The 57,671-nt window shown below is 37.7% G+C and carries 58 protein-coding genes, 1 tRNA gene, 1 other RNA gene and 1 pseudogene (2 of these 61 running past the window's edge); 49 read left to right on the forward strand and 12 right to left on the reverse strand.

Going from position 1 to position 57,671, the window contains the following annotated elements:
• The 3 genes from ACHABW_RS01445 to ACHABW_RS01455 all read left to right on the forward strand — a co-directional run.
• On the forward strand, positions 1–1,533 hold the 3' portion of the coding sequence (locus ACHABW_RS01445) for a heavy metal translocating P-type ATPase (protein ID WP_435753734.1). It extends 855 nt beyond the left edge of the window; 1,533 of the gene's 2,388 nt are visible here — the last part of the coding sequence; its start codon lies off the left edge, out of view; the stop codon is at positions 1,531–1,533.
• 28 nt (positions 1,534–1,561) lie between these two features.
• Entirely contained in the window at positions 1,562–1,768 is a 207-nt protein-coding gene (gene copZ, locus ACHABW_RS01450) for a copper chaperone CopZ (protein WP_435753735.1), read from the forward strand.
• A 330-nt stretch (positions 1,769–2,098) separates the two neighbouring features.
• Positions 2,099–2,623, forward strand: coding sequence for a CcdC family protein (locus ACHABW_RS01455; RefSeq protein ID WP_435753736.1), 525 nt, complete (start codon positions 2,099–2,101; stop codon positions 2,621–2,623).
• 189 nt (positions 2,624–2,812) lie between these two features.
• Here the strand turns inward: ACHABW_RS01455 and ACHABW_RS01460 are convergent, their stop codons facing one another.
• Positions 2,813–3,244, reverse strand: coding sequence for a DUF2621 domain-containing protein (locus ACHABW_RS01460; protein ID WP_435753737.1), 432 nt, complete (start codon positions 3,242–3,244; stop codon positions 2,813–2,815).
• 307 nt (positions 3,245–3,551) lie between these two features.
• Between ACHABW_RS01460 and dacB the strand changes: the two genes are divergently transcribed.
• The gene (dacB, locus tag ACHABW_RS01465; protein ID WP_435753738.1) at positions 3,552–4,979 is read left to right on the forward strand and encodes a D-alanyl-D-alanine carboxypeptidase/D-alanyl-D-alanine endopeptidase; all 1,428 of its coding nucleotides are present in this window, start codon (positions 3,552–3,554) and stop codon (positions 4,977–4,979) included.
• Positions 4,980–5,030: 51 nt separating this feature from the next.
• On the opposite strand, the gene ACHABW_RS01470 is transcribed toward dacB, so the two are convergent.
• The 4 genes from ACHABW_RS01470 to ACHABW_RS01485 form a co-directional block, all read right to left on the reverse strand.
• Positions 5,031–6,200 (reverse strand): cation:proton antiporter, encoded by a 1,170-nt coding sequence (locus ACHABW_RS01470; protein ID WP_435753739.1) that lies wholly within the window; start codon positions 6,198–6,200, stop codon positions 5,031–5,033.
• Entirely contained in the window at positions 6,200–6,691 is a 492-nt protein-coding gene (locus ACHABW_RS01475) for a cation:proton antiporter regulatory subunit (RefSeq protein WP_220693802.1), read from the reverse strand. Before ACHABW_RS01475 ends, ACHABW_RS01470 begins: the two co-directional genes overlap by 1 nt.
• Positions 6,692–7,020: 329 nt before the next feature.
• Entirely contained in the window at positions 7,021–7,500 is a 480-nt protein-coding gene (locus ACHABW_RS01480; RefSeq protein WP_435753740.1) for a hypothetical protein, read from the reverse strand.
• A gap of 343 nt (positions 7,501–7,843) precedes the next feature.
• A tRNA-Sec gene (locus ACHABW_RS01485) sits at positions 7,844–7,940 on the reverse strand.
• A 245-nt stretch (positions 7,941–8,185) separates the two neighbouring features.
• On the opposite strand from ACHABW_RS01485, the gene selB reads away from it, so the two are divergent.
• Positions 8,186–10,081 carry a selenocysteine-specific translation elongation factor gene (gene selB / locus ACHABW_RS01490; RefSeq protein ID WP_435753741.1) on the forward strand — a complete coding sequence of 632 codons (1,896 nt, stop codon included), beginning with the start codon at positions 8,186–8,188 and terminating at the stop codon, positions 10,079–10,081.
• Between the two features lie 88 nt (positions 10,082–10,169).
• Here the strand turns inward: selB and selD are convergent, their stop codons facing one another.
• On the reverse strand, positions 10,170–11,213 hold the full coding sequence (gene selD / locus ACHABW_RS01495) for a selenide, water dikinase SelD (protein WP_435753787.1): 1,044 nt from the start codon (positions 11,211–11,213) through the stop codon (positions 10,170–10,172).
• Positions 11,214–11,462: 249 nt separating this feature from the next.
• On the opposite strand from selD, the gene ACHABW_RS01500 reads away from it, so the two are divergent.
• From ACHABW_RS01500 to selA, 3 genes are all read left to right on the forward strand, one after another.
• On the forward strand, positions 11,463–11,612 hold the full coding sequence (locus ACHABW_RS01500; RefSeq protein WP_223292365.1) for an Rdx family protein: 150 nt from the start codon (positions 11,463–11,465) through the stop codon (positions 11,610–11,612).
• A gap of 302 nt (positions 11,613–11,914) precedes the next feature.
• The gene (locus ACHABW_RS01505; RefSeq protein ID WP_435753742.1) at positions 11,915–12,049 is read left to right on the forward strand and encodes a hypothetical protein; all 135 of its coding nucleotides are present in this window, start codon (positions 11,915–11,917) and stop codon (positions 12,047–12,049) included.
• A gap of 311 nt (positions 12,050–12,360) precedes the next feature.
• The gene (gene selA / locus ACHABW_RS01510) at positions 12,361–13,782 is read left to right on the forward strand and encodes an L-seryl-tRNA(Sec) selenium transferase (RefSeq protein WP_435753743.1); all 1,422 of its coding nucleotides are present in this window, start codon (positions 12,361–12,363) and stop codon (positions 13,780–13,782) included.
• Positions 13,783–13,873: 91 nt separating this feature from the next.
• On the opposite strand, the gene ACHABW_RS01515 is transcribed toward selA, so the two are convergent.
• Complete coding sequence (locus tag ACHABW_RS01515) at positions 13,874–14,017, reverse strand: small acid-soluble spore protein P (protein WP_110936198.1); 144 nt, start codon at positions 14,015–14,017, stop codon at positions 13,874–13,876.
• 115 nt (positions 14,018–14,132) lie between these two features.
• On the opposite strand from ACHABW_RS01515, the gene ACHABW_RS01520 reads away from it, so the two are divergent.
• The 5 genes from ACHABW_RS01520 to ACHABW_RS01540 all read left to right on the forward strand — a co-directional run bounded on the left by ACHABW_RS01520 (position 14,133) and on the right by ACHABW_RS01540 (position 19,764).
• Positions 14,133–14,384: a hypothetical protein gene (locus ACHABW_RS01520; RefSeq protein ID WP_435753744.1), complete on the forward strand. Its 252-nt coding sequence runs from the start codon at positions 14,133–14,135 to the stop codon at positions 14,382–14,384.
• Positions 14,385–14,690: 306 nt separating this feature from the next.
• Positions 14,691–17,414, forward strand: a complete 2,724-nt coding sequence (gene acnA / locus ACHABW_RS01525) for an aconitate hydratase AcnA (RefSeq protein ID WP_110936196.1) — start codon at positions 14,691–14,693, stop codon at positions 17,412–17,414.
• Between the two features lie 189 nt (positions 17,415–17,603).
• On the forward strand, positions 17,604–18,305 hold the full coding sequence (locus ACHABW_RS01530) for a DUF421 domain-containing protein (protein WP_110936195.1): 702 nt from the start codon (positions 17,604–17,606) through the stop codon (positions 18,303–18,305).
• A 244-nt stretch (positions 18,306–18,549) separates the two neighbouring features.
• Positions 18,550–18,690 (forward strand): small acid-soluble spore protein N, encoded by a 141-nt coding sequence (sspN, locus tag ACHABW_RS01535; protein WP_110936193.1) that lies wholly within the window; start codon positions 18,550–18,552, stop codon positions 18,688–18,690.
• Between the two features lie 576 nt (positions 18,691–19,266).
• Entirely contained in the window at positions 19,267–19,764 is a 498-nt protein-coding gene (locus ACHABW_RS01540; RefSeq protein WP_435753745.1) for a VanZ family protein, read from the forward strand.
• A 5-nt stretch (positions 19,765–19,769) separates the two neighbouring features.
• On the opposite strand, the gene ACHABW_RS01545 is transcribed toward ACHABW_RS01540, so the two are convergent.
• Positions 19,770–20,420, reverse strand: a complete 651-nt coding sequence (locus ACHABW_RS01545; RefSeq protein WP_435753746.1) for a TVP38/TMEM64 family protein — start codon at positions 20,418–20,420, stop codon at positions 19,770–19,772.
• Between the two features lie 125 nt (positions 20,421–20,545).
• On the opposite strand from ACHABW_RS01545, the gene ACHABW_RS01550 reads away from it, so the two are divergent.
• The 13 genes from ACHABW_RS01550 (at position 20,546) to ACHABW_RS01610 (ending at position 33,035) form a co-directional block, all read left to right on the forward strand.
• On the forward strand, positions 20,546–21,478 hold the full coding sequence (locus ACHABW_RS01550; protein WP_435753747.1) for a DMT family transporter: 933 nt from the start codon (positions 20,546–20,548) through the stop codon (positions 21,476–21,478).
• Positions 21,479–21,538: 60 nt separating this feature from the next.
• Positions 21,539–23,878: an AAA family ATPase gene (locus tag ACHABW_RS01555; RefSeq protein ID WP_435753748.1), complete on the forward strand. Its 2,340-nt coding sequence runs from the start codon at positions 21,539–21,541 to the stop codon at positions 23,876–23,878.
• A 1-nt stretch (position 23,879) separates the two neighbouring features.
• Positions 23,880–24,305: an acyl-CoA thioesterase gene (locus tag ACHABW_RS01560; RefSeq protein ID WP_435753749.1), complete on the forward strand. Its 426-nt coding sequence runs from the start codon at positions 23,880–23,882 to the stop codon at positions 24,303–24,305.
• Between the two features lie 54 nt (positions 24,306–24,359).
• Positions 24,360–24,587: a small acid-soluble spore protein Tlp gene (gene tlp / locus ACHABW_RS01565; RefSeq protein ID WP_110936188.1), complete on the forward strand. Its 228-nt coding sequence runs from the start codon at positions 24,360–24,362 to the stop codon at positions 24,585–24,587.
• A 253-nt stretch (positions 24,588–24,840) separates the two neighbouring features.
• Complete coding sequence (locus ACHABW_RS01570) at positions 24,841–25,155, forward strand: hypothetical protein (RefSeq protein ID WP_435753750.1); 315 nt, start codon at positions 24,841–24,843, stop codon at positions 25,153–25,155.
• Positions 25,156–25,197: 42 nt separating this feature from the next.
• Positions 25,198–26,019 carry an ammonia-dependent NAD(+) synthetase gene (nadE, locus tag ACHABW_RS01575; protein ID WP_435753788.1) on the forward strand — a complete coding sequence of 274 codons (822 nt, stop codon included), beginning with the start codon at positions 25,198–25,200 and terminating at the stop codon, positions 26,017–26,019.
• A gap of 1 nt (position 26,020) precedes the next feature.
• Positions 26,021–26,893, forward strand: coding sequence for a PHP domain-containing protein (locus ACHABW_RS01580; RefSeq protein WP_435753751.1), 873 nt, complete (start codon positions 26,021–26,023; stop codon positions 26,891–26,893).
• Positions 26,894–27,033: 140 nt separating this feature from the next.
• Positions 27,034–28,254, forward strand: a complete 1,221-nt coding sequence (locus ACHABW_RS01585; RefSeq protein ID WP_435753752.1) for an EAL-associated domain-containing protein — start codon at positions 27,034–27,036, stop codon at positions 28,252–28,254.
• Positions 28,255–28,302: 48 nt separating this feature from the next.
• Positions 28,303–29,472, forward strand: coding sequence for an MFS transporter (locus ACHABW_RS01590; RefSeq protein ID WP_435753753.1), 1,170 nt, complete (start codon positions 28,303–28,305; stop codon positions 29,470–29,472).
• A 216-nt stretch (positions 29,473–29,688) separates the two neighbouring features.
• Positions 29,689–30,372 (forward strand): TVP38/TMEM64 family protein, encoded by a 684-nt coding sequence (locus ACHABW_RS01595; protein ID WP_435753754.1) that lies wholly within the window; start codon positions 29,689–29,691, stop codon positions 30,370–30,372.
• Between the two features lie 17 nt (positions 30,373–30,389).
• Positions 30,390–31,394 (forward strand): DUF2207 family protein, encoded by a 1,005-nt coding sequence (locus tag ACHABW_RS01600; protein WP_435753755.1) that lies wholly within the window; start codon positions 30,390–30,392, stop codon positions 31,392–31,394.
• A 200-nt stretch (positions 31,395–31,594) separates the two neighbouring features.
• Positions 31,595–32,104: a YwpF-like family protein gene (locus ACHABW_RS01605; RefSeq protein WP_110936180.1), complete on the forward strand. Its 510-nt coding sequence runs from the start codon at positions 31,595–31,597 to the stop codon at positions 32,102–32,104.
• Between the two features lie 70 nt (positions 32,105–32,174).
• Positions 32,175–33,035, forward strand: coding sequence for an amidohydrolase family protein (locus tag ACHABW_RS01610; RefSeq protein WP_435753756.1), 861 nt, complete (start codon positions 32,175–32,177; stop codon positions 33,033–33,035).
• 10 nt (positions 33,036–33,045) lie between these two features.
• Here ACHABW_RS01610 and ACHABW_RS01615 read toward each other — a convergent pair whose 3' ends face one another.
• A complete protein-coding gene (locus ACHABW_RS01615) occupies positions 33,046–33,414 on the reverse strand; it encodes a hypothetical protein (protein ID WP_110936178.1) in 369 nt (122 codons plus the stop codon).
• Positions 33,415–33,947: 533 nt separating this feature from the next.
• On the opposite strand from ACHABW_RS01615, the gene ACHABW_RS01620 reads away from it, so the two are divergent.
• Positions 33,948–34,745, forward strand: a complete 798-nt coding sequence (locus ACHABW_RS01620) for a peptidylprolyl isomerase (RefSeq protein WP_435753757.1) — start codon at positions 33,948–33,950, stop codon at positions 34,743–34,745.
• Positions 34,746–34,936: 191 nt separating this feature from the next.
• Here ACHABW_RS01620 and ACHABW_RS01625 read toward each other — a convergent pair whose 3' ends face one another.
• Positions 34,937–35,128: a hypothetical protein gene (locus ACHABW_RS01625; protein WP_110936176.1), complete on the reverse strand. Its 192-nt coding sequence runs from the start codon at positions 35,126–35,128 to the stop codon at positions 34,937–34,939.
• 225 nt (positions 35,129–35,353) lie between these two features.
• On the opposite strand from ACHABW_RS01625, the gene ACHABW_RS01630 reads away from it, so the two are divergent.
• The 7 genes from ACHABW_RS01630 to ACHABW_RS01660 all read left to right on the forward strand — a co-directional run bounded on the left by ACHABW_RS01630 (position 35,354) and on the right by ACHABW_RS01660 (position 41,158).
• Positions 35,354–36,247, forward strand: a complete 894-nt coding sequence (locus ACHABW_RS01630) for a chemotaxis protein (RefSeq protein WP_435753758.1) — start codon at positions 35,354–35,356, stop codon at positions 36,245–36,247.
• Between the two features lie 213 nt (positions 36,248–36,460).
• A complete protein-coding gene (gene yhfH, locus ACHABW_RS01635) occupies positions 36,461–36,595 on the forward strand; it encodes a protein YhfH (protein WP_110936174.1) in 135 nt (44 codons plus the stop codon).
• Positions 36,596–36,747: 152 nt separating this feature from the next.
• A complete protein-coding gene (locus tag ACHABW_RS01640) occupies positions 36,748–37,524 on the forward strand; it encodes a DUF3891 family protein (protein ID WP_435753759.1) in 777 nt (258 codons plus the stop codon).
• A 132-nt stretch (positions 37,525–37,656) separates the two neighbouring features.
• Complete coding sequence (locus tag ACHABW_RS01645; protein WP_110936172.1) at positions 37,657–38,298, forward strand: HD domain-containing protein; 642 nt, start codon at positions 37,657–37,659, stop codon at positions 38,296–38,298.
• 154 nt (positions 38,299–38,452) lie between these two features.
• On the forward strand, positions 38,453–38,974 hold the full coding sequence (locus tag ACHABW_RS01650) for a type 1 glutamine amidotransferase domain-containing protein (RefSeq protein WP_435753760.1): 522 nt from the start codon (positions 38,453–38,455) through the stop codon (positions 38,972–38,974).
• Positions 38,975–39,135: 161 nt separating this feature from the next.
• The gene (locus tag ACHABW_RS01655) at positions 39,136–40,071 is read left to right on the forward strand and encodes an alpha/beta fold hydrolase (protein WP_435753761.1); all 936 of its coding nucleotides are present in this window, start codon (positions 39,136–39,138) and stop codon (positions 40,069–40,071) included.
• A gap of 211 nt (positions 40,072–40,282) precedes the next feature.
• The gene (locus tag ACHABW_RS01660) at positions 40,283–41,158 is read left to right on the forward strand and encodes a polysaccharide deacetylase family protein (RefSeq protein ID WP_435753762.1); all 876 of its coding nucleotides are present in this window, start codon (positions 40,283–40,285) and stop codon (positions 41,156–41,158) included.
• 281 nt (positions 41,159–41,439) lie between these two features.
• Here the strand turns inward: ACHABW_RS01660 and ACHABW_RS01665 are convergent.
• Positions 41,440–42,267 (reverse strand): annotated as a pseudogene (locus tag ACHABW_RS01665) (divergent polysaccharide deacetylase family protein).
• A 483-nt stretch (positions 42,268–42,750) separates the two neighbouring features.
• Between ACHABW_RS01665 and ACHABW_RS01670 the strand changes: the two are divergent.
• The 4 genes from ACHABW_RS01670 to ACHABW_RS01685 all read left to right on the forward strand — a co-directional run bounded on the left by ACHABW_RS01670 (position 42,751) and on the right by ACHABW_RS01685 (position 45,401).
• Positions 42,751–43,551, forward strand: coding sequence for a hypothetical protein (locus ACHABW_RS01670; RefSeq protein ID WP_435753763.1), 801 nt, complete (start codon positions 42,751–42,753; stop codon positions 43,549–43,551).
• Between the two features lie 5 nt (positions 43,552–43,556).
• Positions 43,557–43,937, forward strand: coding sequence for a GntR family transcriptional regulator (locus ACHABW_RS01675; protein WP_435753764.1), 381 nt, complete (start codon positions 43,557–43,559; stop codon positions 43,935–43,937).
• On the forward strand, positions 43,937–44,626 hold the full coding sequence (locus ACHABW_RS01680; RefSeq protein WP_435753765.1) for an ATP-binding cassette domain-containing protein: 690 nt from the start codon (positions 43,937–43,939) through the stop codon (positions 44,624–44,626). Before ACHABW_RS01675 ends, ACHABW_RS01680 begins: the two co-directional genes overlap by 1 nt.
• Positions 44,627–44,900: 274 nt before the next feature.
• On the forward strand, positions 44,901–45,401 hold the full coding sequence (locus ACHABW_RS01685) for a CBO0543 family protein (RefSeq protein WP_435753766.1): 501 nt from the start codon (positions 44,901–44,903) through the stop codon (positions 45,399–45,401).
• A 119-nt stretch (positions 45,402–45,520) separates the two neighbouring features.
• Here ACHABW_RS01685 and ACHABW_RS01690 read toward each other — a convergent pair whose 3' ends face one another.
• On the reverse strand, positions 45,521–46,354 hold the full coding sequence (locus ACHABW_RS01690) for a methyl-accepting chemotaxis protein (RefSeq protein WP_435753767.1): 834 nt from the start codon (positions 46,352–46,354) through the stop codon (positions 45,521–45,523).
• 84 nt (positions 46,355–46,438) lie between these two features.
• Here ACHABW_RS01690 and ACHABW_RS01695 point away from each other — a divergent pair, with 84 nt between their 5' ends.
• From ACHABW_RS01695 to ACHABW_RS01745, 11 genes are all read left to right on the forward strand, one after another.
• Positions 46,439–47,917, forward strand: coding sequence for a DUF2339 domain-containing protein (locus ACHABW_RS01695; RefSeq protein ID WP_435753768.1), 1,479 nt, complete (start codon positions 46,439–46,441; stop codon positions 47,915–47,917).
• Positions 47,918–48,075: 158 nt separating this feature from the next.
• Positions 48,076–50,364 (forward strand): DEAD/DEAH box helicase, encoded by a 2,289-nt coding sequence (locus tag ACHABW_RS01700; RefSeq protein WP_435753769.1) that lies wholly within the window; start codon positions 48,076–48,078, stop codon positions 50,362–50,364.
• A gap of 95 nt (positions 50,365–50,459) precedes the next feature.
• Positions 50,460–51,770: a ribonuclease H-like domain-containing protein gene (locus ACHABW_RS01705; protein WP_435753770.1), complete on the forward strand. Its 1,311-nt coding sequence runs from the start codon at positions 50,460–50,462 to the stop codon at positions 51,768–51,770.
• The gene (locus ACHABW_RS01710; RefSeq protein WP_435753771.1) at positions 51,745–53,655 is read left to right on the forward strand and encodes a DUF294 nucleotidyltransferase-like domain-containing protein; all 1,911 of its coding nucleotides are present in this window, start codon (positions 51,745–51,747) and stop codon (positions 53,653–53,655) included. The genes ACHABW_RS01705 and ACHABW_RS01710 overlap by 26 nt, the downstream gene beginning before the upstream one ends.
• Before the next feature lie 2 nt (positions 53,656–53,657).
• Positions 53,658–54,389 carry a 3'-5' exonuclease gene (locus ACHABW_RS01715; RefSeq protein WP_435753772.1) on the forward strand — a complete coding sequence of 244 codons (732 nt, stop codon included), beginning with the start codon at positions 53,658–53,660 and terminating at the stop codon, positions 54,387–54,389.
• A gap of 366 nt (positions 54,390–54,755) precedes the next feature.
• The gene (locus ACHABW_RS01720) at positions 54,756–55,145 is read left to right on the forward strand and encodes a CotD family spore coat protein (protein WP_435753773.1); all 390 of its coding nucleotides are present in this window, start codon (positions 54,756–54,758) and stop codon (positions 55,143–55,145) included.
• 264 nt (positions 55,146–55,409) lie between these two features.
• Positions 55,410–55,970, forward strand: a complete 561-nt coding sequence (locus tag ACHABW_RS01725) for a DUF1273 domain-containing protein (protein ID WP_110936154.1) — start codon at positions 55,410–55,412, stop codon at positions 55,968–55,970.
• 135 nt (positions 55,971–56,105) lie between these two features.
• Positions 56,106–56,351, forward strand: a complete 246-nt coding sequence (gpsB, locus tag ACHABW_RS01730; RefSeq protein WP_435753789.1) for a cell division regulator GpsB — start codon at positions 56,106–56,108, stop codon at positions 56,349–56,351.
• Between the two features lie 214 nt (positions 56,352–56,565).
• Positions 56,566–56,967, forward strand: coding sequence for a reverse transcriptase-like protein (locus ACHABW_RS01735; protein WP_435753774.1), 402 nt, complete (start codon positions 56,566–56,568; stop codon positions 56,965–56,967).
• Positions 56,968–57,024: 57 nt separating this feature from the next.
• Positions 57,025–57,404, forward strand: an RNA gene (gene rnpB, locus ACHABW_RS01740) — RNase P RNA component class B.
• A 119-nt stretch (positions 57,405–57,523) separates the two neighbouring features.
• A protein-coding gene (locus ACHABW_RS01745; protein ID WP_435753775.1) for a THUMP domain-containing class I SAM-dependent RNA methyltransferase crosses the window boundary here: on the forward strand, positions 57,524–57,671 show its beginning. The gene runs 998 nt beyond the window's last position; only the first 148 of its 1,146 coding nucleotides appear in the window; its start codon is at positions 57,524–57,526; its stop codon lies beyond the right edge, outside the window.

The following is a 57,671-nucleotide window of genomic DNA, read 5'->3' on the forward strand; positions in this document are numbered from 1 at the left end:
ATGGGACTTCAGGCAAAAAAAGCAACAGTGATTCGAAACGGGGAAGAAAGCCTGATTGCTATAGAGGATGTTCAATCGGGAGACTTAGTGAAAGTTCGACCTGGTGAGAAAATACCTGTAGATGGTATTGTTCATGAGGGACAGTCCTCTGTTGATGAATCGATGTTAACAGGTGAAAGTATTCCAACTGATAAAACTGTTGGCGATGAGGTTATTGGGGCAACCATCAATAAACAAGGCTCTATTACTTTCCACGCCACAAAAGTCGGCAAAGATTCAACGCTTGCTCAAATCGTGAAAGTAGTGGAAGACGCTCAAGGCTCCAAAGCTCCAATTCAACGCATGGCCGATATTATTTCTGGCTATTTTGTTCCTACTGCACTTTTGATTGCCATTCTGTCCTTTATCGGCTGGTATTTCTTTGCGGGTGCTTCGTTCCAGGTGGCACTGATAAACTTTACCGCAGTATTGGTTATTGCATGTCCTTGTGCTCTAGGCTTAGCTACACCAACATCAATCATGGTCGGTACTGGTAAAGGTGCGGAGAATGGAATCCTTTATAAAGGTGGGGAACATTTAGAAAGGGCCCATCATACCGACACAATTGTATTAGATAAGACTGGAACAATTACCAAAGGGTCTCCGGAAGTGACGGACTTACTAGTGTTTTCTATGGAATCCAAGGATAAAATTCTACAAATTGCTGCTTCTATTGAAAGTTACTCTGAGCACCCGCTTGGTTTAGCAGTTGTAAACAAGGCGAAAGAAAGCCAGCTTCCGTTTTCAACAATTACGAGTTTTGAAGCGATCCCAGGTTATGGACTAAGTGGAAAATTAGCTGATAGTCAGATATACGTAGGCACACGAAAACTTATGATGGACAACAATATTTCTCTTGGGGATACCGAAGCTAGAATTACAGCTTTGGAACAAGAAGGAAAGACGGTTATGCTTCTAGCTGTTGATTCGACGTTGATGGGCGCAATTGCAGTGGCAGACCAGGTCAAAGAGACATCGCAACAAGCAGTGGCGGAGTTGAAAAGTCAAGGCTACGAAGTTATTATGATAACAGGCGATAACGAAAGAACGGCTAAAGCTATCGCTGCATCTGTTGGGATTGATTCTGTCTTTGCCGAAGTTTTGCCAGAACAAAAAGCAGAGAGAGTGAAACAGCTACAGGACGAAGGGAAGAAAGTGATCATGGTAGGGGACGGGATCAATGATGCCCCGGCACTTGCAACGGCAGATATTGGTATGGCAATTGGTACTGGTACTGACGTGGCTATGGAAGCAGCGGATATCACGTTAATGCGAGGAGACTTGCGCTCGATACCGCAGGCCATTCGTTTAAGTCACTTAACAATGAGAAATATTAAACAGAACCTGTTTTGGGCGTTTGTTTATAACTCCATTGGAATTCCTATTGCAGCTTTAGGATTGCTGGCACCATGGGTTGCTGGAGCTGCTATGGCGTTTAGTTCTGTTTCTGTTGTTTCTAATTCCCTTCGCCTGAAAAGAGTGAAGGTTGAATAAAATTTTAAAATAAAGGAGAGATTTGATAATGAAGAAAGAAGTTATTCTTGTAAAAGGTATGACATGCAACCATTGTAAATCATCTGTCGAAGGAGCATTGAATAACTTGGACGGTGTTTCCAATGTAGAGGTAAATCTAGCTGACAATAACGTTACTGTTGAATATGAAGAAGGTGCGGTGACAGTCGCGAAAATGAAAGAAGAAATTGAAGAACAGGGGTACGATGTTATTTAGGTATTCTTTAATAAACCCTTCAGAAAAGTGTTAAGAACTGCGGTTCTTAGCCCTTTTTTTGTTTTTAAACGATCGTTTAAAAAGTTCTTTTCTCTCATTAGAAGAATTCTGCAGGAAGGGATTTTTTAGCTCCCTTGACGGAACCTTTATCTGCCAGCTTGTGATGCTTCCGGTAGTATATGGTAGTAATAGTTTTGGACCTTAAGATTAATCAGTAATCTCCTACATGTTCTTCTATTCTGATTTTCAACTCTCCAGAAGGGCGTGCGATTTTGACGGATAACTATGGTATAATAGTTTGGCGTCAGATTGGTTTTAGGAGGAAACGACATGTACGGGATCATCTTTTCAATATTAGCTGTATTTATGGCTATTTTTGCTATGTTTATTCGTATGAAAGCAATGAAGCGACCTGCATCGGTGAGAAAAATCCTTATTCCACCTGTTGCAATGTCTACTGGTTTCTTAATGTTTGTGTACCCGCCAGTGCGAGAAATTACTTCATTAGAAATAATCGAAGCTTTTTCAGTTGGAGTGTTATTTTCAGTTATACTGATTAAAACTTCTGCCTTTGAGATCCGTGAAAATGATGTTTTTATGAAACGTTCAAAGCTTTTTCCGTTTATTTTAACGGGTTTGTTAGTTATTCGTGTTTTATTTAAATTAATTTTCGGGATTCACTTTGAATTTGAAGTTTTAGCAGGAATGTTTTTCATATTAGCTTTTGGTATGATTTTACCATGGCGAATAGCGATGTATTATAAATACAAGGAAGTAAAACAACAACTAGATGATCAAAGATCTTCGAAGAAACAAAATACTTGGCACGTTCAAACAGAAAACCCAACACCTTGATAGTGGCACTATCAGGATGCTGGGTTTTTTTACAAGGCAAGAATCTATAAGTTGACAGCTATCTTTACGCCACCCGCATCAAGGGAAGTTCGCCTCCTTTCGAGTAGCACCTACACGCAGTACGTAGGTGCTACTCGGGGTGGCTTTAAAGATAACGCTGTATTTAATAAAAGACGCTTTGCGTTTTTCTTATTGATTAAAATATGGTTCGTAGGGACTTGCATCGATCTTTTTTTCTTTCAGTTTTTTTCTTAAAAACTTGTGATCTCTCTTAGGAGTAGCTGCAATATATCCTTTAATGATGAGTTCTTCTGTCATTTCATCTGCATTTTCTTCTAAAGCATATTCACCAATTTTTCCGGCGATTTTGCCTTTTGCAATATCCCGAAATAATTCTGGTACGGGTTCTACAAGTTCATTTAATAGTTTCTTTTTATCATCTGTCCATAGATGAAGTGTTTCGTCTATATAATAACCCTGCCAATCGAGGATTGATTTTCCGTCTTCTTTCGGCAACTTTTTCAGGAATTTTCGAAACATAAAATAACCGCCTATTGCAACTAAGACAAAAACAACAACAGACCATAGAAAAATAAACCACATATATAAATCTCCGGCCATCGGGTCACACCTCTTTTCTTCTCTCCTAGTTATTTTACGATATTTAAACCACTCTGAAAAGAGAAATACATTAAAATCATGAAAGATCTTTTTAAAGCAAAACTAACAATGGATATTGAATATACCATATAGAACCACTGTTTACATAAACAGACACGTTTAACTAGATAATAAAAGATATTCATGAGCATGTACATTTATATTGTCAGTCTAGTTTAGAAAGGAGAGACGTTTTATTTTCTCGAAAAAAAAGGTATCTGTTTTCACGTTTATATTGGTTGTATTTATGCTTTTTGGAGTGTATCAAATGTTGGTGACAGCTAATGATTCCAATTTATCGGCGGAACAGCAGCTAAACATTGATTTGTTGGCCATAGTTCAATCAGAAGAACTTGACAGTGCACTTCCAGCGGTTCATGTACAATCCTCTGAAACAGAAGATGTACTGTTTGCTTATCACGAAAAAACTAGTGTGGTACCCGCGTCGGGCCAAAAGCTTTTAACGGGGGCTGCAGCTTTGGACACTCTTGGACGAGATTATACTTTTACAACTGGAGTTTACACAGATGGAAAGCAAATTGGTGAAGTGCTAAAGGGCAATCTTTTCCTTAAAGGAAAAGGAGACCCAACGATGTTACCGAAAGACTATGAGAAGCTTGCTGAAGAAATAGCTGAATGTGGAATTAAAGTTATTCAAGGAGATCTTATTGCTGATGACACGTTCTTCGATGATATGCGCTTATCGTTGGATATGTCTTGGTGCAACCAACGAAGTGTAACTGCTGCACAAGTTTCTGCATTAACCTTATCGCCTGATAAAAATTATAATGCAGGCTCTGTGATTGTTGAGGTTATTCCGGGTGGACATGTCGGTGATAAAACGGAAGCAATGGTGTTCCCTGATACAGATTACATTACAGTTTTAAATGAAGTGGAGACCGTTAAGAAGGATGAAAGCAGAAATATTGATTGGGGTAGAGAACATGGAAACAATGATATTTTCCTAAAAGGGGTCATACCATCAGACGGAGAGACCTGGCGTAATGGTGTTGCAATCTGGGAGCCAACAGAGCTTGTACGAACTTTATTTCATGAAGCATTAGAATATAATGGAGTTGAGGTTAAAGGGAATTCAGGGCAAGGAGAAACGCCTGAGGATGCTCGGGAATTAGCTGTTCGAAAATCAATGACGTTAGAAGAAATGTTTGATTCATTTATGAAACTTAGCAATAATTCAATTGCTGAAGTTTTAACAAAAACCATGGGACAGGAAGTAAAGGGAGAAGGTAGTTGGGACGCTGGACTAGAAGTGATCGAAGAGTATTTATTAGACGCGGGATTAAATACCGATGTCATTCAACTTCGAGATGGTTCAGGGATGTCTCATTTAAATAAAATCCCTGTGAATGAGATGACACAGCTTTTACAACATGTGAAAAAGGAAGAATGGTTTGATATTTACTATCAATCGCTTCCTATTGCAGCGGCAGATGGTCGTATGGTAGGTGGAACGCTAGAGAACAGGATGGAAGGATCAGAAGCAGCGGGAAAAGTACATGCTAAAACTGGTACTATAACCTCGAAAACTTCGTTATCCGGATATGTTACAACCAAAGACGATGAAGAATTAATTTTTTCGATCATTATAAATAACTTCATTGGCGATGCTCCAAAAGAAGTAGAGGATAAAATAGTTGTTCGACTATCAGAGTTTTCACGAAGCAGGGAAGAATAAAATAAACGTTAGAAAGTCTGCTCAAAGCACTTTCTAACGTTTATTTATAACTTAAGTAGCTGCAGTCTCTTTTACTTTTATCTTTTTAGGATAGATTTTATTCGTAATTTTAGGCGCATACACGAATAAAGCAATACCTACCGTAGCAGATGCTAATATAAAAATACTACTAAACAATGCTATCGGTGCAGTGGCTAAGCTGGCAATGATAACAGAGAATTCACCTCGTGATGTCATGGATAATCCGGCTCTTAAAGAAACCTTCTTGGATAAGCCGAACCATTTCCCGCCAACAATCCCGATGATAATTTTTGCAATAATAGACCAAACAAACACAATGATTAACAACGGAAGCATTGGGATTTCTCCAAATACGATGGAGGTCCCAAAGTACAAGAAAAATAGTGGAAGTAATAAATCTCTTATCGGCAACAATAATTGATCGATCGGTTCTGTCCGTTTTGTTTCCGCTAAGATAATACCCGCTAAAAATGCTCCAAGTACTTCGGATAAATCAAGGTATAATGCAAGGCCGCCATAGGAAAGAGCAATCCCGACTATAAATAAAATAAACACATCTTCGGTAACATATTTATCACAAAATCTATTAAGTTTTGAGAATACTTTCGTACCTAATAGAACTGCAAACACTGTTAAGAGAACAATTTTTAAAACGATGATACTAAAATCTAATCCGGTTACTCCGTCACCTACGGTCAAACCTACAAGAATAGCAACAACAATAGGCGCGACTAAATCTTCAAAAATAAGTATTCCTAACATGTATTCAGATTCAGGGTTTGCCATTCGTTTGGAACTCTCAAGCATTTTAGCTGTTATAGAGGAGCTTGTTGCATATGCTATACCGCCAATTAAGAATGCAGTTATCCAGTCCAGCCCGAATAACAAACAAATTGCGGTGGTGACACCTAGACTTAAAAGTACATCGAGAAACCCTGCTGGGGCAATTTTTTTGGCTACTTGTACTAATCGTTTGACTGGAAACTCCATGCCTAACATGAAAAACAAGAGTATAATGCCTATTTCACCGGCTATGTACAGGAGGTGATTGTCCGTGAACAGACCTCCTATAACAATCCCTAATAAAATATATAATATAACCCCGGGGATTTTTATTTTAATGCCAATAAAACCTACACAAAACAAGAGTAATAGGACAATACCTGCAGTTAGGACTATCGGCATCTCTATCCCATTCATTAGTTACCTTTTCTTGTTACGTATAGCTCAAATTCTTTGATTTGATCACTTTTCCCTGCTGCCATCAAAGTATCCCCGGCTCTTAATACTTCGGAAGGATCAGGGCTAACAATCATATCATCGGCGCGCATAATAGCCATTACAGAAGCTCCGGTTTCTTCTCTTATTCTCGAGTCAATTAATGTTTTACCAATCAGGAATGAATGATCTTTCAGTTCTGACCATTCCATAACAAGGTGTTTATTGAATGTTTTCATTGTATCTGCATCAACGTGTTGGTTCATGGCTCCTAATAGTTGTGCGCCAATTTCCTTTGTTTCATAGGCGTTTAGTTTCACGGTAAAACAAGGCTCATCATCATCTTCATCATCAAATAGATGTAATTCTCTTTTACCTGAGTGATGAGAAATTAGCACTAACATTTGCTCTTCGGATGTAAGGAAAGACATTTTTTTGCCTACACCCGGTAAGTCGGACATTTTCATTTTCATTAAAGAAGCCTCCAAAAATTATCTTAGAATCTAGATTGATCCAAAAGTTAACCAATCGGACCTTGTTATATTATATTCCTTTTAGGGTTAGAAAGTCATTGATATTACAAAATTTATTCTAATTTTGTCGTGGAGAGAAGAAGTTCGGTGGGAGAAAGAGACAACAGCCATACTATAAAAAAGGCAGAAGGTTTATGTAGAAGTTTGTATATCTTGAAGAATATTGGCGAGACCGTGTGGGAATCGAACCCACCGGAGACGGCACGCGCCTCTCATAAAGTTTTGAAGTTATCTTGTGATAAATTTCTTTTAAATCAAAATCAACGTTTCTAAAGGTCTTTTCGAGGTGAGGCATAACCTATTTTTTTCTCCAATAATTTTTGAAATCCATACATGATAAATGCGTTTTTATACATAAGGAGGAAAAAAGAAAATGGTTTGAGTCGTTCGAGTGAAGATATTTTTAATTTTTTTAATAACCATGTACCGGGATAAGCAAAGATGAGATTGAATACAGCATTGAGTAAAGTATATTGTGTAAATTTCCCATAAGTATATTTTAAAATCCATAAAGAAGCAGCCAAAAATGGACCAACTATAAAAGGTAACTCCCCATTAACGTTTGGATTTATTTTAGTTTGGAAACTCCACCATTTTCGTTTTTTTGCGATGTATCCTTCTATCATAAGAACAAGGGAAACAAGTAATGAAGCTGGAATAAACCTTCGAATACTTTTCGAGCCTATAAAAGGAATGGTTATCCAGGAGAGTAGAACCATAAGACCTAATAGTCGCTTTCGGTTTTTCAATTGACGACACCTCCAGTACATAACTTGATATATTATTTAACTCCGTTATTTTGTGTAGATAATGGCGTTCTATACTTTACATATAATTGAAATAACATTTTGCATACGGGAATTATTCTGTTTTTGGCTTGTGAGAACTCGTGTATTTCGGGATTTAGACATACTAAAAAGCCTTCTATTTCGAGTATAGAAGACGTAATAAACGAATTTTAACGATTTCACCCTCAAAGTCTCGGTAATTTCTCCCCGAGAGTCTCGTTCAAATCACCGTAAAATCTTACGGGGGAATCATCGTTTAAATCATCGGACAAATCATCGCAAACCCTTGCGAGAGTAAGTAATTTGGCGGGACCGTGTGGGAATCGAACCCACCGGAGACGGCACGCGCCTCCCATAAAGTTTTGAAGACTTCGGCAAACACCAGTTACACAACCGGCCCCATTTAGTTCATTAATTATCGCATAAAAGACAGTGTTTTACAAAGAATGAGCTTGCCTTCAAAAGTAATAATAGGCTATTGTGAGATAATAATCAACCACTTTGAATGTAGTTACAGTATTTTCATTTTTTTCTCGGTGAAACTTAAAATTCCCTATGCGGATTAAGGATTGATCGCTTCGTGAAATCTGGTCGCTATGGTACGATAATGAAGGAGAGATCCTTTAAAAGCGATGGAGGGATAACCATGCCTAAACGTTTTCAAACGATTGGAATGGCTGGACATATCGATCATGGAAAAACGACATTAACAAAAGCACTCACCAATATAGAAACTGACCGATTGAAAGAAGAAAAAGAAAGGGCTATTTCGATTGAATTAGGGTATGCCCGACTGGAGCTGGACGCTAAATCGCAAGTATCGATTATCGATGTTCCAGGACACGAGAAATTTATCCGGCAAATGATTGCAGGTGTGGCAGGGATTGATTTAGTTCTTCTTGTCGTAGCTGCCGATGAAGGCGTAATGCCTCAAACGGTGGAACATTTAGATATACTTCAGTTACTGGGCATCCATCAGGGCTTAGTTGTGGTCACAAAAATGGATCAAGTCGAGGAGGACATGAAGGAGTTCATCGAAGCGGATATAAATGATCAAATTGAAGGTACATTTCTAGAAGGAACGGAATTTCTTTTTGTGGATAGTGTTTCTGAAAAAGGTATCCCTGAACTAAAACAAAAAATTACAGAGCGTTTGGCCGATATTCCTGTTAAGGATGTTAAAGGCGCTTTTCGACTTCCGATTGATCAAGTCTTTACCGTTCATGGACAAGGAACGGTTGTTCGAGGGACAGTTTATGAAGGAAGGGTTAAGGAAGCGGATATTCTAGAACTTCTTCCCCAAAAACAAAAGGTTAGGGCCAGGCAATTACAAGTTCATCATGAGCCGCAAAAAGAGGGAAGTGCCGGTCAGCGTGTGGCAATAAACCTTGGTGGCGTGTCGAAACAGGACATTCAACGAGGGGATGTCCTAGTTTCGACGCAGCACTATACAACAACGGACACGATCGATGTTTCTTTAGACACGGTTAAGCAACTTCAGTATCCGTTGAAGCAGCGCGGGTATGTGAAAATGCATGTTGGAACAGCGGAAGTATATGGAAAGATAGTCTTTTTTGATCGTAATGAACTAACAGAAGGAAAAGATGTTCTGTGCCAGTTAAGGTTAGATAACCCCGTTGTTACGAAACGGGGGGACCGTTTTATCCTTAGAAGACCAAGTCCTGCTGAGACGATTGGTGGAGGAAGTGTGATAGATGCTTCCGGTGAAAAATATAAGTTTGGTGAGGCTACGATCGAGAAATTGTCCCGAAAAAAAGAAGGGACTCCTGAAGAACGGTTTATTGATTTATTGAAGCAAAACAAAGGAATGACTGAAAAGGAAGTTTTAAATGAATTAGCGATTGAACAAGATGAGTTCTATGCTTTGAATCAAAAGCTGACAGCTGATGAAACAATACTGTTCCTAGATAATTTCTTTCTATTATCTGCTACCTATGACGAGGCAATGGCGTTAATAAAAGAAGATCTTCAATCCTTTCATGATCGTAATCCGCTTCGGGAAGGCAAAGATCTGGCACAAGTAAAACAGGATTTTTCATTTTATGGAAAAGAAGTTACGGCGGCGATTATTCAGCGGGCGATTAAAGGGAATGATTTGGAAAAGAAAGGATCATTCGTTTTGATTCCATCGTTTCGCCCTCATTATCCTTCGCAGTGGAAAAAGAGAATGGAACAAGTCGAGACAACCATTTTCCAACAAGGTATAGAGGTGGAAACTTTCTCTCACATAGTCGAGAAAGCCGGAATACCAGATATTCTTATCGAAGAATTAAAACATTATTTTATCAGATCGGGCGTTTGTATCCATTTAGATGAGAAACATCTCGTGTCTTCTCAAGTATTCGATAAAGTTATGACAACGTTAAAGAAAGATACTGAGAACAGATTCACACTTCAGGATGCAAAGAGTTCACTTGGTTTAAGTCGTAAATACCTTGTTCCAATCATGGAAAAAATAGACGAGCTAGGCTATACGAAAAGAGATGGTCAGGAGCGTGTTTGGGTCAAGGAACTTGAATAAAACATGAAAAGAGTGTCTAAAGCCATTTTGGCTTAGTAGACACTCTTTTTCTTGAAAGAAATAACAAAAAACGGCTATGCCGTATTTGTTATTTCACGTATATGTCTTTCTCTTTTCTTTCCGTGACTTCTCCAATGATATAAGCACCATAGGAGGATTTCTTTTTCATTTCTTCGACGTATTTACTTGCTTCATCTTTAGATAAGCTAACTAAGAGTCCGCCAGACGTGATCGAGTCACATAAAATCAACTGGTCGTATTCTTTGAGTGCTTTATCGTATTCGATGTTATCCTTTAACCAAGTATGGTTGTCGATTGTCCCACCAGGAACGACACCTGCTTCTGCATGTGTTTTTGCACCATCAAGAACGGGGACGCTTTGATAATCAATGTTGAAACTAACCTTACTCCCACTGGCCATTTCGTATCCGTGACCAAGTAATCCAAAGCCAGTGACATCCGTCACAGCGTGGGGAGAATAATTTTTTAGGGTTTCAGCTGCCGTTTTGTTTAATGTTGCCATCGTTTTCGTCGCAGCTTCTGCTTCTTCATCGGAAGCTTTATCCCTTTTAATGGCTGTCGTTAGTACACCGATTCCAATTGGTTTCGTTAGAACTAACTGATCACCGGGCTGAGCTCCTACGTTTTTAAAAATGCGGTCTGGATGGACAATTCCTGTACAACTTAAGCCAAACTTAGGTTCATCATCATCAATTGTATGACCACCAGCAATAACGGCTCCAGCTTCTTTTACTTTATCCGCTCCACCTTTAAGAATAGCAGCTAATACTTCATGAGGGAGTTTTTTAATTGGAAAACCAACAATATTCAGAACTGTTTTAGGTTCTCCACCCATTGCATAAACATCACTTAATGCGTTTGCGGCTCCAATTTGTCCAAACATGTATGGATCATCAACAATCGGTGTAAAATAATCGACCGTTTGAACGAGTGCAATTTCATCTGTTAATTTATAGACACCGCCATCATCAGATGTGTCGAGTCCAACTAGAAGATTGGCGTCTTCTTTTGAAGAGGGTAAGTGACGCAATACTTGCGCCAGGTCATCAGGACCAATTTTACATCCTCAACCAGCTTTTTTAGTCATTGATGTTAATCGTATACTTGAAATATCTTTTGTCATGTTAGGGTGACACCTCCTTGTCTATCCATTATAAACAGTATCAGTAATATCATTCAAATGATCAAACCTACCCGATGGCATGCTTGGGAAACTTTTGCTACAATAAACCTATAAATGAAGATAAAGGAGCGATGTAAAATGGGTTTAAAAGTTAAAATTGAATTTTGCATGCAGTGAAATTATGCCCCTAATGCTGCGAGTTTCGCAGAAGATGCCTTTGGAAGCCTTCGTTCAGACATTGAATCAATGGAATTAATACCAAGCTCTGGTGGTGCTTTTGAAGTCACTGTCAATGGAAAGAAAATATATTCGAAATGGGACACAGGAGAATTTCCGCAACATAAAGAAATTATTCATGAGATGACTACTTTAAAAAATAATTCATAAAGGGAACGTAACGGCTGTTTGGGAAATCGTATCAAACGAATTCTCGAACAGCTTTTCTAGCAAGATAGGAATTAATAAGTTGACAGCTATCTTTACGCCACGCGTATCAAGGGAAACCCACCTCCTTTCGAGTAGCACCTACACTCATTACGTAGGTGCTACTCGGGGTGGCGAAAGATCACGCTGTATTTAATTAAAGACGGCTATGCCGTTTTTCTTATGAAAAGATTAGTATTAGAAGGTCCGGGTATAGGAGCGTTAATAGCGTATATTGTGAAATTAAAAATGAAAGGGTGTTTTTCTTGAATGCCTTATGTAAAGGAATATATATTTTTTTAGGAATTGGACTTGCTGTTTATGCAGCTGGATTACTCAAAGATTGTTTGGAAAAGCAGGAAATCCTGCGAGAAAGAGAAAAACTCGAGACTGGCGAATGATTTTTTTGGGAAAAATAAAAAAAGGTGGTCAATAAAGACCACCTTTTTCGTCGAGTGAATAGTAAGTCGTGTGGGGCCAAATCGATGTGTATCTTTCGTAAACACCTCATTTTTCGTTTGATGACATGCCTTGCTGATTGTTTTCTTAAACGTTGTTCAAGCGAACCACCCCTCAAGGAACATATACATTTGAACGAATCCCGTAACCGTCTTTCACTCTTGCGAAGAAAGTTAATAACCTTCTTCAACAATAGCTTAACCAGGAGTCCGAAAATATATTAATGGAAAATTTATGAAAGTGCGGTGAAAAGATGAATGTAAGTCTGCGTGACCTTCCTTCCGTGCATGAATTATTAGCTTCTGCTTCTTTAAAAGACATCATGAATCAAAAAAAAGTGCCGGGAATACTGGCGAAAGAATGGGTTCAGTCAGAATTGGAAAATTTAAGGCAGGAAATAGTAGCAGGGGAGTTTGAGGCAGAAAAACTGTCACGAGAGTTTTTCACAGAGATTTTGATAAATAAATTTCATTATAAAGCAAAAAATTACCAACCATATCAGTTACGTAAAGTTATTAATGCAACTGGAACCGTATTACATACGAATTTAGGTCGAGCCAGACTAAGTGAACGAGCCATTCAGCAGGTGGTGGAGACATCGACCAATTACTCTAATTTAGAATATGAATTAGAGTCGGGTAAAAGAGGATCTCGACATGACATTATTGAAGGATTGCTTGTGAAAGCATCAGGTGCAGAAGCTGCAATGGTTGTGAATAACAACGCAGCCGCAGTTTATTTAGTTTTACGATCGTTAGTAAAAGGTTTTGAAGCGGTCGTCTCTAGAGGAGAGCTCGTGGAAATTGGCGGTTCTTTTCGAATCTCTACGATCATGGAAGAAAGTGATGCAACACTTAGAGAAGTAGGAACAACGAATAAAACCCATCCTTATGATTATGAGGATGCGATAAATGAACAAACAAAAATGTTTATGAAAGTGCATACGAGTAATTTTAAAACAGTTGGATTTACGAAATCTGTCTCAACAAAAGAATTAAGACAAATCAGAGATAAACATGAGGACAATGATATTATTATTTACGAAGATTTGGGGAGCGGTTCTCTTTTTCCTTTTTCTGAACACGGTATTGGTGAAGAACCAATTGTACGTGACTCATTAAGGCAGGGAGCGGATATCATTTCTTTTAGCGGTGATAAATTGTTAGGTGGTCCTCAAGCTGGAATCATCGCCGGTAAAGCCGACTATATTGCACGTCTAAAAAAACATCCGTTGGCTAGAGTTCTTCGTGTAGATAAAATGACGCTTGCAGCATTGGAAGCCACTCTGTTTGATTATGTGTATGGAGCGGAACAACAGCAACACATTCCTGCTTTAAGAGATATTATGAGATCAAAAGTAGAAATAACGACGCAAGTTCATTCATTTTTCGAACAGATGGAGGACAAGCTGGTGAACATTTCCTTGACCGGTGTGGAGGATCATTCACAAGTAGGGGGAGGAACGATGCCGGTAGAAGAGCTTGCTTCCTACGGTCTGCTCGTAAAAAAACAGAAGACCAGCGCAAATGAGTGTGAAATTCTTTTGAGAAAGGCGAGCACACCTATTATTTCACGGATGAAAGATGGGCAAGTGTTTCTCGATTTCAGAACGATCTCATCAGCTGACGAAGCGATAATAGAACAAGTTCTCATTACATTAGATAAAAAATTGTAACTTTTGTTTGTAATGGTTTCCAGTGAAAAGGACACCCACTAGTTTGTGCGGATGCCCTGCTCATCGAAAAGTAAACCCAATATTTTATAACCTAGTTACGGCCGCCGTGAGTTTGAGAAACATGATTTTTTTGCTTTGTTTTATGGGACCCTTGAAGAGGTTCGGGCTGAGTAGTCGGTTGATTTTTATTTTTCGGATTCGCACGACGCTGAGATTTATACGTATTTTTTTCCATTTACTACCCTCCTTCATTAAAAAGATTATTCTTAGTTTTTCCAGAGAGCAACTAGGATACTCATGGACACATATACCATACTAAGATTATCTCGATGAAGGAGGATGATGAGGAAATGCCTTACAATAAGAATAAACAACAAGCATTTCAAGCAGCACAGCAAGCTTATGTCCAATTGGAAGAAGCATTTCAGCAATTAGATGAAGAATCACCTGACTACGGGCACCAGTCAAAGGAAGCACATGAGGAACTGAATGAAGCAGAACAAATAATTCAAAAAGCATATATCGTTGCGTCGGAACATCAGAAGCGGCAATTGGATATTTACTCCCAAGAATTGGCTCAACGAAAAAGTGATTTAATTTAAATGTAACAAGGCTTATCGACTAATCCTGGATACGGGTAATCGATAAGCCTTTTTAAATATCTCCCAGGCAGAACTGAGTATGTTTTACGAACAAAGAACAATCTTTTTATATAAAACTACCATTTAATGAAATGAAACATAGCACATAAGTTTTTGATAAGATTCCTAATAATAAAGCTTTTTACGTGCGAAAAACCCAATAAAATGTTATTATTAAACTTGTGAAAATAATAGAATCTCTCAAAAAAAGGTTTTAGACAATTATGAAATTGTATTATATGATAGTATCTGAAGGAGGGAATACATATGTCAAATGAAAACAAAGCATTGTATAATTCAAAGAAAACATTTGAAGCTAGTGGAAAGACCTATCACTACTATGATTTGAAAGCGATTGAAGAAGCTGGTGTTGGAAGTGTATCCAGCCTCCCGTACTCCATCCGAGTACTTTTAGAGTCTGTTTTAAGACAACACGATGGTCGGGTGATTAAAGAAGAACACGTGGAGAATTTAGCGAATTGGGGAACAGATAAAGTGAAAGCGATTGACGTTCCATTTAAACCTTCTCGAGTAATTCTTCAGGACTTCACAGGTGTCCCGGCTGTAGTTGATTTAGCATCCTTGCGAAAAGCAATGGCAGACTTTGGTGGAGATCCGACACGAATTAATCCGGCTATTCCGGTAGATTTAGTTGTTGACCACTCTGTCCAAGTAGATAACTTTGGAAAAGCGGATTCTCTATTTAAAAATATGGAACTAGAGTTCAAACGTAATGAAGAAAGATATAAATTCTTAAACTGGGCGCAAAAATCATTGGATAACTACCGTGCGGTCCCACCAGCAACAGGGATTGTTCACCAAGTTAACCTTGAGTATTTAGCAAATGTTGTTCAAAATGCTAAAAATGCCGATGGTGAAACAGTTGCATATCCGGATTCTTTAGTTGGTACGGATTCCCATACAACAATGATTAACGGTCTTGGTGTACTAGGTTGGGGTGTTGGTGGTATCGAAGCAGAAGCTGGTATGCTGCAGCAACCTTCTTATTTCCCAGTTCCGGAAGTTGTGGGTGTAAAGCTTGAAGGTTCTATGCCAGAAGGAGCTACAGCTACGGATTTGGCGCTTAAAGTGACACAAACTTTACGTGCGCAAAACGTAGTAGGTAAGTTTGTGGAATTCTTCGGTCCTGGTTTGTCAGAAATGACATTAGCAGACCGCGCAACGATCTCAAACATGGCACCTGAATATGGCGCTACTGTAGGATTCTTCCCGGTAGATGAGGAAACATTAAATTACATGCGTCTTACTGGACGAAGCGAAGAACTTGTTAATTTAGTAGAAACGTATACGAAAGCTAACAGCATGTTCTATACGCCTGGTCAAGGAGATCCTGAATTTACCGAGGTTGTAAAAATAAATCTATCAGCAGTTGAGCCTAACTTAGCTGGTCCTAAACGTCCCCAGGATTTGATTCCTCTTTCTGCAATGAAAGAAGAATTCAACAAAGCATTGACGTCTCCTGTAGGCCCCCATGGGTTTGGATTAACTCCAGATGAGATTTCTAAAACAGTTGATGTAGTCCATCCGAATGGGAACAAATCAACATTAAAAACTGGTTCATTAGCTATTGCAGCTATTACTAGCTGTACAAACACATCTAACCCGCATGTTATGTTAGGTTCTGGTTTGTTGGCTAAAAATGCAGTAGAAAAAGGATTAACTGTACCGGACTATGTTAAAACAAGTTTAGCTCCAGGTTCAAAGGTTGTTACTGGTTATTTAGATGATGCAGGTTTAACTCCTTTCCTTGATAAGCTTGGTTTCAACACTGTAGGGTATGGCTGTACTACCTGTATTGGAAATAGTGGTCCGCTTCCAGAAGAGATCGAAAAAGCAATTGCTGACAGTGATTTAACTGTTTCTTCTGTACTAAGTGGTAACCGTAACTTTGAAGGACGTATCCATCCACTTGTAAAAGCTAACTATCTAGCATCACCACCACTAGTTGTTGCTTATGCATTAGCTGGAACAGTTGATATTGATCTTCAAACAGAGTCACTTGGTAAAGACCAGGATGGAAATGATGTATTCTTTAAAGATATTTGGCCGTCCAATGCTGAAATTCAGAAAGCACTTGATCAATCAGTTGATCCAAAGCTCTTTAAGAAAGAATACGAGCGAGTGTTTGATGATAATGAAGAGTGGAATAATCTTGAAACAACAGATGGAGATTTGTATCAATTTGATCCAGATTCCACGTACATTCAAAATCCTCCATTCTTCGAGAATCTTTCTCCAGATCCTGAGGATGTAGCAGAGCTTAATGATTTGCAGGCTGTTGCAAAACTCGGTGATTCTGTGACGACAGACCATATTTCACCTGCTGGAGCAATCGGTAAAGATACTCCTGCTGGAAAATATCTCATTGAAAAAGGATTGTCACCAGCTGAATTTAACTCTTATGGTTCACGTCGTGGTAACCATGAAGTAATGATGCGTGGTACATTTGCAAATATCCGTATTAAAAACGAATTAGCTCCCGGAACAGAAGGTGGTTTCACTACTTACTGGCCAACTGGGGAAGTTATGGCGATTTATGATGCGTGTATGAAGTATAAAGAAACGGATACAGGATTAATCGTTCTTGCTGGAAAAGACTACGGCATGGGAAGCTCTCGTGACTGGGCAGCAAAAGGAACGACATTACTTGGAATTAAGACGGTAATTGCGGAAAGCTTTGAACGTATTCACCGTAGTAATCTTGTACTAATGGGTGTTCTTCCACTTCAATTCAAAGCTGGAGACAGTGCAGAATCTCTTGGATTAACTGGTAAGGAACATTTTGATGTGAAGATTACAAATGAAATTCAACCGCGTGAGCACGTAACTGTAGTTGCAAAAGATCCCGAAACAGGGAAAGAAACAACTTTTGATGTACTGGCTCGCTTTGATAGTGAAGTTGAAATTGACTACTATCGTCACGGTGGTATTTTACCGATGGTACTTCGAAACACAATGCAAACAACTTAATTAAGGTTCTATTATTGGGCACTGAAAAAGTAAATTTTACTTTTTCAGTGCCTTTTTTGATTCAATGTGATGATTGTAGCCTTTGAATTTATACTCATTATAAAAATTTTGTCCTCTATTTCTTTTACATATATCCCTAAATTACTGATCATACTAGATGGAGAACTTAATTAAAGTAGGTGGGTTGTTATGCCTGATTTTTGGCTAGGTGATGAAGGATTACCTATATCAGGGTTTATCATTAGAGCAGGGATAATATACATCTATATGTTTCTGCTAGTTAAAGTATTAGGGCAACGTTCCATGACAACGATGAATCCGATTGATTTTTTATTTGGGGTAATTATAGGGGATGTGCTTGGAGAACCGTTAGCGGATGGTGAAGCTCCTTTACCAGGTCCAATGAGTGCAGCCGCATTTATTGTGGGGATCCATTTATTTTTGTCCTATATTGCTTTGAAACTACCGAGATTCCGCAGAATCATTGAAGATGAACCTATTGTCCTCATGGAAAAAAGTAAAATTCTTCATAAAAATATGTCCAAAGCTAAAGTGACTGTGGATCAATTAATGATGGATTTAAGACTAAGCAGTGCCATTGATTTAACGGAAATAGACTATGCTGTGTTAGAATCGAATGGTCAAATTAGTGTGATTAAGAAAACGAAACATGAGGCCTTAACACCTTGGGATAGCGGGAATGAACCTGTTGATAAAGGGTATCCATCTGTGATTGTATTAGATGGAAGATATGTGGATGGAAATATTAAGAAAAAGGTTTCACGTTCATGGGTAGATGAACAACTAAGTCTCCGAGGTTATGGATCTGTGAAGGATGTCTTTCTTATGACGGTAGATGAGCAAAAAAATATTTATTTAAGTGAAAAATAAAGGTATCAGTACATTTATGCGTATATCTCTGGCAGAGTTTGGCAGATAATGATATAGGCAGGCTTTTCCTGAAGGAGGCACTTAAATGAGCAGAAGAAAAAAACTAAAGTTCAAGGATTTGTTTAACGAAAATTTAGACACGTTGCTTAGAGATAAACAGGAAAATAGAAAAAATTGAAAGACGAATTGAACAGCGTCATATTGATAAACTAGGGATATAACGTTAAGTTTGGGGGTGAGTAAAATGGGGCAAAAACACACTAGCGCACAATTTAGACCCGAATTTCCTGGGACTCAATCTGTAAAAAGTGACGCGAATAAAGGAAAACAAATGAATACAAAAGGTTCTAAAAACCCTGATTATGTTCCTGACAAAGGAAAGTAAAGTTGTTTAAAACCGGACAATTTCAAAGATAAAATAAGGAAAGAAGCGATATTTCGCTTCTTTCTTTTTTTTGTTGGATAATTCACAAAGTTCTTATTAAATGATTGTTTTTTCGTCGAACAAAGAGGTCCAAATTCGCTCTAGGCGGACGCTTTCCGCGGGCAATGCTTCGGCCTCCTTGGACAAAAATCGCCCTACTGGGTCTTCAATTGTTGCTAATCCCGCAGGAGCAACCGCCTTCACTACTTCGAGCTTTTGAAAATCTATGGTTAAGAAAGCACCTGCTTTTATTTTAAATAATACGCTAAGCGTTTTTCTAATGATATTTTACATATTAGTATTTACTACACGTCTCTCTTTTCCAAACTAAAATGATTATGATTTAGATTCGCTATATAAAATTAAAGATGGCTCTTTGCTTTTTTTTAGAGGTTTTCCCTTGTCAAACATACAACGTTCATATGATAATGAAACAATGTCGTGAAAATAGGATTTACGTAAAAAAGAGAAATTATAATTTAGAGTCAATCATAGATATTATACACACATACTAAATTTCAGTGAAGGAGGCATACGATGGCTCCGGTTAAAAATAAAAACCGCCCACCTACTTTTCTAATTCTAATTACGTTTCTATCATATATGGGAATATTGTTTTATGTTACGTTTTTTGCTTGGAACTACGGGTCTTCCTTTGGTCCTGCTGGTCCTGGGGGAAGAAACTATAATCTCGATCCTTTCCTCAGTATTTATCGTATTGCAGTGTTTAGTGATAATTTGGGAGCCCCTTTTCGAATACTAGTTGGGAATGTGTTGTTATTTATTCCCTTTGGTTTTCTTTTTCCTTTCGTGATTCACCGAATGAAAAAGTCAAAACAAGCAACAAGTTTTTTTCTTACTATTTTTCTAGCTATGCTTCTTTCCATTTTTATAGAGATAAGTCAATTTTTATTTACGTTCAGAGTTGCTAATATTGATGACGTCATTTTAAACACATTAGGTGGAATTATAGGAGCCATTTGTTACAGAATAGGTGTCATTATTAAACTGAACTTGAAAAATAATATAAGATGACCGACTTAAGCTCTGTTAGGATCAGTCTTTGATTTCTCAACTTTTCCGAGCCAAGTCTTATAGAATAGATAAATAACTGCGAGAAAGGCACCATAACCAGCTATCATATAAAAGAGATCTATAGGGTTCGTAACTATTGTATGTCCTGCGAAAGCAAAAAGCATCATTGAAGGAATTTTCCCGATAGCTGAAGCGATGGCATACAGAACGAAGGGGACTCTGCTTAATGCTGCGTAAGCATTAATAATAATAGAAGGGATTACTGGAATCATTCGCATAATCGTAACGGACATAAAAGCATTCTGTTCAAAAAGAAGGGTTAATTTCTTTGCAGCAGCGTATTTTAACAGTACTTTTGTGCCGAATGCTTGAAAGCCACCGTACCTGATGAGTGAGAAAAATAAGAAAGAAGCTAAAGTAGAGCCTGTCCAAATGATTAAGGCGCCAATTGTCGGTCCGTAAGCAGCACCAATGACACCTCCTACAACGGGGTAAGGAATGACTGGAAAGAACGACATAAATGTCGCGATGACAGTAGTAAGAAATAGATGGTCTTGCTCCGTATTTTGGATCCAATAAAGGAAAGATTCGTGATATAGAAAGAGCACGATAATTAGAAAAAAAGTTCCGGTAATGACTGAAAATTTCCGATACATATGTATGACTCCTTTAGATTAATTAAGGTAGATTAAGTATACACGAAACCTTGCCCGGTATGAAAAACAAAGGCTTTATAAATGTTCAAAACTGAAAATATACATTTCCTAAAGGAGTTCATTCTGTGAGTAATTTATTAAGAGAGAAACCATGGCTCATATACATCATGCTAGCTTTAGCAACAAGTAGCTGGGGGAGTGCCTTTATAGCGGGTAGCATCGCAACGCAAGATTTAAGTCCAATTGTAGTTGCATTTTTTCGATTCTTTTTTGCTGCTGTTATTCTCATTCCAATTATGATATTTCTTGATAAAGGCGGTAGGAGACCAAAAGGTTCTGAATGGTTCCTTATGGCGCTGTTAGGTCTTACTGGAATTGCTTTATATAACATTGCTTTTTTTATTGCTACTAGAGATGCTCCTGTTGTGAAAAGCTCTTTGTTTATTGCTGCTAATCCGGTTTTAATTACTATTTTATCCGGTCTCTTCTTAAAAGAAAAAATCAAGGGAAGAAATATTGCAGGTTTGATGATCGCGATTTCAGGTGCGTTTATCATTATCACTGAAGGAAATGTCGGGAAAATTATTGCTCAAGGATTCGCACCAATAGATCTTATTCTGTTACTGGCAGTGATTTGTTGGGCACTTTACAGTGTTCTAGGAAAAGTAGCGCTACAAAGATTCAGTTCTATCACAAGTACAACCTATGCTGTTGTATTAGGTACACTCATGTTGCTGCCTTTGGCGGTATTTGACTCGTCTTTTTCAACACTAGGTGAAGCGAGTCTTTTAACGTGGACTTCAATCATACATATGAGTATCATAGTGTCTGTAGTTAGTTTTATTATGTATTACCAAGGAATCAAAATGATCGGTGCTGCGAAAGCATCGATTTTCATAAATTTAATGCCATTATCAGCGATTATTCTTGCAGTGGTTTTCCTAGATGAGGTATTCCTTCCTATCCATATGGTTGGTGCTTTATTAGTTTTAACCGGAGTAACCATTGGTACAAGAAAAAGTGCGAAAGTAAAAGAATCAAAATCTGTAAAGGCGTGATTATCAAAAGGAACTGCCTTTATAAAAAGTTGTTGTTTTCTTAAGTAAGGGGTGTTGTAAATGGAGAAACAGAAAAAAGAGGCTAGTCAAGATAGTATTCAAAAAATGACTGAGCTGAAAAATAGACCTTTTAATCAGCTAAAAGAAAGTGAACTAGTTCGATTATTCAAAAAAATCGAGGATAATGAGGATGCTTCCTATACGACGGAGGCAATGAGTGAATGGAGAGCAATGATTGCTGTGGCCCGCTATGAAAGAAAAAAAGAGTGGGACACTCGTGTGGATCATTGGATAAGCGATGCTGTCCAACAATCACCTGATTCAGATTATATAGCTGAAATTGTTATTCATCTTGGTTTGACTGCTATGAATGAGCCTTGGTTTAAAGAAGACTTCCCTAAAATAAGAGAGACTGATCATAGTCAAGGAAAGAAAAAAGCTGTGGATACTTTTCTCTTGATGCTTCAACAAGGAAAAGCATGGCAACAAGAACTGACTGCTAAAAAGGAAGTGCTCCAGCAATCTTTGACCAATCGTGTGGATAAAGAACAGGCAAAGCTACTGGAAGATGGAATAATTCTAGTTGATGAGATCGGAAATGATATCGATTGTTTGTTGTTATCTGCTAAGGAATATAGAGAAAGTGTCAGTGGAATTTATTCCTCTAAAGAAAAAAAGAGAATCATGGATGAAGACTTAGCGACACTACTGTACAATGTCGGATTATGGGAAAGTTGGCGTGAATCGCAAGAGAACTCTGATAGTACTCCATTAGATGAGTTAAATGCGATGATAGGTATGGAAGAAGTGAAAGAGAAGGTACATTCTTACTATTATTTCCTTGAATATCAAAGGATTAGAGAACAAGAAGGGTATCATTTTGAAAATGGACAGAGCTTAAATATGATTTTAACCGGTAATCCAGGTACAGGCAAAACATCTATTGCACGTCTCTTAGCGAAGATCTATTACCAACTGGGGGCTCTTCCGCGTGAAGAAGTGGTGGAAGTCGACCGTTCTTCTTTAGTAGGCGGCTATGTAGGTCAGACAGAAGAGAAAACGATGGAAGTGATCGAATCAGCCCTAGGTGGGATTTTATTTATTGATGAGGCTTATAGTTTAAAAAGGGATGGCGCAAGCGGCAACGACTATGGACAAACGGCTATCGATACGATCGTGTCAGCGATGACAAGTGGTAGTTATGCGGGCAAGTTTGCGGTTATTTTAGCTGGGTATCCAGAAGAGATGAGGACGTTTCTATGGAGCAACCCGGGACTTCGCAGCAGGTTCCCGGAAACGAACCATATCCATCTACCTGATTTTTCGATGAATGAATTATTGGAAATTGGTGAACAAGTGGCGCTAGAAAATGATTATTCCTTAACAGAGGATGCTTTGGCAGAACTGGAGAACCGTCTTAAAAAGGAGCAAGTAGATGAGAGCTTCGGAAATGCTAGAACGGTAAAGGATATTATTCTAAGTGCAATTTTTAAACAAGGGGCAGAAATTGCGAAGGAAAAAAACTATTCGAAAGAGAGTTTTACAATTCTTGATAAGGAAGCCTTTGCGTTACTAGTACAAAAAGAGAAAAAACACGATATATCAGGAGAAGAAAAGTTAGAGCGTTTGATAGGTCTTCAAAATGTAAAAGAACAAGTCACGCAATTATCTTCTTTTGTGAAAGTGCAAAAAGAACGTGCAGAAATTGGATTACCTTTGATTCCTATACAACTTCACGCTATTTTCACTGGTCCACCAGGTACAGGTAAAACGACACTGGCAAGTATTTACAGTCAAATACTTTATGAATTAGAATTATTAAAAAGAGGACACGTAGTCCAGGTTGGCCGAAGTGATCTTGTAGCGGGGTTTGTAGGACAAACTGCGATCAAAACGAAAAGGAAGATTCGGGAAGCTTTAGGGGGAGTTCTCTTTATTGACGAAGCGTATTCGTTGCTTAGTAAAGGAGCGCAAGACTTCGGTGCTGAAGCAATCGATACGTTAGTAGAAGAAATGACGAAGCATGAGGAGAATCTTGTTGTTATTTTTGCGGGATATTCCGATCAGATGGAAAGATTGTTGCAAAGTAATCCTGGACTTTCCTCACGTTTTAAAAAGACGATTGTTTTTCCTAATTATTCAGCGGAAGAGCTACTCAAGATCGTTCAGTTTTATGTAAATGACTATGGGTACGAACTAGAAGAAGGTGTTGACGAATTTATTTATCAAGCTGTTCTTGCTGATCCCCCGGCAGGAAATGCCCGGTCGATGAAAGATTACGTAGAACATGCGATTCAAAGACAAGCTTATCGAGTAGTGAATGAACAAGATAATCAAAATAGTTTGACGATGCTTACGAAAAACGATTTTTCTATCATATCGAATCAGGAGGATCAGTAACATGTTTATCGCTAAAACAGAAGTAGCTGTCAGGTATGCAGAAACAGATCAAATGGGTGTTGTTTATCATGCTAACTATTTAGTTTGGTGTGAAATAGGAAGAACAAAGCTAATTGAAGATTTAGGTTTTAACTATGCCACGATGGAAAAAATGGGAGTTCTTTCTCCTGTTACAAGTCTTGAAATGAAGTACCATGCACCAGCAAAATATGGTGAAAATGTAATGATTGAGACATGGATCGAAGCTTATACCGGCGTACGTTTTTCTTATGGATACAAGATATTTAACCAGAAAGGGATATTGTGTCTTACCGGAACAAGTGAGCATGTGTGTGTAGACGCTGATACTTTTAAACCGATCAACGTAAAAAAACGGTTTCCAGATTGGCACCAGGCCTATGAAAACAATAAAAAAATAGAAGTATGATTTTCGGCTAAGAGACAACACTATCCTTGAAAGAATAGAAAAGGAGGAGTTGTCATGCCAAAGAAAGATAACCGTGAGAATAACGTGGAAAGACTTGAGCAAATGGTCGAAAACACCGAAGAAAATTATCGGGCAGCGGAAGTAACTGCTAATAATGACGATATGCCTAATGAAGAAAAACAAGCTATTCGCGAAAAAAATCACCGAAGAGAAGAAAGTATAGAGGGATTCAGAGCTGAAATTGGTGATGAGAAAGAAGCAAGGAACCGTGGCGAGGTATAATAGAAAAAGCGTAGAATAGTTTTAGAAAAGGTGTGTTGAAGTCCTGTACTGGTCTTTTAACACACCTTTTTAGTTCAAAGATAAAAAGGGATCTGGAACGATAAAACCCTAAACAGGAGTTTTCGAATAAAAAAACGGTGTGTTAAAATGATAAAAGAGGGAAAGTGTGTAATATTACTTCTCAAACTAGAAGCAATCTCTTGTCTCCATCTTTATGGTAGTAGTAAGGTTGAATTGGGAAAGGGGAACAAAGATGGCGTTTGGAATTAAGAAAACAGAATTGGCTCAGTGGAAAGCGAAGGCTTCTGAGGGAGAAATTTCTTTTCTAACTCATTTTTGGTATGATTCACGATTTCCTGAGCACAAAACAGTTACGAAGGCTGCTTGTTCTGATTGGGACAAACTAGTTGCATGGGGGAAACAATATGGTCTAAAGGAAGCCTGGATTCATAATCGAGAGGATTACCCCCATTTTGATCTTATTGGAGAAACAGAAAAAAGTATTTTAGAACTAGAAGGAAAAAATGGGAAACTGAATCAATTAGAAAAACTAACAGGATCACATTAGGTTCTTAATAACTATAGAAAGGGGAACGATACAATGCTAGAAATACAACAAGACATTATCGCATCATTGAAAGTTAAATCTGAGATTAATGTAAGTGAGGAACTAACTTCAAGAATTAATTTTTTAAAAGCTTACTTAAAAAAATCGGGTATGAAAGGCTACGTATTAGGGATTTCTGGTGGTCAAGACTCATCTTTAGCAGGTAAATTAATTCAATTGGCAATGGAAGAGCTTAATAAAGAAGAAGGAACCGATGAATACACTTTTTATGCGCTTCGACTGCCACATGGTGTTCAAGCCGATGAAGATGATGCTCAAACTGCATTGGAATTTATTCAACCGTATAACAAGATTACCGTAAATATTAAACCAGCAGTGGATGCTTCGTATCAACAGTTTCTCGAAGCAACGAGTGACAAAATGACGGATTTTGTTAAGGGGAATACAAAAGCGAGAGAACGAATGAAAGTACAATACGACTTTGCGGCTCATTATAAGTGTCTCGTAGTTGGGACAGATCATGCAGCGGAGGCAGTAACTGGCTTTTATACGAAATTCGGAGACGGCGCCTGCGATATTGCCCCATTGTTTGGACTAAATAAGCGACAAGGTAAAATGCTATTGACCGAATTAGGAGCACCGGCAAGGTTAACTGAAAAAGATCCTACAGCCGATCTTGAAGATGACCAGCCACTATTATCTGACGAGCAAGCTTTAGGAATCACGTATGATGAAATTGATGATTATCTCGAGGGTAAGAACATTTCTGAGAAGTCAGCCCAAAATTTAGAGCGGAGATATAAATTGACTGAGCATAAAAGAGAACTGCCCGTCACCGTTTTTGATCACTGGTGGCAATCATAAAATGATGAATATTATCGAACATTTAAATAAAGCAGATATTCATATGCATTCTACTGCTTCAGACGGAGGTTATCCCCCTGAAGTTCTTATGAAAAAGTGCGTAGAAGCAAAGTTGGAGCTTCTAGCGCTGACCGATCATGATACTACGGTCGGATTAGAAATTGCAAGAGAGACTGCCGAATCATTAGGTGCAAGGTTCATAGACGGCATTGAACTTTCTACGAGGATTAATGGGCAAAGCGTGGATATTTTAGGATATGGATTTGATATTCATTCCGCAGTCTTACAGGAGACATTGTCCTTTCATCGTAAAATGAGAAGAGAACGAATGGATAGGATGATGGAAAAATGTCAAGATCATGGCATTTCTATCACTATTGAAGATATAAAAAAGCAGGTGACAGGGGAAACCTATTCCCGCCCCCATTTAGCAAAAGCAATTATCGAAAAAGGATATGCTAAAACTGTTCAAGAGGTTTTTGAAAAATATTTAGGCTACGGAAAACCTTGTTACGTTGTAAAAGAAAAAGAGATGGAACCAAGCGAGGCGATAAAGCTTATTCATCAAGCTGGTGGAGTTGCTATTGTCGCTCATCCGATTTTTTATAACATAGACGAGGAAATTGAAACGTGGTTTTCTGAGTATCATCTAGACGGAATTGAAGTATTTCATAGGGATCACGATGAAGAAGCTGTAAAAAGATTTTTAACCTTAGCATTGTCTGTAGAAAAAAAGTTAGGTAAGCGAATATTCAAAACAGGCGGGTCTGATTTTCACCATGAATCGTTTGGACGAGTGGGTGAGGAAATTGGGCTTTCCAAACTTCCATATGAAGAAGGCGAACGGTTGTACCAATATATTTATGAAGCCTGAGAAACCTAATTCAGGCTTCTTCGTGCTATAATATGATACGTGATATAATTAACAGATATAGGAACGGGCATCGATTATAAAAATTTTACAGCAAATCTTTTTAGTTAAAACAGAACCCTTAAAAAGAAAAGAGGGAGAAAATGGACCCGATAGAAGTAATTGAAAATAAAGAAAAAGTTTTTTTCCTATTAAAACCAATTATGAATTCTGAAGAATACTGTATTATAGGATATGAGGTTCTAGGTAGAATTAAGTTAGGTGATTCGATTAAAACATTATCTACATTTTTTTTAGATCCTACTGTTCCTGCTGAATATAAATGGGAGATAGATAAAGAGATTTATCATCAGGCTGTTCAATACGCACTTACTCAAGAAAACAAGCCTCGTTTGTTTTTTAACATTGATCCCTCTGTATTAATTCAGCTTGATTGCTTAGAAGAACTCATGGAATTATTTCAAGGTTATGAGAGAGAAGGCTTTTCTGCAAGCCGAGTTGTTTTTGAATTTCGTGTGAATGACATGATGGAGAGCGTTGATGATGTAAGTCACATGTTAATGTATATGAAAGCCAGTGGTTTTCAGGTCGCAATAGATGATATAAAGACCAGCAAAACGAACCTCGATTATTTTTCTAAGTTGGAACCTAACATAATGAAAATAGATTTGTCGGATTTGCAAGAATCAGTAAATCACTTTACTTATACAGATGTCTTGGAAGCAATCGCTATATTTGCTAGGAAAATAGGTGCAACTCTTCATTTCAAAGGAATCAGAAATTTTCATCAGCTTTATATTGCTTGGAGGCACGGAGGCAGATTCCTTCAGGGGTATTATTTACATGAACCGACCAATGTTTTTCTTGAACCCTCGCTTGCAAAAGAATTTTTAGAGGGGAAAATTCATACATTTATAGACATGGAGCATCGCAGACTTCAGAAACAAATTGAGTTCCTTCATGGTATGGACAGTAAAATGATTCAAATTTTAAATGAAAAAGATGTATCTTTATCGACAGATCGGTTAATGCAAGAGTTAACAAAGACATTTAAGGATGTATCATTCAGGATGTACATATGTGATATGTACGGTTCTCAAATAAGTGCCAACTGGCTGAAGGAAAACCATACTAGCTGGCATAATGAAGAAAAAGCCAGAGGGAAGAACTGGAGTTGGAGAACATATTTCTTGGATCAAATAATGCAAATGAAGCATCGGAAAATGGGAATGCTTTCAGATAACTACCGTGATATTGAAACGAATGATCTTATTCGGACATATTCTTATCCTGTAAGTGACGAGCACTATGTATTTTTTGATTTGGATCCGATCTTTTTATTTGAAAATGATTGGCTCCTTTAATGAAGTAATATGGCGCCCTCCCTTTTCGTAACGGAGAGGAAGTGTAAGATGCAATCTGTTTGGAAGCTTAAAGGTATGTTGTTTTTCTTTCATGCTGCTATGACGATCATAATTAGTTATTTGCCTGTTTATTTTCAGTTTTTAGGTTTAAGTGGTTCAGAAATCGGGCTATTACTGGCTGTTGGACCTGCAGCAGCAATTATTGCTCAACCTTTTTGGGGATTTATGAGTGATCGTTGGAAGACCGTCAAACGTATTTTACTGCTTTGTTTAACCAGTGCTATGGCGATCGGGTTTATTCTTTTTCAGATTACAGATTTCATTCTAATGTTGCCGGTGCTTTATCTCTTTTTTTCTTTCATGTCACCCGCGGGTGGGTTAGGGGATAGTCTGGCCCAAAAAATTTCTATCCAACGCAATGTATCTTTCGGCAGTATTAGAATGTGGGGATCGCTTGGATTCGGGATCGCTTCATTAGCAGGTGGGTATCTCTTATCATACATCGGAATCGTAAACATTTATTATGTTTACGCCGGTTTTTTAGCAGTGGCTATTGTTTTTACGTGGTTTGCTCCTGATAGTGAACCCTCTAAAAAACCCGTTCAGCTTCTTCATGCTGTAAAGCTTCTTAAAAACAAGCAATTGTTGATCTTTTTTATTCTAATATTATCGATTAGTCTGACACACCGCATGAATGATTCCTTTATGGGACTGTATATTGTTGAGTTAGGTGGAGATGAATCGGTAATAGGTATGGCTTGGTTTATTGGTGTCGTAACTGAGGCGCTTGTATTTGCATTTAGTGTGTATTTATTTAGCAGGTTCCATCCGTTAACCTATATTACGATTGCTGCAGCTTTATATGTGTTGCGATGGTTCTTAATGTCCCTTGCCCCAGACCCAACTTTTTTACTTTATGTACAAGTGCTTCATGGATTAGCCTTTGCAACTTTTTACTTGACTGCTTTTCAATTTGTCACGAAACTCGTTCCTGAAGAATTGGAATCCACAGGTCATTTGCTTTTCATAGCTGTTTTCTTTGGTGTTTCCGGAGTTATTGGATCAATACTAGGTGGTTCCATTATTAGTACGTTTGATATAAAAAACCTGTATTATCTGATGTCCGGATTGGCATTAATTGGATTTGTTAGTTCGATGACTTATCGATTCTTTTATTTAAAACGGATGGCGAGTTTAAAGACAAAGGTGGAATCATAAAGAAACAACAGAGTGTTAAGGAGAAAGGATGTCTCAGTTGGTCATATAAGACCTTTAGAGACATCCTTTTTCTTCTTAAGATAGAGATTCTCTATGCGCATTTAACGGATCGGGGAAGTATTCGAATCGTCTGCCTTTTCATTTAGTGAAAGATTTCGTTATAATTACAGAAGAAGAGATTATCTTTCTCCAATTCGATATAGGTGTGGTAAAAATATGAAAAACCTAGTTTCGATCTCGATAATGCTAATAGTCCTTTTACTTTTTGTCTTTTTTAATTGGGATTGGATCATGCAGCTAAGATCACAAGATGTTACGGAATTCACGGAGAACGTTGAGGAATTGGGTTATGGCGTATTATTGATAACGATTCCATTAATGATGATCCAGAATATCATTACTCTTTTTCCGATCCTACTTTTAATTATGCTGCATTTTATGTCATTTGGCATGATTCAAGGTTTTCTATTTAGTTTTATTGGTACAACGCTAGGTACGATTCTGTGTTTTTGGCTTGCTCGAAGCATGGGGGAAAAATGGGTAAATCGTTTTTGGGCTAAAAAAGAAAAGAAGTTTTCAAAAATTTTACATCTCATTTCTTCATACGGTGTTCTAATGATTGTTCTGTTACGAAGTATTCCTATTATGCCAAGTAATCTTATTTCTATTTCAGCAGCAGTCAGTCCGATGGAAATGAAACCTTATCTTATATCTACAGTAGTTGGGAATATATCGATGATTTGGCTCTTAAGTTTGTTGTCATCCTTTTTATGGATCGAAGGAAATCTTTACACATCTTATTTAATAGGATATTTACTGTTTTCTGTCACTATAGTTGGATTCTACGGCATTCGTTTTTATCGGAGGTTAAAGCCGCAAGTTAATGATCATTCTTCTTAAAGGAGGTTATTGTCCTAATGGAAACAATGGAGATCAGCTTTCTCGGTTTATTTATCATTTTGTCTTTACTATGCATTTTTGTGATGTATTCGGAACATCGAAAAAAACGTCAATTAACAAGGGAATTATCGTTTGATTTAAAAACTGAATTAGATTTTCAAACACTCTCGCCTTCTATCATTTCACAATTACTTTATGGCAGAGGAGTGTATACAAGGCATATTATTTCAAGTCTTTTTAATTTGGTACGAAAACGAGTGCTCGTTTTCTGTAAAGATGATACTTCAGAGACGTATTATTTTTCGTTAAAGGGTGCTGTAACCGAGGCTTCTGCTGAACATGAGAAGTTTTTCATAGACTGGATGTTATTTGATGTTGGAAAAGAAGGTGTTTTTCACTCGGATGACCTTTTTTACTATACGCAGAATCAGGAGACTCGTGAAGCTTTCATTCAACAACTGTACACCTGGGAAAAAATGATGAAGAAGGAGCTGGAGGATAAGGGGTACCTGGAATTATTTCCGACGTATAAGCGGATTCTCTTGGGATTATCGGGTGTGATGGTAGTACTAGGAAGTGGTTTATTCTTAGCATCTCCATTTCTAAGTATCCTTTACCTTCTCGCAGGTATTACAACCTTTATTATGATGATGACGTACTCTTCCATGACGAAAAAAGGGTGGACAGAGTACGTGAAATGGGAAAGATTTAGTCAGCAATTAAAAGATGCCACCAAAAAAGATATCGATGAAAAGGAATGGCTTACAACTAGTTTTATTTATGCAATCGCCTTTGGACTGAAAAATAATTATTTAAAGAAGATACCTATAAAAGATGCCTCTAAGTATGAGATCAGACAGGAACAGTTACCTCTTTACTTTGCATTAGGTTCAGGAACCACTGCCGTTTCTTTGGAAGGAGTGGAGATGGTTGATGAACTGGAAGCTCTTTTTGAACAGATTCTTTCACCAATTGCCTCTAGTTCGGAAAATGATGATTTCGCTTCGGAGACATATGAATAACTCATTGCATCAAGGCACTGAAGTTGTATCCATCAACTTTTTCAGTGTCTTTGTTGCTTTGCCACGGGTAATCGCCGCCTGTTTGGAAGAATCGGTGTGGCTCAAGGGAAGAATGTTTTTGCTTTTGAGAGAGGGAATTTGGAAAGAGATACCGAAGTAGTATAAGCTAGTGGAAGATTTTGTGGGGGGTTAAAAGCATCGTGAAAACATTTCAACTGTGTTCATTAATGATATTGTTTGACCAGGAACTAAGGGAAAATGAAGTAATGAAGGGGAAAGACATTCCTTTAGTAGATAGTCTCATTATCAATAAAGAAGAAGCGGAAAAAAATTGGTTAATTGAAGCTGTTTTAGACCCGGAATGGGAACAATTTTTTCGAGATTATTTAGAAAAGAATCAGTCGTTAATGGCTGAAGTAACGATTAGTAAACGTACGAATGATCCTGCTACCCTAGTTTGTGAAGTTCGTTCAGTAAATAAACTGGTTGATCACATTAGTGTACACCTAGAAGGCGTTCTGGTTGTAAAAAAAGAAGATTTATCAGATATGGTGTTGAAGAAGTTGATCGATGAAGGTTTTGAAGGAGAGGCATTGTATAATGAATATCGCAAACGAAAAAAGGATCGAGGACGTGCCATCCAAGGAATTTTATCGAATGCTTATGAACAGGTAAAAGAAAAAGGTTTTTATTCTAGTGGTAATAAGTAATAAACTAACAATTTCAGATACTATGGGATAGTTCACCTAAATCGTGTTGTTTTAGGAGAGGGGAGGATGCATGAAAATAATCGATGCCCATATACATTTGTCGCATATTGAAACATTTCAGCATACAGCTAAACATATTTCCCATGTTGATTATTCGTACAAAGGACTAAGAAAAGAAATGGAGCAATGTGATATTTCGTTAGCTATTGGAATGGGACTTCGGGAAATTGAGGGGGGAGAAGGATTTCCTGATTCTCTTCCTCGAACTCCAATGGGAATGGACATGATGCCTGCTTCTTCTGATTCCATTGTATATTGTGCGGGTGTGAATCCATACCGGCTGCAAAAGCAAGAATTGCTTCATTTAGAGAATGAGTTATTAAAACCTGAAGTCGTTGGTATCAAAATATATTTAGGCTATTATCCTTTTTATGCGCACGATAAAGTCTATGAACCCGTATATAAATTGGCTAAATTGCATCGAATGCCAGTTATTTTTCATTCGGGCGATACGTATTCTGAGCGTGGCCTCTTAAAATACGCCCATCCGCTTACGTTAGATGAAGTAGCTGTTAAACATCGGGAAGTTACCTTTGTTATGGCTCATTTTGGAGATCCGTGGATGCTTGATGCCGCAGAAGTAATTTATAAAAACTCTAACATGTATGCTGATTTATCAGGCCTCATTGTTGGTGATGAGGAAGAGGTGAGCAGAATTTTACGAACACCTCACTATTTTGATCACTTCAAGCATGCTTTTGCGTATTGTGACAACTATGATAAGTTTATGTTTGGTACGGATTGGCCACTTGTCAAAATAAAGCCGTACATTGATTTTATCAAGTCTTATGTTCCTTCCTCGTCATGGAATGATGTATTTTATAATACAGCTTGCCATGTTTATCCTAAAATCAAACAATACTTAAGATAGGGATAAAGGTTCATTGGCTTTCTTGTTTATTTTGGGTGAAAAGATTCTCAATTTGGTGACTGACTTTATTTTTTAAATGGGTATTCAAATATTTTGCTGTAAGGACATAGCCATGAAAAAAAATAATGTATTCCGAGAAATTTTCATCATGATTATTTAACTGAATTTTCAATCCATGGGTCTTCATCGACATCTTTATTGTATAGAGTTCTTTGCTGAGGCGGTGCAGGGTAACTTCAAGTAAGCGTATATAAGGGTCCTTCAGTTTGATAGGCGCTTGTCCGATGTGAGCCAAGTCCTTTTCAAGTACTTTACGGGCCATTTCAAGCAAGATGTAGGATTCCGTTATGTGCTCTTCCTCCGCTGTTAGTCTGGCCATGGTAAAATCTCCTTTCGTCTTTGAGTTAAAAACGAACGTGTGTTCTATTTTGATTTTACTCTATTATAGTCAATAGTCAAGTCGATTATTCGTTTAACTGGCAAAATAAATCTTGTACTATTTTCCTTTCAATAATTAAATCTGATTGTTGTTTAAATTAGAAAGTGTGACTCGAAAATCCTTTATATGAGGATGCATTCGGCAGACAACATGTAACACTTCAGCCTCGCTAAAACTAGTTGGTACTTCAGCTACTCCTGCGGTTATACATTGCAAGGAGGGCGGCGTTGGTTGCTTTCCTTGCTGCAGCCACAACCTTTCGCTTCTTTGAGTATTTCTATAAAACAACAAAAACAATGTAGATGTAACAAACTTTTTATGAGCACAAAAAATTGGTATGCAAAAATGGTTGTCTAAGATACTTGGGTAGAGTAAAATCAGGAGTGTTGTAATAAGAAAAGCGTATGCGGCAAAAATAAAGGAAGAAGCCTGGAAAATGGCTTCCAAAAAGTATGATAAAGGAGTTAGGAAACATGAAAAAAGCAAAACGATTTAGCGTAAAAAGACTTGCCGCAGGTATCGGTATAAGTGCGTTATTTATACTTACTGCATGTGGTGCAACGAATAATAATGAAGAGGTAGACAATTCAACGATAGAAAATAGTGAAGTTCAGGAAAATGAAAGTAAGAGCGCTAATACTGAGAACGCAGAAGAAGATGGGCCAGAAGTTGCTGAAGGTCCGGATAGCTACCCGCAATTTGAAGAAGGAGTAGCAGAGGATGAACGTGAAGCGATCATTCAAACAAATATGGGGGAAATACATATCAAATTGTTCCCGGAAGTAGCTCCTAAAGCAGTGGAGAACTTCCTTACACTCGGTGAAGAAGGATATTATGATGGTGTGGTTTTCCACAGAGTTATAGAGGATTTCATGATTCAGGGTGGCGATCCGCAAGGTACTGGAATGGGTGGAGAAAGTATTTATGATGGACCTTTTGAAGATGAATTCGATGCTTCAGTAGCTCATTTTAATGGTGCTTTATCAATGGCAAATAGCGGCCCTAATACAAATGGTAGTCAATTTTTTATTGTCACTGCTAAGGAAGATGGGTTAAGTGAGGAAATGTTTGCAGACAGTGGATTCCCGAGAGAAACCATTGATAAATATTTGGAAGTAGGAGGAACTCCGCATCTTGATTTTGTTCACACTGTATTTGGGCAAGTCATAGATGGTATGGATGTTGTCGAGGAGATTAACCAAGTTGAAACAGAAGGTCAAGATCGTCCGGTAGAAGATGTTGTTATAGAGTCCGTAGAGGTATTAGATTAAAAAGACTCTATTTATATTTAGAGAGGATGACTTCAAAAGTCACCCTCTCTTTTTTTCTATAGAGTGCTGTGGATTGTTCGCTCATGGCATCTCGAATGGAAAAATACCTATAGAGACTTCCTTTTCCTTTAGGAAAAGAAAAAAATTCTTTGAATATTACTTCAAAGAATTTTTTCCTATGTAAATATTAATTAATCACGAATTGCGTAATAGGCCATGAGAACAAGGGTTGCAAATGCAACTATAATAAATGGACCTTCGACAAGGGAACTAGCTCCACCACTATCTCCATGACCTCCATTTGTTTCTGCGAATGCCGCAGTAACAGGAGTAAGCAGAAGGAAAATTGCTATGAATCCCAAAGAAAAAATACGTTTTAACATATGAATGAACCTCCAATCTCGCAAATCTGTATCATCTACTATTATAGAAGGATTTCCAAAAGGAAGCAATTGAAATCTGTTGAATAAATAACAGGACTATAGACATGGTATATTTTACTGTTTTATGAAGAGAAACATGGAATATAAATCAAAACCGTGGTAATCTAATATATAGTAAGAAATAAGAACTACATATAGATTTATAGAGCCCGAGGAGGCATCATAATGAACCAAGAAAAAAAAGGAATTTTATTAGAGAGTGGTACAAATGAACTGGAGGTTATTCTTTTCGAAGTAGGAATCGGTACATTTGGAATTAATGTGATGAAGGTGAGAGAGATTATTCAGCCTTTAGCATTAACTACAATGCCACATTCTCATGCATATGTAGAGGGAATCATCCGACTGCGAGATGAAGTGATACCCGTTATAGATTTGGCAAAAGCACTAGGATACGAAAAATCAGCTGAAGGAAATCAAGATAAATTAGTCGTAGCTGAGTTAAATCAAGTAAAAGTCGCTTTCCATGTACACTCTGTTTCTCGAATCCATCGAATTTCCTGGGAGCAGATTGAAAAACCGAACAAGCTGAGTCAAGGTTTACAGGACTTAACAATCGGTGTTATTAAAATGGAGGAAGCAATGATCTTACTCCTCGATTATGAAAAAATCGTTTACGATATTATGCCCGAAGCAGGCATGTCGATAAGTAAAATAGACGGTATTGAAAAGAAAGATCGATCTCATAAACAAGTACTTATTGCTGAAGATTCACCAGTATTGAGAGATATTTTAAAGAACACGCTTACTGAGGCAGGTTATAGAAGCTTAATCTTCACAGAAGAAGGAAAAGAAGCGTGGGAGTATTTACAGTCTTCCCCAGGAGAAAAGGTGGATCTACTCGTAACGGATATAGAAATGCCAACTATGGATGGACATCATTTAACGAAAAAAGTGAAAGAAGATCCGAAAGTCCAGCATTTACCGGTCATTATCTTTTCATCACTCATTACTGGCGACTTGTATCATAAAGGAGTGCAGGTAGGAGCGGATGCGCAAATTAGCAAACCTGAACTAGGAAAACTTGTTGAAGAACTAGACAGACTACTTAACCTCTAAAGGAAGAGAAAAGGATGGAGAGAGATGATTCTCTCCATCTTTTTTTGCTCTGTTATATAATACCTAAGAGTAAATTAAAATCATCACACATAAAAATCTATATGAAGCGTATTCTATATTAAAATAGGCTAAATTGTTTTAATACAACACCTTGTAATTTATTTGTTGTTATAGTACAATACAAGTAACTTAAAGAAAAGGGAGGAAACAACAATGATTATGTCAAGTAAAGAATTCTTTCGTAATTTACCAGCTAAGGAATGTTCCGAATGCGGAAAAGTTGTAAGAGACGAAATGCATGAATGTTACTCTAACGAATGTCATGAATGCGAATCAAAAATTAAATAATAAAACTTTTTCGTTTCCTTTAAAAAGGAAGCGCTTTTTTTGGTTGGAAAGCTCTTTTTATACATGTTTAGCATCTATTTAAATGAGGGGATATGGAAAAGTACCAAACAATTCCGTGTTCTGACAAATGGTTAATAAAAAGGAGGGTAACAATGATTATTCAAAATCATCATAAGGATCATGTTATTTGTATTGAACAGCATGAGCATGCGCTTATTTCCGGGCAATTTGTGCGTGATTGGAAAGATGATTACTTTATTGGAAAAGACATGAAAAAGTCAGTTGAACATGCAGTAATAAACCATGACCGAAGTTGGATTCCACTAGATAAAAATCCAATTTACCTTCCGGAAAAATCGAAGCTTGCTTCATTTACAGATTTTCCAATGGAACAAAAATTGCAATCCTACCGAAGCGGTATCGTTCAACTTTTGAATGAAGATTTATATGCCGGTTTTTTATTGAGCTGTCATTATGCAAGTTTTTTTAGTAACACAGCAGATAAATTAGGGATTACATTTTTGTTGGAGGAAGATAATCGGCAGAATGTTGTAAAAGAAGCGCTGCGCGAAAAAAAGTTACTTCCCCTTGAAAGAGAGCGAGAGTTTCACTTTAATTTGTTGCAACTATGTGATAACTTATCTCTCTATATTTGTATGAACCGATGGGGTGCTAGGAAAGAAGAAGAAATAACCTGGTTTAAAGATGGTTTTAAGCAAGAACTGTTAAAGAATCAGCGAATTTATCCAGAGTGGCTGTCAGAGACAATGGTTACCCTTGATCCATATCCTTTCAGTCATGATCAACTGCAAATTGAAATTCCTTTTAAAAGGCTCTCAAAAAATGATTTATCTAAACCGAATATACAAAATATTTATAGAGATACACCAACGGAGCACCATAAAATAATAGTTAGTAAAAAACATTAACTTCCTTTTCCTTTTAAATATTTGATAAAATAAAGGTCATGAATCTTGTAAAGGTGTGTCATACTATTGGCTTAAGACAAATAAACATTATTTTCACAACAAAAATGGTAGAGAATGAAAAGGGTGGAAGTTATGGATCAACTCATACAAAAGGCGGAGACCTGGGTGCAGAAACTGTTTGAAAAAGATTCTTCAGGACACGATTGGTATCACACCGACCGAGTAAGGAAAAATGCAAGGATGATTGCGCAGAAGGAAGAAGCTGATCTATTTATATGTGAATTAGCAAGCCTTCTACATGATGCCGGCGATGATAAGTTTCACGAATCAGAAGAATCAGGACGAATATTTGTTGTTTCTTGGCTTGAGAAGGAGAATGTGCCTTATCTAACGATTAAACAAGTGATGGCTGTGATTGATACTGTTTCGTTTAAAGGTGGGAATAACCGCCAACCTGATACTATAGAAGGTAAAATTGTCCAAGATGCAGACCGGTTGGATGCAATTGGAGCGGTTGGCATAGCGCGTACGTTTATGTATGCGGGTAATAAAGGGGATGCAATGCATATCCCAGATAAATCTCATCGCACTGAAATGACAAAAAAAGAGTATCGGGAAGGAACTTCAACTTCGATCAACCACTTCTACGAAAAATTATTAACATTGTCTGCGCTAATGAAAACAAAGACAGGCAAAGATCTCGCCAAGAAACGCCATGAATTTCTTGAGTTATATTTAGAACAGTTTCATGAGGAGTGGGAAGGCAAAAGGTAATATTAATGGGAGCAAGCCAATGGTAGCTGGCTTATTTGGATACTAGATCAACAAACTTTACGAGGCATTTTAAAGGTTGTAGAATGTACATATGATTGAGACTTTCAATAAAAGGGAATATTACCATTAGTATTCAGAAGGAAGGGTGAAGAAATTGAAATTAAAAAACAAAAAAGTGTTAACAGTCGTAGAACATGACTTTGAAGATTCAGAGCTAATTTACCCTCATTATCGATTACAAGAAGAAGGAGCAATTGCTCATATTGTCGGAAAAGAAGCAGGAAAAACATATATCGGTAAAAATGGTGTACCAGTAGTAACTGATTATTCTTTTGATCAAATTAATATTGAGGAATATGATGCTATTCTAGTTCCAGGAGGATGGGCACCAGATAAATTGAGAAGATATAAAGAAGTGATCGACATGGTTACTTTTATGAACGATCAAAAGCGTCCTATAGGTCAAATCTGTCATGCGGGATGGGTACTTATATCTGCAAACATTCTTGAAGGCAAAAAAGTAACGAGTACACCGGGAATTAGAGATGATATGGAGAACGCGGGGGCTACTTGGCACAATGATGAGGTCGTTGTGGACGGTCATATAATCTCAAGCAGAAGACCACCGGATTTACCTGCTTACGGCAGGGCTCTTGTTGAAGTAATCGGGCAATAAGTTAAGAGTTGCATTTATGAGGGTGTGTCATCAGACAATGAAAACTTGTCGGTGGCACACCCTTACTTAACCTCTTTAAATAAAGGTATCAAGCAACTTTGACTTTAGTAGTGTAATGGATAAAATCACAGTTTGATTCGGAATTGATGGAGGATAATTAAATGGAAAAAAAGTTTCCATGGATTGAGCAGATGAAGAAAGAGAGTTATCGTTTCGATGATTCTAATCCTCATTTGCGATTTTCTAGTGTACAAAAATATTTATCTTTTTACTCGTTCGACATGCAAGAACTTCATGAATATCGATGTGGTCGTGTAACTTCCTCTGGAGAAGAAGTATTTATCCAGGGGTTTTTAAAGAAAGAGCCGAAGGGTACAGTTTTTTTCGTGCATGGATATTTAGATCATACGGGCGGATTAAGTCATACCGTGAATGATTTGCTGGAGAACAATTATCAAGTTGTGACCGTTGATTTACCAGGGCATGGCTTTTCGCAAGGGGAACCAGGGACGATAAGCACTTTTGATGACTATGTGCAAGCAGTAAAAGATTGCTGTGATGTGTTTAGGAACGAACTTTCAATCTCTGGATTTATTGGTCTTGGCCATAGTACTGGAGGGGCAATTTTGTTTCATGCTGCAAGTGAGAAAATCGTTCCATTAGATAAGCTAATCTTGGTTGCCCCATTATATTTTCCATATCGGTGGAATATTACAAAAGGGACACTGAAATTTATTGGGAAATTTATACATAAATCTAAACGGAGATTCAAGAAAAATTCCGAGGACGAGAAATATCGCAAATTTGTCAGAGGTGATCCGCTTCAAGTACAACAATTGAAATCCGATTGGGTGCTTGCAATGGAGAAATGGCAAGAAAATATTGTTGAGTGTCCAATTTTGAATACCCCTGTTTACTTACTTCAAGGCGGTAAAGATACGACCGTTGATTGGAATGAGAATATTGAGTTTTACACGCATAAATGTCGTGATATTCTGGTAGCTTATTTTCCAGCTGGTCGTCACCAGCTGCTGAACGAACAAGCTTCGATTCGCCACCACGTTTATAACAGAATCAGTTGGTTTTTAGAAAAATAGTAGAACTATTGTCTATGAGAAGTCGTTGTGCAGTCGATACAGTGACAATAACATAGGATTTACCGAGACTTCTGGCATTTACAGAAGTTTTTTTCGTAATGCTTTAGTTCAGTAGTTCTACCGCCATTCGAAGATTTAAGACGAAACGAGTGAATAAATAACCAGTTTTTATAAATAATAACAATGTCTACAAAGAAAAGGAGATGAATGGATGAAAAAGAAAATGTGGAAAGCAATGGTCATTATTGCATTATTGATCGGTTTTCAAGTAATAGGTACGGTTATTGGCTATGCGTCAGATCATTTATCCAATGATGAAGCGAAACCAGTGTGGTGGTGGGATAAAGATGAAGAACCTTCTGAGGAGGAGGCGCCACCATTAAGAGGCGGCCCTGAGGAAGATCAACGGCAGCAGCAACCCCTTGTCCTCCAAGAATTGCAAGAGTTATATCCTGAAATTGCTTTTTTACATGGCCCAACTACAGGAAACAAGGTTGCTTTAACCTTTGATGATGGTCCTGATCCAAGATATACCCCAGGAGTTTTAGAAGTGTTAGAGGAGTATAATGTTCCAGCTACCTTTTTCTTAATGGGAGTAAGAGCAGAAGCACAACCAGAACTTGCAAGGCAAATCGTAGAAGAAGGTCATGTGATTGGCAACCATACTTTTTGGCATCCTAACCTTGTAACTGAAGGTGAGATTAGCACACTTGTAAATGAAGTTCAAAAAACCGAAGATACACTAGCAGAAATTGTTGGCTACAGAACAACAATGTTTCGCCCGCCGTACGGGTTCCTTTACCCTGAATTAGTAGAAGAGTTAGGCAATCTAAACTATTCCGTCATAGCTTGGTCTGTTGATTCGCTGGATTGGGAGCCATTGTTAACCTCGGAGCAAATAGCACAAAATGTATTGGAGAACATTCATCCAGGGGCAATTGTTCTTATGCATGACGGGGCTGAAGCAACTGGAGACCGCACACAAACGATTGAGGCCCTTCGTGAAATAATTCCAACTTTACAAGAACAAGGGATGGAGTTTGTAACGGTACCGGAATTACTTAATATCCCTTATCAGCGGGAATGATCCAAAAAATAGAGAATTAATAAATTCACGGCTTCAGTTAATTTTCTGTCGTGAATATACTAGGCCTTTCGTGTGGGAGTATAAATAGACAGGTACCTTTAAGGCCAGAGATTCAAGGAAAACCAACCCTTTACCTATAAGCGCAATTCAGAGGTGCTGTTTGAGGTGACGAAAACTCATGCTATATAACAAAAGTGCTATCCATTAGAATGAATACACAAAAAACCAATTCTACTTTTATGGTAGAGTTGGTTTTTTGCTGTCTATAGAGTTTTCGAAATTTACTCAACGGTATGCTGCCAGAAACCACTTGGATCTACATCAATTGCAGTTGGAATAATATCAGAGACCGGGACAATTTCTACCTGACGATCCTCTAAATATTTAAGTGCGTCCGATATCCCATTAAACGTATCTGTGCCTTTTATCCCTACATGTCCAATTCCTATCGCCTCTCCACGCCTTTCCGCTTGATCGTAAAGTTTCAGCATCTGTTAGACGTGATTTCTAGAAGAACGGGTATCATCTAAAAATGTATCTCTTACACCGTAACGTAATTTCATTTCTAGAGCTAATTCAGGGATAACAGAGTCTGCGCTTGTTCCACTGTCAATAATATAGAGATTATGTTCACTAGCAACCTCGAGGATTGCTCTCATTATTCTCTCATTCCCTACGATTTTTGAGCCCATATGATTGTTAATTCCTTTTGCATGGGGAACATCTTTAATCGCCTTCCTTACACGACTCTTTACTTCCTACGTAGAAAGGTCCGAAGTGATTGGCATAGGTCCTAACCATGAAGCCTTGCCTTTAATAGGTTCTAAAGGTAAATGAATAATCACTTCAAATCCAAGCTCGTCAGCAGCTACTGACTGCTCCGTTGATTCATCCAAGAAAGGCATAACAGCAACTGTTATCGGAATTTCTGCTTTGAGAAATCGGTAAACACCATCAATATTTCCACCGAAGTCATCGATAATAATAGCGACTTTCGCTTTTTCTTCCGTTCCTTCTTCAGCAAAAACAGCGGGTATGATCATGTAACTTAAGATAAGGATGGTTAGAACTATGAAGGTTTTTCGTTTTATGTCGGAATGATTTTTCATTGTATATAGTCCTCTCAAATAACAATTTCTTGTTCTTTAGTTTGTGAATATTGGACACTCATTATTCGTAAAAATGGACGCATGGTGGCCTTAAATGAACACGTAAGCAGCAGAAATGAATGGATCAAGCTGCGAAATGAACATGAAAAGAGGTCAAATGAATAAGTTGGCGTGAAACGAACACGTAAGCAGCAGAAATGAATGGATCAAGCTGCGAAATGAACGTGAAAAGAGGTCAAATGAATAAGTTGGCGTGAAACGAACACGTAAGCAGCAGAAATGAATTGGGCAAGCTGCGAAATGAACGTGAGAGGAGGTCAAATAAATACGTTGGCGTGAAATGAACACGTAAGGAGGTCAAATGAATGAACAAATTTCTCAACTGTAATAAACTAAACCCCCTTGACGCTAATCGTGTACCGGTGTATTATTTAATTAGTACACTGGTACTCGATAAAAAATATATTAGTTGGAGGTATTAAAATGATCGCTTGGTTAAACTTAACAAAAAAAGAATTACGTCTTGGATTACCGGCATTCATCATGCCCATCGTTGCCTTTTTTATAATAGTAGCTATTTCTGCTTACTTCGGGAATAGATACGGGTTTTTAGGGGAAACAATAACTGCCGTTGCCTTTGCTGCGACAGCAATTCAAGTATTTTATTTAGTGTATTACTTCATTCATAGCCTTTCGACAGAAAAGAAGAAGATGCATTTATGGCTGCACAACCCAATGCCAGCTTATAAATTAATATTAGCAAAGCTGGTGGCAGCAATTACTACTATGGCTGTAACGTTTATCATCACTGGAACGACATTTTTACTTGCATTAAACTCGACGAAAATTATTCCTATTGAAATTCCTTGGACAGATGTCATTGAACTTGGATTTTTAGGTAGTATTCACCTTTTATTGTTAGCAATTAATTTTGCCGTTTTGTTTTTATTTTTCTGGATGATTTTCTTGTTATTTACTCGTACACTTGGCAACTTTGCCAGCTTCGCACTAACTTTTCTACTATTTATCGTTCTGAATGGTTTTTTATATGGCTGGGTTACGTCTTCAGCTTTATATGACACGCTAACGATGTGGGGATCTATTAATTTAGGTGATATATTGTCTAGTGCCAGTGTAAACTTCAACCTTGAAATGGGTGCAGATATTACAGGTGAAACAAGTGAATTAATTATTTATTTAGGCACCTATCTGTTTGATGCTATTCTAGCAGTCATTTTATTTTTTGCTAGTTGCTGGATACTCGATCGAAAAGTTGAGGTGTAAATAAAATGAAAGATAGTTTTCATTCATCACAGCCTATTTATCGGCAGCTCGCCGATCGGATTAACCGGAAAATATTACGAGGAGAACTAAAACCTAATGATAAATTGCCATCAGTTCGGGATATGGCGATACAATCGAATGTTAATCCAAACACAGTGCAAAGGACGTATCGAGAGTTAGAGGGAATAAGTATTGTAGAGACTAGAAGGGGACAAGGGACGTTTGTTACCGAGAATAAAGAGGTTCTAAGTGAGTTAAGAGAATATTTAAAAAAAGAGGAAATTTCTCGTTTCGTGGAACGGATGCACGAGATGGGTTATAACGGTAAGGAAATCCAATTCGGAGTAACAGCATTTCTACGAGACGAGAAAGGGGATACTGAGTAATGATTAAACTAAACCGTGTTACTAAAATGTATATGAGAAACAGAGCGTTGTACGATGTTGATTTGGAACTAACAAAAGGAAAGATTATAGGTATTGTCGGCCCTAATGGAAGCGGAAAATCGACAATCTTGAAAATAATTGCCGGTCTGACTCATCCATCAAAAGGGAATGTTACTGTAAATGAGGTAAAAGTGGACCGTCTTATTGCTAATCAAGTTTCATACTTGTCAGAACTGGATGAATATTACGGTTTTTATAATGTCGGGCAAACAATTGACTTTTTTGCCACTCAATTCCAAGACTTTAACAAAGAAAAAGCCGAGGAAATTCGGAAATTTATGAATTTAGACCGCGATTCTAAACTGAAACATCTCTCGAAAGGGAACCGAGGACGATTAAAAATCGTACTTACCTTGTCACGTGAAGTACCAGTCATTTTAATGGATGAACCACTTTCCGGACTGGATCCAATGGTTAGGGATTCCATAGTAAAAGGCTTAATTTCGTTCATAGATCTAGAAAATCAAATTATTCTTATTACGACTCATGAAATAAAAGAAATTGAAATGATCTTAGACGAAGTGATCGCTATTAAAGACGGTGACATTATTGGACATCATAATGTGGATGACCTGCGGAGTGAAAAAAACATGGGCATTGTAGAATGGATGACCGAAATCTATAGATGAAATCATAAAACGAATGTATGTTCGTAATACGGTAAAAGCTAGATAAATGATCTATACAACAAAAGCCGATCCAGGTTATGGATTGGTTTTTTAAGCTTTGGGATAACAATTGTAGAGCCACTGCCTTTCACATGTCGCGCATCAGCCACGGTATCATCGGTTGCTGTATTTTAATCCCTTAATTATTCATTTTCTTAAATTACAAGAAGAATACTTGGAATTTAAACATATTTTCAGTAATAAGAAGGCATCTTAATATAACAGGAGGTGTCTTATGAAGGATAAAACAATATTACATGTAATTACAGTGATTTCAATGGGAGGGTTGGCATTTTTATTTCGAAAAGGTCCAGTAAAGGATTGGTTTCTCATTTACTTGTTAAAATCACTATTATGTACATTTTTAGATGTGCCTGTTAATAAGAAAAAATTTGTGAAATATCCAATACGCTATTTCCCTAAATCGTTCGACTCCAATATCGTATTCCTTTATGTCATATTTCCGTTACTCTGTGTGCTTTATAATCAATTCACCTATAAAATGAAAGCCGTAAAAACAATACCAAGTGTCTTCCTCTATAGTACACCAATGGTACTAGTGGAGAAGTGGTTAGAAAAGAACACGAAATTAGTGACATACAGTAAAGGATGGAACAGTTATTTTACATTGTCCTATCTTACATTTGCATTCTGGTTGGTACGTTTAATTATTGACGGTATTCGTGCATTAGACCGTAAAAGAAATACTTCTCATAATAGCGGAGCGGTTAAGTGACCCAATTTTTATTGGGAGTAATACACAATCATAAAGAGATTTTGCTTCTATTTTTTAAGCACCATAAATAAGAGCAAGTATCTCTTTACTAAAATTTTACCTTTCCGGAAGAACTTGAATTATAAAGTCAATATTCTTTTCACTGATTCCGTTAACCGTTCATTTAATATCGTTAGCTTAGAATTAGCCTCTGAAAATTTAGTAACGATCTCGGTGTTTACATCGACAGTAGAGTTAACTTCATCTAAAGACAAAATTAGAACTTCTACTCCATTTTGAATATTGTTCGTAAAGGTGAAAATTTCTTCGGAAGCTTTTTTAGTACCGTCAGATAACTTTCTGATTTCATCAGCCACTACGGCAAATCCTTTACCTGCCTCACCAGCTCTTGCAGATTCAATATTTGCGTTTAAACCTAATATATTAGACTGGGAAGATATTTTTCTGATAAGTTCCAGCATGTTACCAATTTGTTTTGAGTTATCGCTAACTTCTCCAGTATTTTCATTCAGCACTTTACTGGCATCTTGCAGGTTTGCAGAGGAACTTTTTACTTTTTCTGTGTACTCTTGAACCGACATTAGTATCTCTTCTAATTCTTTAATTGTTTCTTCTAGTTCAACAATTTCCTGTATATTATAGCCTATTCCTAAGGCGCCAATAACTTCGTTTTTTCCGTTACGAATGGGCATTGTTTTCCCCAGGAAATGAACCTCGTACACTTCAAAAGGAGGTCTGCCAGTCATTCCTTTTCCTTTAAGGGCACTCTGCAAAACAACGTCATCTTTAGGGATCGGTTCTCCTATACTTACATCCACATCGACATTTTTACCGGGAAAGTGCGCGATAAACTTTTCTTTATCACAAACATCTACCATAAAATCTTCTTTCGCCAACTCCTGAAAAAAACTAGCCGCAAATACAATGCTTTGTAAAATCTCTTCATCCGTCATGCTATTAATCTTTTTGTAATCAAACATCAGTTAAGAGACATTGTACTTTTAAAAACAAAAGACAAACCGTTGAAAAGTCAGACCATGCCTAAACTAAAAAATGAAGGTGAAACTCCCGAAGTTAAAGAAAATAAGCAGCCTAGGGATTGGGAAAGGGAGATAGGTCAAGTTTGGTTGCCGAGAATTTTTATATTTATCTTATTAATTGGGGTTATCTGGGCTTTTAGAGCGGGAACTGAATTAGGACTCATAAACGAGTACGTCCGAGTTTGTTTCGGATATTTAGCTAGTGGTGTCTTATTATTTTTTGGCTGGAAGCAGCATTTAAAGAAGCACATTGTTCTTTCGCAAGTGTTAGTTGGTGGCTCGATTGGGTTGATGTTTATAAGCACTTTTGCGGTGCATGTGCTGTATGGGTTCATTCCATTAATCATTGCTTTTCTTCTTCATGTGTTGACCGTAGGAGCGGGCTTAACGTTTTCGGTGAAATTAAAGTCACAATCGATAGGGATTATAAGTAGCATTGGGGCATTTATTGTTCCGTTTTTATTAGCATCTCAAGAAGGAAGTCTTGCATTTTTTCTTGGTTATGAATTCATCGTTTTTCTGGCTTTCATAGCCTTAGCCTTTAAACGGGAATTTGATATTTTATATTACGTCGTCACATATGGGTTTCAATTTGCATTATTGGCATATGCTATTTTCCAAGTAGAACCGGATGTTAGACTATTAACTGGAGCGGTTGTGTTGCAACATCTTGTGTTAGTTGGAATGCTGCTAATAAGAAAGCAAGCGAAGGAATCTTCCGTGTTTCCTGTATTAACGACAGCTGTACTAACTTCAATTTGGGTTATTTTAAGTTTAAATACCGCGGAGACAAATGTTGTTCTATTAGGTTTAGTGGGACTTTATCTGACTTTAATGTATGTGAAAAAGGAAGAAAGTCATAAAAGTGCTTTATTCGTGTCTTCTTCAGCCATTGTACTATTTATTTATTTCATGGAGATGTTTGAGACTTCTGTTGCTCTTCTTCTCCTTGTGGAAGGCTTGGTCGTCATTCTATTAGCAGGACGATTAAAATCAAAACTACAAGCAGTAATAGGGACAGTAGTCTACTCGATCGGGATGATACTTACTATTTCTATGACGATTTCGATAGAAACGGTTACGTGGGCAGTGTTAATTGCTAGTTTAACGAGTCTCTATTTACTATTTAAGGATAGTGATCATGTGAAGCGTAATGCAGTCATTTCCGCGAAGGTATTCATTAGTTTGATAGGGTTGGTTTATGTATCTCAACTCGCTGATTTAACCACTTCCGATTCGATGTTACAATCAATGATCATGTCATTGTCTTGGTTGATGTATGCTGTATTATTCGTAGCATACGGCTTTTATAAGAACGATAAGATAACAAGAATATTTGGAATGGCCTTGATCTTCTTCACATTGGCGAAAGTTATTTTGATCGATATTCCTGCTGTTTCAATGGCAAGCGATTCTGTTTTTACTATTGGGAACTCTCGGAATTACAATATCACGATTATTTTATCGCAAGGCTGAAAAAACAGGTGATAGTCACGTACCTAAATAAAAGATTTTTAGAATTATTCACCGAAGAATGTCCAAAAGGTCTCATGATCTATTAAGGCATTCTTTTTTTGTTTTGAAATCCGAACGTATATTCTCTATAATAGAAAATAAGAGAGTGGAGGACAGACATGTTTGGGAAAAAAACGTTAGAACAATTAGTAGCCGAATTACGAAACGACAAGCAAGTAACCTATTGGCATGAGATTCCGGAAGAAGAGGCTAAAACAGCCAGCATGCCAACGGAGATAGATAGCAAGATTATTCATGCTTTAAAACAAAGAAAAATAGATAACCTATACACACATCAGAAAAGTGCCTACACTAGCGTGATGCGAGGAGAAAATGTCGTTGCCGTGACACCGACAGCATCCGGTAAAACACTTTGTTATAATCTGCCGGTGCTGCAAAAGCATATGAACAATCCTTCCAGCAGAGCTCTCTATATTTTTCCGACGAAAGCGTTGGCTCAAGATCAAAAAGCAGAACTTAATGAAATCATAGATGAAATGGAAGTAGAGATGAATTCATACACGTATGATGGCGACACACCTGCTAGCATCCGACAAGTCGTGAGAAAAGCGGGACATGTTGTCATTACGAATCCTGATATGCTGCATGCGGCAATCTTGCCCCATCATACGAAATGGATTTCTTTGTTCGAGAATTTAGAAACGGTAGTGATTGATGAGTTACATACGTATCGTGGAGTATTTGGCTCTCATGTGGCCAATGTTATTCGGCGATTAAAACGTATTTGTGCGTATTACGGAAGTAAACCAACATTTATTTGTACATCTGCAACAATAGCAAATCCAAAAGAGCTTTCTTCCGAACTAATAGGAGAACCTGTTCAGTTAATTGATAATAATGGTGCGCCAAAAGGGAAAAAGAATTTTGTGTTTTACAATCCGCCTATTGTTCATAAACAATTGAATATCCGTAAAAATTCTACCAAAGTAGTGAATGAAATAGCTTCTAAGTTTTTAAAAGAAAAGATTCAAACGATTGTTTTTGCCCGTAGTCGTGTTCGCGTAGAGATTATTTTGAGTCATTTGCAGGAGCTCGTGAAACATGAGATTAATAAGCAAAGCATTCGAGGGTACCGAGGTGGGTATTTGCCGAAGCAGCGTCGAGAGATCGAACGGAGCTTGCGGAGCGGAGATACGATCGGCGTTGTGAGCACGAATGCGCTTGAATTAGGGGTTGATATCGGACAGCTGCAAGTATGTGTTATGAACGGCTATCCAGGATCGATTGCGTCCAGCTGGCAACAGGCCGGTAGAGCAGGAAGAAGACAGGATGAATCTCTCGTAATCATGGTTGCGACTTCTAGTCCTCTTGATCAATACTTGTTCCAGCATCCTGAGTTTTTCTTTGGAGGATCTCCTGAAACAGCTAGAATCAATAAAAATAATTTGATTATATTAGTAGATCACTTGAAGTGTGCAGCTTATGAGCTTCCGTTTAAACGCGGAGAGACCTTCGATGGCCATGAGGTAGAGGAGATATTAGAGTACTTAACAGAAGAGCGGGTTTTGTACGAGAATAATCAACGATGGTACTGGATGAATGCAGCGTTTCCTGCACATAACATCAGTCTCCGGTCAGCGGCACAGGAAAATGTTGTGATCATTGATCAATCCGTGAGAGAAAAACATGTGGTCATTGGAGAAATGGATACATTTAGTGCGATGACGCTACTCCACGATGAAGCAATCTATTTACACGAGGGGACACAATACCAAGTAGAATATTTGGATTGGGACGAGAAAAAAGCATTCGTACGAGAAGTAGACGTAGAGTACTTTACCGATGCTAACTTAGCGGTTAACTTAAAGGTTTTAGAAATTGATAAAAAAAGACCGATGGGGCACCATGAGATTCAATATGGAGATGTGATGGTTACAGCGATGGCAACAATCTTCAAAAAAATTAAATTAGAAACTTTTGATAATATTGGTTCTGGTCCGATACATTTACCTGAACAAGAACTTCATTCGAATGGCATCGCGGTGACTTTCGCAGAGGAAGTATTTGAGGGGAAAAATGATGATCATGTCGAGCAAGTTTTGATGGGATTAGCTCATGTATTGCAACATGTATCTTGTGTGCATGTGATGTGTGATCAAAAAGATTTACATGCTGTTCCTGAAGTGAAGGCGATTCATTCCCAGCGGCCGACAGTCTTTCTATACGACCGGTACCCTGGTGGAATCGGATTAAGTGAGTGTTTATTTGATCAAATTGAAGAGATACTTCAGGATGCACTAGCGTATGTCTCTAAATGTCCCTGTAGTGACGGATGTCCATCTTGTGTCGGGATCGGCGGAAGTGATCCAGGTCAGCAGATAAAAAAATGGGTAGTGAACCTATTAAATGAGTCTGTTGGAGGAAAGAATAGCGGTATGCTTAACTAAATAGGGTTTATGGGTAGCGGCGCGGGGTTTCTCTTCGTCGTTTATCTCATGTTAAACTAAAATAAATGAGCCATAAGCAAGGGTAGGTGAAATGAATGAGCATGAAGTCCAAACTTTTACGTATGAAAAATCACTTACAGTTAGATGATGCGACGGAAACTTCCTTGGTAAGCAAAGAAGTTAAAATAGATAAGAGTACGCTAGAAGAAAGCTTCGAAGAATTAGGTTTTGAACCCTTTTATTTTGATGGGGAAAGGTCTTATCGAAAAAGACTAATCTATCCTTATGAATCAGCAAAAGACAAAGAAACGTTAAGAGTTATGGGAGAGATGAAGAGTTTGTGGGAACAAGAAGGACTCTCAGATCACCCGTTATCTTTTAAAAATCGTAAATTAGATCAATTATTGTTTTTTGATACTGAGACGACGGGCCTGTCGACCGGAGCGGGGAATGTGATTTTCCTAATTGGTTATGCCAGACTTAGAGAAGAGGGGATTGAGGTGACGCAACATTTGTTGGAGAATCCCTCCAATGAAGCTGCATTCCTCTCCGGTTTTTTAGAGGATTTTAGTGAAGATGATTATTTAATAAGCTATAACGGAAAATCGTTTGATTGGCCACAAGTAAAATCAAGGCACGCATTCATCCGCAAAGAACTCCCGAAGCTACCTAGCTTTGGGCATATCGATTTGCTTCACTGTGCCAGGCGGTTATGGAAGCATGAATTGCCTTCATGTAGATTGGCTATTGTGGAAGAATATAAATTAAATATGAAGCGGATCGATGATATACCCGGAAGCATGGCGCCGATCCTTTACTTTGAGTATTTACATGAAAAGGATCCTCATCATTTAGCAGGAATTATCAAGCATAATGATCAGGATGTTCGTTCATTAGTCTATTTATATCAAGAAATTTGCATGAGGTTATTTCAGTGGAAGGATAAACCTACTTCCCCGATGGAACATTACTATATTGCAGATTGGTTTGAAAAATTATCTGAGTATGAATGGGCAAAAATACATTATAAATTAGCGATTGAAACGATGAATAAACCTTTTAGTCAAGGGTACTTCCGTTTAGGGAAACTAATGAAAAAGCTTGGCGATAAAGAAGGAGCCAGGTCTTATTTTATCGAGGCATTAAACCAGCATTCTCTTCCTTCCTTAGAGGTGTGGATAGAGCTAGCTAAATTAGCGGAACACCAGGAAAAAAATGTTTATAAAGCGTATAATTATGCTAAAAGTGGATATTCTCAAGGAAAAAAACAAACTAATATGCATTCCGTTTCTTTGAAAACGGCGAAACACATCACTGATTTAAACAAGCGTTTAAATCGATTAGAAAAAAAGTTAGAGATCAAAGAAGGTGGGTACGAGAGTGGTGAAAACGGAGGCTTATTATGATGTCATTCGGCAGTCTTTTCCTTTTGACTTATTGAGTGAAGAACAGTTTGAAGAACTGATGAGGGAATCAGAAACACAAGAGTTTCAAGAAAATGAATTTATGTTTCATGAAGAAGATGAAGAAGTAGAGGTTTATTTTTTACTAAAAGGATTAGCTAAGAATGTCCTTCACAGAGAAAGTGGAGAACAATTTTCTGTTCGTTTTTATTATCCTGGGGACTTGATCGGTGTCATGATTTTACTTGCTAGTGGACAAATGAATTTTTCCGTCCAAGCCTTGGAGGATTGTCAAACAGTGAAGTTCCGCAAAAGTATTCTGTTACGAACGATGACTGAAAACCAATCGTTTTCTGACGTGATTCTTTCAGGAATTGGCGAGAGAATGAAATCCTTATATGACGAAATAAAGAAAGAACGTCATGATATGGACAGTGAAAATATCGGTCTTTTCCGAACACGGGTTCATTCTATTATGGATCGCGCAAGAATGATCGATGACCAAAAATCTCTTAAAGATGCTGCTAGGCTGATCACAGAGTGGACAGTTGCGGGACTAGTTGTGGTTAATAAACAAGAAGAGGTAAAAGGGGTAATTACGCAACAACAAATTATCCGTGGACTCATTCAGGGAGATAAAGAGGATAGTATTACGATGTGGATGGAAAAAAATCCGCATACAATTCAAGAGAATGCCTTTAGCTATGAGGTGTTAACATTTTTCAAAGATGACTATATAGATATTGTCCCCGTCCTTAACGGAGAACGAGTGGTAGGAATATTGATGGCTGAATCTTTTCTTCAGCTGCAGGATTCCAAGTTTATAAATTTGTCCTATCGGTTACAGCATGCGAAGACTATTAAAGAATTAGCTCCTCTATCTCCGAAAAAAAATATGGATTTTTTACTTTTCACGGAAGCGCTGCTCGATGAGCGGACACATCCGTCGGAAGTTTGTGAGTTTATCTCAAATTACAATGATCATATTCATCGGCAAGTGATTAGATTTGCATTAGCAGAGATGAAACGAAAGGGATACGGAAAACCTCCAGTTAACTATTGTTTTATTGTCATGGGAAGCCAAGGAAGAAAGGAACAAGCATTTAGTACCGATCAAGATAATGGTCTTATTCTCGATAATTATCAGCATCTTCCAAACAAACAGGAGGTAGAAGAGTTCTTCCACCATTTTGCTGCAATCGTAAACGAATATCTTGTGAAATGCGGGTTTCCTGAATGTTCAGGTGGGATAATGGCTAGAGAACGTAAGTGGTGCAGGGAATTGAACGAGTGGAAAGCCGAAGTAAAAAGATGGGTGAAGGAAACAGATGCCGAAGAGGTAAGAGACTTTACAATTTTCATCGATTATCGCCCGGTTTACGGTGATTTCAAACTAGCAGAAAAGTTGAGGGATTTTATAACAAAGCCTGTAGAGCAAGGGAAAATTCTTCATATTATGCTTGCAAAAGACACTATTCGATTTCGGGTGCCTATTAATCCGATAGGGAGAATGTCTCTTAAAGGTAAAATGAAAACGTTAGATGTTAAGAAAGCAGCTTTAATGCAAATTGTAAATGGGATTCGAATTTTTGCGATCCGATACGGGATTCAAGAAGTTAGTACGATAGCACGGTTGAATAAACTGCAGGAAATGGAAGTGTTTCATCCTAGAGATGTGAAAAATGCTAAATTAGCGATGGATTATTTACATTATTTTAGAATTCATGCAAACATTTCTCAACTGCGAAATGAAGAACCTTTATCTAATTTGATAGCACCAATGACACTAGGAAAAGATGAACGTAAACAATTGAAAGATGCTCTTATTATTGCAAAACGCTTGCAACAAATGAGTGAGCTTAGTTTTGCAAAGAATAGAGGAGTATAGTAATGGAAATATCGGTTTTAAAAATTATTAAATATTTGATATATGATCGTTTTCACTTTGAAAAATCAAAGGACCAGTGGATTGAGAATCATCAGGAAACCTATGATGTTTTATGCGAAAAAATGAATCAAAGTGCTGAAACCAGTTTTCCGGCGGATGAGAGACTACAGGATCTTTCCTTTACCGTTTTTGATTTAGAAACGACTGGCTTTTTTCCGCGTGCAGGGGATGAAATTATCTCTATTGGTGCTGTGAAAATCACTGTGAGTGACCTAGGATTATCAAAACAATTTTATCAGATTGTTTCTCCAATAAAAAAACCATCAAATGAAGTTAAATTATTAATTGACATGACGCAGAAGCAAATTGATAGGGGGAAGGCATTTCCTGAGAGTTTAAATGATTTTTTATCTTTTGCAGATCAATCAATTCTCGTGGCATATCCAGCTAGTTTTGACGTCCCTTTCCTTCAAGAGCTGTCCAAACGTTGGAATATGCCAACAGGAAATCTACCGCACATTGACTGTCATAAGCTGGCGCAATACTTATACCCTAACGAAAAGAATACATTAGATCATTTAGTGAAAAAGTTTGGGATTGTGCAACAAGAAAGACATCATGCTTTAAATGATGCATTAATGACGGCAGAAGTGTTTCAATTTTTAATAGAAGAATTAATTCAAAGAGGAATTACAACTTTGCAGGAATATCGAAAGGCGATGAACATAAAATAAAAGACAATAAATATTTCCCGGGGAAGCGCAGTTTTCGGCTCTTTTCGCCAATAAATAGGGGTTGTAAAATGGTTATTGTGATGCATTACAAATTAACTTGTAAAAAAATGGCGAGAAAGTGAAAAAAATCATTGATTAATTGGCGGAATTTCATTATATTAATTGCTGGGGTAGTATACTTGTAAGACTACTCGGTAGTAATAATGAAGGAGAGAATGGTTATGGTAAAAGTGTTCCTTTGTATGTTTTTCCTTGTAATTGGATCAACAATTGTTCTTTTTCAATAAAATAGGTTAGTGACTAGTACATGTCGCAGGATGGTTACATACGTTGATATTGAACCTATTAATAAAAGGAGGATATCACATGTTCCATCATTGCAAACCGCATACGCAAGCTAAAGTACTACCGGCTCAAGTTTGCCCGGGGCAACAATCTGTTCAGGAAAAAAATTGTGACTATATTGTACCAGTCGTGCACCCTAGTCATACAACAAATGTTGTGAATCATAGATACAATTTCCAGCACAGCTATCCGCACACGGAGTCTACAGTAAATCGAATTACAAATCAGCACTCATATGGACCTCCAGCTCAAGTAGCAGGAGCAGCGACAGGACCAGGATTTGCTCCACAAGTAGCAGGAGCGGCAACGGGTCCAGGGTATGGACCGCGACCACAGGTAGCAGGATATGGCCCAGGGTCAAAGCACTCTCCGCATGTAGCAGGTATGGGAATGAATCATGGTAAATGTTAATTGAAAAATAAGAACTATAACTCTAGCGAATTGGTAAGATGCCAATTCGCTTTTTTTTAAAAGCTATTTTATAATATGCTTAATTTTTATAGAGATTGTTATGCCCCTTCGAACAGTGGATTCTAATTTGGCGAGACTCCTGTGCAGGAATGATCCAAGCGATACCGCGAAGACGTTAGTAGGCTCGGGGGTGGCGAAAGGATCACGTTATTTAATAAAAGACGCTACGCGTTTTTCTTACATAAGATTAGGGAAGGAGAATGAATGTTGTATAATGTATTGGCGGTGACGGGGTATAAGCCCCACGAATTGGGGATATTTAATGAAAAACACGAACAGCTTTCTTATTTAAAAAAGGCCATTTTGAAAAAAATAAGGCATTTGAAAGAAGAATTTGATATAAAATGGGTAATAACGAGCGGACAGCCAGGTGTAGAACTTTGGGCTGCGGAAGCAACGACTATTCTAAAAGAATCCTATCCCGACTTGCAATTATCTACTTTAGCTCCTTTTCATAATCAAGAAGAAAGATTTTCTGAACCAATAAAAAAGCTTTATTCCACCATTTGGGAACAAAGTGATTATAAAGATTATATTACAAAACGTCCCTATGATAATCCGGCTCAGTTAAGGTTGAAAAACCAATTCATCATTGACAAAAGTGATGCTCTGCTCGTTTTATACGATGAGGAAACAGAAGGTACACCTAAATTTTACTTGTCGTATGCTTTGAAGAAACATGAAACAGAATCATACCCTATTTTTTATTTAACACCGGATGATATCGAAGAATTGGTGCGGGACGAGCTGGATAATGAAAGCTAGAATTGACAAGTTCGCAAGTTTCTGAAAAAATGAAGGTATTACATGATTGTACTTATGAGGTGAACAATAGTGGAGAAAAAACAACTGGCAAGACTTTCCAAGAACGAAATATACGAGAAAGACTTTAAAACAAGTATGCGTGGTTATAATCAAGACGAAGTAGACCAGTTCTTAGATGATATTATTAAAGATTATGAAGCTTTTGAAGGGAAAATCCAAGCGCTTGAGCAAGAGTTAGAGAGTGTAAAGAAAGAATCAACACCACCACCGAGAGTGGAAGCTCCTAAGCCACAGCCGGCAGCTGGAAATACGAATTATGATATTTTAAGAAGATTATCCAATCTTGAGAAACATGTATTTGGAAGCAAGCTGTACGATTGACTTCTAAAAGATGGTTGTATTTCTAGAGAGGACAGCCCTTTTATTGGCGAGAGACGGATACTTTCTGCGGGAAGAAATTCAGTTTCCTGATAAAGACCGTTTCTGCTTTTTCTCACGGGTATCTCAGCTTTTTGCTGATTTAAATCTCTATTCAATAACAACAATGGAATATCAGATCTTTCTTTAAAGATAAGGAACGAAGGGAGAACTTTATGTGATTGAGGTTTATACAGATGCGGGTAGCGCTGGGAATCCGGGACCTTCGGGTGCAGGAATTTTCATTAAGAATAATGGGAATATTATTCGTGAATCGATTCCGCTTCTTCCAATGTCCAACCACGAGGCTGAATTTCATGCTTGCTTGGAAGCTCTTCGTATTTGTAAAAAGCATGAGTTTTCGATTATATCGCTTCGTTCTGATTCTAAAGTTTTAGTTGAGTCGATAGAAAGAAAATATACAAAAAATCCTTTGTTTCAACCTTTATTAGCTTCTATACTAGCCACTATGGATCATTCTTTCACGTATGCTTTTATTAAATGGATTCCAAGTAAACAAAATAAAGAAGCAGACCAATTAGCGAAGAGAGCAATTCAATTAGCAAAAAAAGGAAGTTGATTTTATCTCCATTAGTGTGTTATTATTTAAAGTGTTGTGTTAAATGACAACCATTTTGTATTTGGGTAATCGCTGCATGTTTACATGTAGAGGAAAGTCCATGCTCACACAATCTGAGATGATTGTAGTGTTCGTGCCTGATGAAGTCATAAGTCAGGGTAGTCTAGCGATAGACTAACGGCAGGTGGCATGTCTAAGTTCTTCGGAATATGATATGTGTACCTTGAAAGTGCCACAGTGACGGAGTCTGTCTAGAAATGGACAGAGTGGAACGAGGTAAACCCCACGAGTGAGAAACCCAAAATAAGGTAGGGGCATCCTTGAGACGGAAATGAACGGATCAAGGGACAGAGTAGTCTGTAGACAGATGATTACCGCTCTTGTACGAGGGCTGACACCCGTTTGAAGTACGGAGTAACAGAACATGGCTTACTAAATACAAATGGCGTCTTCAATGAATGAGAATGGCTCTGCGATGTATATCATCGTAGAGCTTTTTACATATCTGATCTTCATAGGCTATACTAATAAAAGAATATCGAAAGGAATGATCTTGATGGAAAAAGTTACATTAATCGCGACTGCTGCGATGGGGTTAGAATCAATTGTTGCAGATGAAGTACGTCATTTAGGATATAAGGATGTCACTGTTGAAAATGGAAAAGTAATTTTTACAGCAGAGCCTACAGCCATTGCGAGAGTTA

It is taken from the genome of Salipaludibacillus sp. CF4.18 (assembly GCF_051262595.1).
Classification (GTDB): domain Bacteria; phylum Bacillota; class Bacilli; order Bacillales; family Salisediminibacteriaceae; genus Salipaludibacillus; species Salipaludibacillus neizhouensis.

Excerpts from the sequence above, each read along its gene's own strand:
- copZ (WP_435753735.1), top strand. The coding sequence starts at position 1,562 with ATGAAGAAAGAAGTTATTCTTGTAAAAGGTATGACATGCAACCATTGT.
- ACHABW_RS01455 (WP_435753736.1), top strand. The coding sequence starts at position 2,099 with ATGTACGGGATCATCTTTTCAATATTAGCTGTATTTATGGCTATTTTT.
- ACHABW_RS01460 (WP_435753737.1), bottom strand. The coding sequence starts at position 3,244 with ATGGCCGGAGATTTATATATGTGGTTTATTTTTCTATGGTCTGTTGTT.
- dacB (WP_435753738.1), top strand. The coding sequence starts at position 3,552 with ATGTTGGTGACAGCTAATGATTCCAATTTATCGGCGGAACAGCAGCTA.
- ACHABW_RS01470 (WP_435753739.1), bottom strand. The coding sequence starts at position 6,200 with ATGAATGGGATAGAGATGCCGATAGTCCTAACTGCAGGTATTGTCCTA.
- ACHABW_RS01475 (WP_220693802.1), bottom strand. The coding sequence starts at position 6,691 with ATGAAAATGAAAATGTCCGACTTACCGGGTGTAGGCAAAAAAATGTCT.
- selB (WP_435753741.1), top strand. The coding sequence starts at position 8,186 with ATGCCTAAACGTTTTCAAACGATTGGAATGGCTGGACATATCGATCAT.
- selA (WP_435753743.1), top strand. The coding sequence starts at position 12,361 with ATGAATGTAAGTCTGCGTGACCTTCCTTCCGTGCATGAATTATTAGCT.
- ACHABW_RS01515 (WP_110936198.1), bottom strand. The coding sequence starts at position 14,017 with ATGGAAAAAAATACGTATAAATCTCAGCGTCGTGCGAATCCGAAAAAT.
- ACHABW_RS01520 (WP_435753744.1), top strand. The coding sequence starts at position 14,133 with ATGCCTTACAATAAGAATAAACAACAAGCATTTCAAGCAGCACAGCAA.
- acnA (WP_110936196.1), top strand. The coding sequence starts at position 14,691 with ATGTCAAATGAAAACAAAGCATTGTATAATTCAAAGAAAACATTTGAA.
- ACHABW_RS01530 (WP_110936195.1), top strand. The coding sequence starts at position 17,604 with ATGCCTGATTTTTGGCTAGGTGATGAAGGATTACCTATATCAGGGTTT.
- sspN (WP_110936193.1), top strand. The coding sequence starts at position 18,550 with ATGGGGCAAAAACACACTAGCGCACAATTTAGACCCGAATTTCCTGGG.
- ACHABW_RS01540 (WP_435753745.1), top strand. The coding sequence starts at position 19,267 with ATGGCTCCGGTTAAAAATAAAAACCGCCCACCTACTTTTCTAATTCTA.
- ACHABW_RS01545 (WP_435753746.1), bottom strand. The coding sequence starts at position 20,420 with ATGTATCGGAAATTTTCAGTCATTACCGGAACTTTTTTTCTAATTATC.
- ACHABW_RS01555 (WP_435753748.1), top strand. The coding sequence starts at position 21,539 with ATGGAGAAACAGAAAAAAGAGGCTAGTCAAGATAGTATTCAAAAAATG.
- ACHABW_RS01560 (WP_435753749.1), top strand. The coding sequence starts at position 23,880 with ATGTTTATCGCTAAAACAGAAGTAGCTGTCAGGTATGCAGAAACAGAT.
- tlp (WP_110936188.1), top strand. The coding sequence starts at position 24,360 with ATGCCAAAGAAAGATAACCGTGAGAATAACGTGGAAAGACTTGAGCAA.
- ACHABW_RS01570 (WP_435753750.1), top strand. The coding sequence starts at position 24,841 with ATGGCGTTTGGAATTAAGAAAACAGAATTGGCTCAGTGGAAAGCGAAG.
- ACHABW_RS01580 (WP_435753751.1), top strand. The coding sequence starts at position 26,021 with ATGATGAATATTATCGAACATTTAAATAAAGCAGATATTCATATGCAT.
- ACHABW_RS01585 (WP_435753752.1), top strand. The coding sequence starts at position 27,034 with ATGGACCCGATAGAAGTAATTGAAAATAAAGAAAAAGTTTTTTTCCTA.
- ACHABW_RS01590 (WP_435753753.1), top strand. The coding sequence starts at position 28,303 with ATGCAATCTGTTTGGAAGCTTAAAGGTATGTTGTTTTTCTTTCATGCT.
- ACHABW_RS01595 (WP_435753754.1), top strand. The coding sequence starts at position 29,689 with ATGAAAAACCTAGTTTCGATCTCGATAATGCTAATAGTCCTTTTACTT.
- ACHABW_RS01600 (WP_435753755.1), top strand. The coding sequence starts at position 30,390 with ATGGAAACAATGGAGATCAGCTTTCTCGGTTTATTTATCATTTTGTCT.
- ACHABW_RS01610 (WP_435753756.1), top strand. The coding sequence starts at position 32,175 with ATGAAAATAATCGATGCCCATATACATTTGTCGCATATTGAAACATTT.
- ACHABW_RS01615 (WP_110936178.1), bottom strand. The coding sequence starts at position 33,414 with ATGGCCAGACTAACAGCGGAGGAAGAGCACATAACGGAATCCTACATC.
- ACHABW_RS01620 (WP_435753757.1), top strand. The coding sequence starts at position 33,948 with ATGAAAAAAGCAAAACGATTTAGCGTAAAAAGACTTGCCGCAGGTATC.
- ACHABW_RS01625 (WP_110936176.1), bottom strand. The coding sequence starts at position 35,128 with ATGTTAAAACGTATTTTTTCTTTGGGATTCATAGCAATTTTCCTTCTG.
- ACHABW_RS01630 (WP_435753758.1), top strand. The coding sequence starts at position 35,354 with ATGAACCAAGAAAAAAAAGGAATTTTATTAGAGAGTGGTACAAATGAA.
- yhfH (WP_110936174.1), top strand. The coding sequence starts at position 36,461 with ATGATTATGTCAAGTAAAGAATTCTTTCGTAATTTACCAGCTAAGGAA.
- ACHABW_RS01640 (WP_435753759.1), top strand. The coding sequence starts at position 36,748 with ATGATTATTCAAAATCATCATAAGGATCATGTTATTTGTATTGAACAG.
- ACHABW_RS01645 (WP_110936172.1), top strand. The coding sequence starts at position 37,657 with ATGGATCAACTCATACAAAAGGCGGAGACCTGGGTGCAGAAACTGTTT.
- ACHABW_RS01655 (WP_435753761.1), top strand. The coding sequence starts at position 39,136 with ATGGAAAAAAAGTTTCCATGGATTGAGCAGATGAAGAAAGAGAGTTAT.
- ACHABW_RS01660 (WP_435753762.1), top strand. The coding sequence starts at position 40,283 with ATGAAAAAGAAAATGTGGAAAGCAATGGTCATTATTGCATTATTGATC.
- ACHABW_RS01670 (WP_435753763.1), top strand. The coding sequence starts at position 42,751 with ATGATCGCTTGGTTAAACTTAACAAAAAAAGAATTACGTCTTGGATTA.
- ACHABW_RS01675 (WP_435753764.1), top strand. The coding sequence starts at position 43,557 with ATGAAAGATAGTTTTCATTCATCACAGCCTATTTATCGGCAGCTCGCC.
- ACHABW_RS01680 (WP_435753765.1), top strand. The coding sequence starts at position 43,937 with ATGATTAAACTAAACCGTGTTACTAAAATGTATATGAGAAACAGAGCG.
- ACHABW_RS01685 (WP_435753766.1), top strand. The coding sequence starts at position 44,901 with ATGAAGGATAAAACAATATTACATGTAATTACAGTGATTTCAATGGGA.
- ACHABW_RS01690 (WP_435753767.1), bottom strand. The coding sequence starts at position 46,354 with ATGACGGATGAAGAGATTTTACAAAGCATTGTATTTGCGGCTAGTTTT.
- ACHABW_RS01695 (WP_435753768.1), top strand. The coding sequence starts at position 46,439 with ATGCCTAAACTAAAAAATGAAGGTGAAACTCCCGAAGTTAAAGAAAAT.
- ACHABW_RS01700 (WP_435753769.1), top strand. The coding sequence starts at position 48,076 with ATGTTTGGGAAAAAAACGTTAGAACAATTAGTAGCCGAATTACGAAAC.
- ACHABW_RS01705 (WP_435753770.1), top strand. The coding sequence starts at position 50,460 with ATGAGCATGAAGTCCAAACTTTTACGTATGAAAAATCACTTACAGTTA.
- ACHABW_RS01715 (WP_435753772.1), top strand. The coding sequence starts at position 53,658 with ATGGAAATATCGGTTTTAAAAATTATTAAATATTTGATATATGATCGT.
- ACHABW_RS01720 (WP_435753773.1), top strand. The coding sequence starts at position 54,756 with ATGTTCCATCATTGCAAACCGCATACGCAAGCTAAAGTACTACCGGCT.
- ACHABW_RS01725 (WP_110936154.1), top strand. The coding sequence starts at position 55,410 with ATGTTGTATAATGTATTGGCGGTGACGGGGTATAAGCCCCACGAATTG.
- gpsB (WP_435753789.1), top strand. The coding sequence starts at position 56,106 with ATGCGTGGTTATAATCAAGACGAAGTAGACCAGTTCTTAGATGATATT.